This window comes from Janthinobacterium sp. TPC_1, assembly GCF_056037845.1.
The window spans coordinates 5,823,370-5,879,208 of record NZ_CP195157.1; the positions used below are offsets into that span (position 1 = coordinate 5,823,370).

Annotated in this window: 52 protein-coding genes, 9 pseudogenes and 1 riboswitch (1 of these 62 only partly in view); of the genes and pseudogenes, 24 read left to right on the forward strand and 37 right to left on the reverse strand. The window is 63.8% G+C overall.

Going from position 1 to position 55,839, the window contains the following annotated elements; all coding sequences use genetic code 11:
• The first annotated feature begins 49 nt into the window (after positions 1-49).
• Positions 50-1,456, forward strand: coding sequence for a DEAD/DEAH box helicase (locus ACQVLG_RS28310; RefSeq protein ID WP_071322891.1), 1,407 nt, complete (start codon positions 50-52; stop codon positions 1,454-1,456).
• Between the two features lie 90 nt (positions 1,457-1,546).
• On the opposite strand, the gene ACQVLG_RS28315 is transcribed toward ACQVLG_RS28310, so the two are convergent.
• The 4 genes from ACQVLG_RS28315 to ACQVLG_RS28330 form a co-directional block, all read right to left on the reverse strand.
• The gene (locus tag ACQVLG_RS28315; protein WP_071326331.1) at positions 1,547-2,005 is read right to left on the reverse strand and encodes an acyl-CoA thioesterase; all 459 of its coding nucleotides are present in this window, start codon (positions 2,003-2,005) and stop codon (positions 1,547-1,549) included.
• Positions 2,006-2,088: 83 nt separating this feature from the next.
• Positions 2,089-2,457 (reverse strand): hypothetical protein, encoded by a 369-nt coding sequence (locus ACQVLG_RS28320; RefSeq protein ID WP_092714661.1) that lies wholly within the window; start codon positions 2,455-2,457, stop codon positions 2,089-2,091.
• A 129-nt stretch (positions 2,458-2,586) separates the two neighbouring features.
• Positions 2,587-2,724 (reverse strand): hypothetical protein, encoded by a 138-nt coding sequence (locus ACQVLG_RS28325; RefSeq protein ID WP_166674638.1) that lies wholly within the window; start codon positions 2,722-2,724, stop codon positions 2,587-2,589.
• Positions 2,725-2,954: 230 nt separating this feature from the next.
• Positions 2,955-3,128 carry a hypothetical protein gene (locus tag ACQVLG_RS28330; RefSeq protein ID WP_230540583.1) on the reverse strand — a complete coding sequence of 58 codons (174 nt, stop codon included), beginning with the start codon at positions 3,126-3,128 and terminating at the stop codon, positions 2,955-2,957.
• 249 nt (positions 3,129-3,377) lie between these two features.
• On the opposite strand from ACQVLG_RS28330, the gene pepA reads away from it, so the two are divergent.
• A complete protein-coding gene (gene pepA, locus ACQVLG_RS28335) occupies positions 3,378-4,208 on the forward strand; it encodes a flocculation-associated PEP-CTERM protein PepA (protein ID WP_474292011.1) in 831 nt (276 codons plus the stop codon).
• Between the two features lie 79 nt (positions 4,209-4,287).
• Here pepA and ACQVLG_RS28340 read toward each other — a convergent pair whose 3' ends face one another.
• The 6 genes and pseudogenes from ACQVLG_RS28340 to ACQVLG_RS28365 form a co-directional block, all read right to left on the reverse strand.
• A complete protein-coding gene (locus ACQVLG_RS28340) occupies positions 4,288-5,397 on the reverse strand; it encodes a nitroreductase family protein (protein ID WP_474292012.1) in 1,110 nt (369 codons plus the stop codon).
• A complete protein-coding gene (locus ACQVLG_RS28345) occupies positions 5,398-6,267 on the reverse strand; it encodes a ThiF family adenylyltransferase (protein ID WP_230540564.1) in 870 nt (289 codons plus the stop codon). It abuts the gene before it with no gap.
• Between the two features lie 112 nt (positions 6,268-6,379).
• Entirely contained in the window at positions 6,380-7,927 is a 1,548-nt protein-coding gene (locus ACQVLG_RS28350; RefSeq protein ID WP_474292013.1) for a methyl-accepting chemotaxis protein, read from the reverse strand.
• Between the two features lie 172 nt (positions 7,928-8,099).
• A complete protein-coding gene (locus ACQVLG_RS28355; protein ID WP_010399555.1) occupies positions 8,100-8,297 on the reverse strand; it encodes a hypothetical protein in 198 nt (65 codons plus the stop codon).
• Between the two features lie 93 nt (positions 8,298-8,390).
• Positions 8,391-8,951 (reverse strand): M16 family metallopeptidase, encoded by a 561-nt coding sequence (locus ACQVLG_RS28360; protein WP_474292014.1) that lies wholly within the window; start codon positions 8,949-8,951, stop codon positions 8,391-8,393.
• 1,174 nt (positions 8,952-10,125) lie between these two features.
• Positions 10,126-11,232 (reverse strand): annotated as a pseudogene (locus ACQVLG_RS28365) (M16 family metallopeptidase); the annotation flags it as partial.
• A 185-nt stretch (positions 11,233-11,417) separates the two neighbouring features.
• Positions 11,418-11,568, forward strand: a riboswitch (FMN riboswitch).
• 95 nt (positions 11,569-11,663) lie between these two features.
• On the opposite strand from ACQVLG_RS28365, the gene ribB reads away from it, so the two are divergent.
• Positions 11,664-12,311, forward strand: a complete 648-nt coding sequence (gene ribB, locus ACQVLG_RS28370) for a 3,4-dihydroxy-2-butanone-4-phosphate synthase (RefSeq protein WP_474292015.1) — start codon at positions 11,664-11,666, stop codon at positions 12,309-12,311.
• Positions 12,312-12,315: 4 nt separating this feature from the next.
• Here the strand turns inward: ribB and ACQVLG_RS28375 are convergent, their stop codons facing one another.
• Positions 12,316-13,689, reverse strand: a complete 1,374-nt coding sequence (locus ACQVLG_RS28375) for an MFS transporter (protein WP_474292016.1) — start codon at positions 13,687-13,689, stop codon at positions 12,316-12,318.
• A gap of 119 nt (positions 13,690-13,808) precedes the next feature.
• Here ACQVLG_RS28375 and ACQVLG_RS28380 point away from each other — a divergent pair, with 119 nt between their 5' ends.
• From ACQVLG_RS28380 to ACQVLG_RS28405, 6 genes are all read left to right on the forward strand, one after another.
• Positions 13,809-14,687 carry a LysR family transcriptional regulator gene (locus tag ACQVLG_RS28380; RefSeq protein ID WP_474292017.1) on the forward strand — a complete coding sequence of 293 codons (879 nt, stop codon included), beginning with the start codon at positions 13,809-13,811 and terminating at the stop codon, positions 14,685-14,687.
• A gap of 124 nt (positions 14,688-14,811) precedes the next feature.
• Complete coding sequence (locus ACQVLG_RS28385; RefSeq protein WP_230540550.1) at positions 14,812-15,135, forward strand: hypothetical protein; 324 nt, start codon at positions 14,812-14,814, stop codon at positions 15,133-15,135.
• 50 nt (positions 15,136-15,185) lie between these two features.
• Complete coding sequence (locus ACQVLG_RS28390) at positions 15,186-16,004, forward strand: MlaE family ABC transporter permease (protein ID WP_474295833.1); 819 nt, start codon at positions 15,186-15,188, stop codon at positions 16,002-16,004.
• Positions 16,005-16,060: 56 nt separating this feature from the next.
• Positions 16,061-17,092: an MlaD family protein gene (locus tag ACQVLG_RS28395; protein ID WP_230540548.1), complete on the forward strand. Its 1,032-nt coding sequence runs from the start codon at positions 16,061-16,063 to the stop codon at positions 17,090-17,092.
• Positions 17,089-17,760, forward strand: coding sequence for a hypothetical protein (locus tag ACQVLG_RS28400; RefSeq protein WP_474292018.1), 672 nt, complete (start codon positions 17,089-17,091; stop codon positions 17,758-17,760). Before ACQVLG_RS28395 ends, ACQVLG_RS28400 begins: the two co-directional genes overlap by 4 nt.
• 85 nt (positions 17,761-17,845) lie before the next feature.
• Positions 17,846-19,171, forward strand: a complete 1,326-nt coding sequence (locus tag ACQVLG_RS28405; RefSeq protein WP_230540739.1) for an ATP-binding protein — start codon at positions 17,846-17,848, stop codon at positions 19,169-19,171.
• Here ACQVLG_RS28405 and ACQVLG_RS28410 read toward each other — a convergent pair.
• The 11 genes and pseudogenes from ACQVLG_RS28410 to ACQVLG_RS28460 all read right to left on the reverse strand — a co-directional run bounded on the left by ACQVLG_RS28410 (position 19,168) and on the right by ACQVLG_RS28460 (position 27,113).
• Complete coding sequence (locus ACQVLG_RS28410) at positions 19,168-19,326, reverse strand: hypothetical protein (RefSeq protein WP_474292019.1); 159 nt, start codon at positions 19,324-19,326, stop codon at positions 19,168-19,170. The two genes, ACQVLG_RS28405 and ACQVLG_RS28410, sit on opposite strands and share 4 nt — an antisense overlap.
• Positions 19,327-19,429: 103 nt before the next feature.
• Positions 19,430-20,515: pseudogene (gene nosR / locus ACQVLG_RS28415) on the reverse strand (response regulator c-di-GMP phosphodiesterase, NosR family); the annotation flags it as partial.
• The gene (locus ACQVLG_RS28420; protein ID WP_474292020.1) at positions 20,512-21,849 is read right to left on the reverse strand and encodes an ATP-binding protein; all 1,338 of its coding nucleotides are present in this window, start codon (positions 21,847-21,849) and stop codon (positions 20,512-20,514) included. The pseudogene nosR and the gene ACQVLG_RS28420, both read right to left, overlap by 4 nt.
• Positions 21,846-21,974 (reverse strand): hypothetical protein, encoded by a 129-nt coding sequence (locus ACQVLG_RS28425; protein WP_474292021.1) that lies wholly within the window; start codon positions 21,972-21,974, stop codon positions 21,846-21,848. Before ACQVLG_RS28425 ends, ACQVLG_RS28420 begins: the two co-directional genes overlap by 4 nt.
• A 14-nt stretch (positions 21,975-21,988) precedes the next feature.
• Positions 21,989-22,828 carry an HDOD domain-containing protein gene (locus ACQVLG_RS28430; protein ID WP_230540536.1) on the reverse strand — a complete coding sequence of 280 codons (840 nt, stop codon included), beginning with the start codon at positions 22,826-22,828 and terminating at the stop codon, positions 21,989-21,991.
• Positions 22,825-23,169, reverse strand: a complete 345-nt coding sequence (locus ACQVLG_RS28435) for a hypothetical protein (RefSeq protein ID WP_474292022.1) — start codon at positions 23,167-23,169, stop codon at positions 22,825-22,827. The genes ACQVLG_RS28430 and ACQVLG_RS28435 overlap by 4 nt, the downstream gene beginning before the upstream one ends.
• Positions 23,166-24,032 carry a response regulator gene (locus tag ACQVLG_RS28440; RefSeq protein ID WP_474292023.1) on the reverse strand — a complete coding sequence of 289 codons (867 nt, stop codon included), beginning with the start codon at positions 24,030-24,032 and terminating at the stop codon, positions 23,166-23,168. The genes ACQVLG_RS28435 and ACQVLG_RS28440 overlap by 4 nt, the downstream gene beginning before the upstream one ends.
• 147 nt (positions 24,033-24,179) lie before the next feature.
• Complete coding sequence (locus ACQVLG_RS28445) at positions 24,180-24,638, reverse strand: hypothetical protein (RefSeq protein WP_474292024.1); 459 nt, start codon at positions 24,636-24,638, stop codon at positions 24,180-24,182.
• 87 nt (positions 24,639-24,725) lie between these two features.
• Positions 24,726-25,976, reverse strand: a complete 1,251-nt coding sequence (locus ACQVLG_RS28450; protein ID WP_474292025.1) for a DEAD/DEAH box helicase — start codon at positions 25,974-25,976, stop codon at positions 24,726-24,728.
• Between the two features lie 79 nt (positions 25,977-26,055).
• On the reverse strand, positions 26,056-26,862 hold the full coding sequence (locus ACQVLG_RS28455) for an Lnb N-terminal periplasmic domain-containing protein (protein ID WP_474292026.1): 807 nt from the start codon (positions 26,860-26,862) through the stop codon (positions 26,056-26,058).
• Complete coding sequence (locus tag ACQVLG_RS28460; protein ID WP_474292027.1) at positions 26,847-27,113, reverse strand: hypothetical protein; 267 nt, start codon at positions 27,111-27,113, stop codon at positions 26,847-26,849. The genes ACQVLG_RS28455 and ACQVLG_RS28460 overlap by 16 nt, the downstream gene beginning before the upstream one ends.
• A gap of 249 nt (positions 27,114-27,362) precedes the next feature.
• Between ACQVLG_RS28460 and ACQVLG_RS28465 the strand changes: the two genes are divergently transcribed.
• Positions 27,363-27,875, forward strand: a complete 513-nt coding sequence (locus tag ACQVLG_RS28465; protein WP_474292028.1) for a hypothetical protein — start codon at positions 27,363-27,365, stop codon at positions 27,873-27,875.
• A 165-nt stretch (positions 27,876-28,040) separates the two neighbouring features.
• A pseudogene (locus ACQVLG_RS28470) lies at positions 28,041-28,376 on the forward strand (glyoxalase superfamily protein); the annotation flags it as partial.
• A 29-nt stretch (positions 28,377-28,405) separates the two neighbouring features.
• Here ACQVLG_RS28470 and ACQVLG_RS28475 read toward each other — a convergent pair.
• Positions 28,406-29,576: pseudogene (locus ACQVLG_RS28475) on the reverse strand (mandelate racemase/muconate lactonizing enzyme family protein).
• 97 nt (positions 29,577-29,673) lie between these two features.
• Between ACQVLG_RS28475 and ACQVLG_RS28480 the strand changes: the two are divergent.
• The gene (locus ACQVLG_RS28480) at positions 29,674-30,633 is read left to right on the forward strand and encodes a LysR family transcriptional regulator (RefSeq protein WP_474292029.1); all 960 of its coding nucleotides are present in this window, start codon (positions 29,674-29,676) and stop codon (positions 30,631-30,633) included.
• A gap of 3 nt (positions 30,634-30,636) precedes the next feature.
• Entirely contained in the window at positions 30,637-31,500 is an 864-nt protein-coding gene (motA, locus tag ACQVLG_RS28485) for a flagellar motor stator protein MotA (RefSeq protein WP_230540519.1), read from the forward strand.
• 27 nt (positions 31,501-31,527) lie between these two features.
• On the opposite strand, the pseudogene ACQVLG_RS28490 reads toward motA, so the two are convergent.
• Positions 31,528-31,928 (reverse strand): annotated as a pseudogene (locus ACQVLG_RS28490) (VOC family protein).
• Positions 31,929-32,205: 277 nt separating this feature from the next.
• On the opposite strand from ACQVLG_RS28490, the gene ACQVLG_RS28495 reads away from it, so the two are divergent.
• The gene (locus ACQVLG_RS28495; protein WP_474292030.1) at positions 32,206-34,209 is read left to right on the forward strand and encodes a hypothetical protein; all 2,004 of its coding nucleotides are present in this window, start codon (positions 32,206-32,208) and stop codon (positions 34,207-34,209) included.
• A gap of 138 nt (positions 34,210-34,347) precedes the next feature.
• Here the strand turns inward: ACQVLG_RS28495 and ACQVLG_RS28500 are convergent.
• A pseudogene (locus ACQVLG_RS28500) lies at positions 34,348-35,994 on the reverse strand (DUF4153 domain-containing protein); the annotation flags it as partial.
• Between the two features lie 272 nt (positions 35,995-36,266).
• Positions 36,267-36,704 (reverse strand): hypothetical protein, encoded by a 438-nt coding sequence (locus tag ACQVLG_RS28505; RefSeq protein WP_230540511.1) that lies wholly within the window; start codon positions 36,702-36,704, stop codon positions 36,267-36,269.
• Positions 36,705-36,787: 83 nt separating this feature from the next.
• On the opposite strand from ACQVLG_RS28505, the pseudogene ACQVLG_RS28510 reads away from it, so the two are divergent.
• The 3 genes and pseudogenes from ACQVLG_RS28510 to ACQVLG_RS28520 form a co-directional block, all read left to right on the forward strand.
• Positions 36,788-36,963: pseudogene (locus tag ACQVLG_RS28510) on the forward strand (MerR family transcriptional regulator); the annotation flags it as partial.
• A 6-nt stretch (positions 36,964-36,969) separates the two neighbouring features.
• Positions 36,970-37,170, forward strand: coding sequence for a hypothetical protein (locus ACQVLG_RS28515; RefSeq protein WP_474295835.1), 201 nt, complete (start codon positions 36,970-36,972; stop codon positions 37,168-37,170).
• Complete coding sequence (locus tag ACQVLG_RS28520) at positions 37,157-37,576, forward strand: DUF4952 domain-containing protein (RefSeq protein ID WP_474292031.1); 420 nt, start codon at positions 37,157-37,159, stop codon at positions 37,574-37,576. The genes ACQVLG_RS28515 and ACQVLG_RS28520 overlap by 14 nt, the downstream gene beginning before the upstream one ends.
• Positions 37,577-37,634: 58 nt before the next feature.
• Here ACQVLG_RS28520 and ACQVLG_RS28525 read toward each other — a convergent pair whose 3' ends face one another.
• The 3 genes from ACQVLG_RS28525 to ACQVLG_RS28535 all read right to left on the reverse strand — a co-directional run bounded on the left by ACQVLG_RS28525 (position 37,635) and on the right by ACQVLG_RS28535 (position 40,203).
• Positions 37,635-38,276 (reverse strand): choice-of-anchor C family protein, encoded by a 642-nt coding sequence (locus tag ACQVLG_RS28525; RefSeq protein ID WP_474292032.1) that lies wholly within the window; start codon positions 38,274-38,276, stop codon positions 37,635-37,637.
• 149 nt (positions 38,277-38,425) lie between these two features.
• Entirely contained in the window at positions 38,426-38,920 is a 495-nt protein-coding gene (gene rraA / locus ACQVLG_RS28530) for a ribonuclease E activity regulator RraA (protein ID WP_474292033.1), read from the reverse strand.
• Positions 38,921-38,952: 32 nt separating this feature from the next.
• A complete protein-coding gene (locus tag ACQVLG_RS28535; protein WP_474292034.1) occupies positions 38,953-40,203 on the reverse strand; it encodes an MFS transporter in 1,251 nt (416 codons plus the stop codon).
• 175 nt (positions 40,204-40,378) lie between these two features.
• Here ACQVLG_RS28535 and ACQVLG_RS28540 point away from each other — a divergent pair, with 175 nt between their 5' ends.
• On the forward strand, positions 40,379-41,104 hold the full coding sequence (locus tag ACQVLG_RS28540) for an AraC family transcriptional regulator (RefSeq protein ID WP_474292035.1): 726 nt from the start codon (positions 40,379-40,381) through the stop codon (positions 41,102-41,104).
• On the opposite strand, the gene fliD is transcribed toward ACQVLG_RS28540, so the two are convergent.
• From fliD to alr, 4 genes are all read right to left on the reverse strand, one after another.
• Entirely contained in the window at positions 41,101-42,492 is a 1,392-nt protein-coding gene (gene fliD, locus ACQVLG_RS28545; protein ID WP_474292036.1) for a flagellar filament capping protein FliD, read from the reverse strand. The genes ACQVLG_RS28540 and fliD overlap by 4 nt on opposite strands.
• A 228-nt stretch (positions 42,493-42,720) precedes the next feature.
• The gene (locus ACQVLG_RS28550) at positions 42,721-43,041 is read right to left on the reverse strand and encodes a PilZ domain-containing protein (protein WP_329958063.1); all 321 of its coding nucleotides are present in this window, start codon (positions 43,039-43,041) and stop codon (positions 42,721-42,723) included.
• 131 nt (positions 43,042-43,172) lie between these two features.
• Entirely contained in the window at positions 43,173-44,549 is a 1,377-nt protein-coding gene (gene radA, locus ACQVLG_RS28555; protein WP_230540493.1) for a DNA repair protein RadA, read from the reverse strand.
• 75 nt (positions 44,550-44,624) lie between these two features.
• The gene (gene alr / locus ACQVLG_RS28560; RefSeq protein ID WP_474292037.1) at positions 44,625-45,716 is read right to left on the reverse strand and encodes an alanine racemase; all 1,092 of its coding nucleotides are present in this window, start codon (positions 45,714-45,716) and stop codon (positions 44,625-44,627) included.
• A 245-nt stretch (positions 45,717-45,961) separates the two neighbouring features.
• Between alr and lplT the strand changes: the two are divergent.
• Positions 45,962-47,227, forward strand: a pseudogene (gene lplT / locus ACQVLG_RS28565) (lysophospholipid transporter LplT).
• A gap of 125 nt (positions 47,228-47,352) precedes the next feature.
• On the opposite strand, the pseudogene ACQVLG_RS28570 reads toward lplT, so the two are convergent.
• From ACQVLG_RS28570 to tsaB, 4 genes and pseudogenes are all read right to left on the reverse strand, one after another.
• Positions 47,353-48,401 (reverse strand): annotated as a pseudogene (locus ACQVLG_RS28570) (DUF1853 family protein).
• Positions 48,286-49,155: a uracil-DNA glycosylase gene (locus ACQVLG_RS28575; protein WP_474292038.1), complete on the reverse strand. Its 870-nt coding sequence runs from the start codon at positions 49,153-49,155 to the stop codon at positions 48,286-48,288. The pseudogene ACQVLG_RS28570 and the gene ACQVLG_RS28575 overlap by 116 nt, the downstream one beginning before the upstream one ends.
• Positions 49,152-49,643 (reverse strand): ribosomal protein S18-alanine N-acetyltransferase, encoded by a 492-nt coding sequence (rimI, locus tag ACQVLG_RS28580; protein WP_474292039.1) that lies wholly within the window; start codon positions 49,641-49,643, stop codon positions 49,152-49,154. The genes ACQVLG_RS28575 and rimI overlap by 4 nt, the downstream gene beginning before the upstream one ends.
• Complete coding sequence (gene tsaB / locus ACQVLG_RS28585) at positions 49,640-50,365, reverse strand: tRNA (adenosine(37)-N6)-threonylcarbamoyltransferase complex dimerization subunit type 1 TsaB (RefSeq protein WP_474292040.1); 726 nt, start codon at positions 50,363-50,365, stop codon at positions 49,640-49,642. Before tsaB ends, rimI begins: the two co-directional genes overlap by 4 nt.
• Positions 50,366-50,626: 261 nt before the next feature.
• Between tsaB and dapC the strand changes: the two genes are divergently transcribed.
• The 5 genes from dapC to dapE form a co-directional block, all read left to right on the forward strand.
• Complete coding sequence (dapC, locus tag ACQVLG_RS28590; RefSeq protein WP_474292041.1) at positions 50,627-51,856, forward strand: succinyldiaminopimelate transaminase; 1,230 nt, start codon at positions 50,627-50,629, stop codon at positions 51,854-51,856.
• Positions 51,857-51,873: 17 nt separating this feature from the next.
• Positions 51,874-52,701 (forward strand): 2,3,4,5-tetrahydropyridine-2,6-dicarboxylate N-succinyltransferase, encoded by an 828-nt coding sequence (gene dapD, locus ACQVLG_RS28595; protein ID WP_070223998.1) that lies wholly within the window; start codon positions 51,874-51,876, stop codon positions 52,699-52,701.
• Between the two features lie 122 nt (positions 52,702-52,823).
• Positions 52,824-54,371 (forward strand): FAD-dependent oxidoreductase, encoded by a 1,548-nt coding sequence (locus tag ACQVLG_RS28600; RefSeq protein ID WP_474292042.1) that lies wholly within the window; start codon positions 52,824-52,826, stop codon positions 54,369-54,371.
• A gap of 132 nt (positions 54,372-54,503) precedes the next feature.
• Positions 54,504-54,860: an ArsC family reductase gene (locus ACQVLG_RS28605; RefSeq protein WP_474292043.1), complete on the forward strand. Its 357-nt coding sequence runs from the start codon at positions 54,504-54,506 to the stop codon at positions 54,858-54,860.
• 48 nt (positions 54,861-54,908) lie between these two features.
• Positions 54,909-55,839, forward strand: partial view of a succinyl-diaminopimelate desuccinylase gene (gene dapE / locus ACQVLG_RS28610; protein WP_230540465.1) — the 5' portion only. The gene runs 206 nt beyond the window's last position; 931 of the gene's 1,137 nt are visible here — the first part of the coding sequence; the start codon lies at positions 54,909-54,911; the stop codon falls past the right edge of the window.

Consider the following 55,839-nt stretch of genomic DNA (forward strand, 5'->3'; position numbering starts at 1 on the left):
TTTGCGTTCTGCTTTTTGCAAGAACGCTGATTTTCACGAAAGAAAAAGAATGACATTTGAATCCTTAGGCCTGCATCCGTCCATCCTCGCCGCTCTGACCGAATCGGGCTACACCGCGCCAACCGCGGTACAGTCGCAAGCGATTCCAGCCGCGATCGAAGGCCGTGACCTGCTGGTCTCGTCGCAGACCGGTTCGGGCAAGACGGCAGCTTTCATGCTGCCATCGCTGCACAAACTGGCCAGCGCCGAACAAAGCGCCGCCGGCAAGACGCCAAACCAGGAAATGCAAGCATCGCGCGCCCGCGGCGAGCGTCCACGTTTCAAGGCTGCCCAGCCAAAAATGCTGGTGCTGACGCCAACGCGCGAACTGGCCCTGCAAGTGACGACCAACACCGACAAGTACAGCACCGGCATCCGCCGCATCAAGGCTGTGTCGATCCTGGGTGGCATGCCTTACCCTAAACAGATGCAATTGCTGGCCAAGAATCCTGAGATCCTGGTCGCTACCCCTGGCCGCCTGATCGACCACATGGATTCGGGCAAGATCGACTTCTCGCAACTGGAAATCCTGGTGCTGGACGAAGCCGACCGCATGCTGGACATGGGTTTCATCGACGACATCGAAAAGATCGTCGAAGCGACGCCGGAAGGCCGTCAAACCATGCTGTTCTCGGCAACGCTGGATGGCGTGGTCGGCAACATGGCGCGCCGCATCACGAAAAACCCGCTGGTCATCCAGGTGGCAAGTTCGAGCAACAAGCATGAAAACATCACGCAGCGCGTCCACTTCGTCGACGACCTGTCGCACAAGAATCGCCTGCTGGACCACCTGCTGCGCGACGAAACCTTGGACCAGGCTGTTGTGTTCACCGCCACCAAGCGTGACGCCGACACCATCGCCGACCGCCTGAACATCGCCGGTTTCTCGGCTGCCGCCTTGCACGGCGACATGCATCAGGGCGCGCGCAACCGCACCCTGGACGGCATGCGCCGCGGCCAGGTCAAGGTGCTGGTCGCCACCGACGTTGCCGCCCGCGGTATCGACGTGCCAACGATCACCCACGTGTTCAACTACGATCTGCCGAAGTTCCCGGAAGACTACGTCCACCGCATCGGCCGTACCGGCCGCGCTGGCCGCAATGGCCTGGCCATCTCGCTGGTGAACCACGCTGAAGGCATGAACGTCAAGCGCATCGAACGCTTCACCAAGCAATTGATCCCGGTCAATGTCATCGAAGGTTTCGAACCGAAGAAAACGGCATCGGCACCACGTTCGAGCGCCCGTCCAGGCGGCTGGAAACCAGGCGACAACCGTGGCGGCGCGAAGCCAGGCCAGCGCACGTTCAGCAAGCCAGGCGCACCACGCAAAGACGGCGCTCCTAGCACCGGCGGCGGCTACAAGGGTTCGAACCCGCGCAGCACCGACGGCGCACGCCGCAGCTACGGCGACCGTTAATCACGGCGCCATGCCGCCAACGGGCGGCAAGCAATAAAAAAACGGCCACCAGATCGCTCTGGCGGCCGTTTTTTTTATGCCCGCAACGCTTTATTTCTTCGACACCTTCTGGCGCGACAGCTTGCGCAGCTTGGCCTGCTCGAAGCGCACCTGCTGCTCCGGCGTTTCCAGCGCCAGCGGCGGCACGGCCACGGGCTTGCGGTTGGCGTCCACGGCCACCATGGTGAAATAGCAGCTGTTGGCGTGGCGCACCAGGCGCTGCTGGATGTTTTCCGTCACCACGCGGATGCCCACTTCCATCGACGTCGTGCCCGTGTAATTGATCGAGGCCAGGAACGTCACCAGTTCGCCCACGTGGATAGGCTGCAAAAACATCACCTGGTCCACCGACAGGGTCACCACATAGCTGCCCGAATAGCGGCTGGCGCAGGCGTAGGCGACGCTGTCGAGGTATTTCAGGATGGTGCCGCCGTGCACGTTGCCGGAAAAGTTGGCCATATCGGGCGTCATCAGGACCGTCATCGTCAGTTCGTGGGCCGACCAGTTCATCGCGCTGTCCAAAGTGTTCTCCAAGGGGAAATAATAGGGGGATGTGAAAACCGGCCCCAGGGGCCGGTTGCCGGGACAGGCTGTTACAGTCCCAGGGTATCGATATCGGCCAGCGAGTCGCGGCCCTTGTCGGAAATGTCGTGACCCTCGCCTTCGGCGCGCGCCACGATGTGGGCTTTCTTGCCCAGGAAATAGGCCACGTCCGTATCCAGCTTGGTCAGCGGATCGGCGGCCACGGCGCGCAGCCCCATGATGCAGCGGCGCAGGAACAGCAGTTGTTGTGCCTTATCCGTGATGGACAGACGGCCGTCGCGTGCATAGCTGAGCAGCTTCAGGCCGGACAGGCGCTTGGCATTGCGGGCAACGCAAGCACTGGGGCGCTCGGTCTTGATGCCGCGTGCAACTTGCTCCAGCGCGTCATATTCATCGGTTGTTAATTTCTCGTTCTTCATTACTTTTCCATAAAAGGCCAGGTGTTCGGCCCCCATGGTACGCGCCCCGCTGCGCATCGGCAACAGGCAACGTGATTCAGTCGCCGCCCGCCACACGGACGGCGTGCTGAAAAGGCGCGTGGAGTGCGCTTATTTGTAGGTGCGCAGCAGCAACCACGCCAGGCCGCAACCGGCCACGGCACCCGCCAGGGCCAGCGCCGCGAGGTTCTTGCTGGTGATCACAGGGCGACGGCCCAAGTAGATTTTGTTATGCAAGGAATTGCCCATGATGGTCTCCTGTACAAGAATTTTTATGATGTCTCATTATAAGAACAGAATCGTGACGGCCGCATGACACACAGCAGTTAGCGCTTGATTTGTATCCACTCGGCAACGTTTATTGGCATTTTTGTTGTTTAAATGGCGTGGCTACCCGGCCGCCCGCGCAATCCATTTCCGGCTAGAAATAAACAGCGCGCGGCAGCGGCTCGGCCGCTCAGGTGGGCGACGACTTGCTCTCAGCCCATCTTGACGGGCGGCGGCGGCGGCGTCGGCTCCTCGACCGGCACGGGATCCGTGTGCGGCGGCTTTTCCGGCGGCGGCGTCAGCGGATCGCCTTCGGGCGGCGGCGGGATATCCGGTTCAGGCGTGCTGTGCGCACGCAGCGGGGCATGGCGGGATCGTGGTTGCATGGTGACCTCCTTTGCCCCCACTGTAGCCCATGGCGGGAAAGACTGGCGCCCGCAAGCCGCGCCACAGGCGGACTAAAACGTCGACTTTTTTTACACAAGCGCGAAAAATGGCCACGCTTTTTTTATAAGTCATTGAATTTAAATACAAATATTACATGGTACAAATTCTGCTTCAAGGGCGTATGAGGTTATCTGAGGCAGCCGCCACAGTGACCTGGTCCGATCAACCCTTACGCTGAAGGAAATGTCATGAAACCGCTGTCCTCACTCCTGCGTCTCGCTCTCTCCGTGGTCGCCATCGGCGCCGCGCTGATCAGCGCTCCCGCACTCGCTGGTCCGTTGTTTACCGTCAATGAAGGTTCCGTCCCCGGCTCCGCCGCCAATCAGGTGGTGGCCGACCGCATCAGCTTTGAATATCACGCGCGCGTCGAACAAACCATCGTTGGCGGTTTAGGTGGCGGCAACGATCCCTTCACTGAAACAGGCTTTTTGACCAAGGCCGCTTTCGGCAGCCCCAATGGCGGCAGCGTGCCATCGCAACTGAACGCCCTCAATGGCTATGGCATGTATGGCCTGTTTACCATCACCGGCCAGTCCGATACGCTGGCTGGCGGGATCCATGCCAACTTTCAAACCCTGACCATGACCTTGTACATCGACCCCAACCAGGACACTGCACTGTCGATCAGTAACGTGGCAGGTTCGCCGGTGAACGTGGGCGGCGTCTCCGGCGATGACTTTGCCATCGTCACCTACACGCTCGACGTGGGCGAAGCGCACATTTTCGCCGGCCTGGCCCAGGGCGACTTCAAGGCCTTGCTGAACGCCTCGCTGACGCCGCAAGGACAATTGTTTTTCATTAACCCCGACCCGTTTTTCCCGCTGGAGTCCCTCAGCGGCAATACGAACAGCTTCATAGGCGGCAGCCTGACCGACAGTTTCGTCGCAATGGCCGATGGTGGCGGCCTGGAATTATTTCTGGCAGTTCCTGAGCCAGGCACTATCGCCCTGCTCGGTATCGGCCTGTTTGGCCTGGGCATGACCGCACGCCGCCAGCAAGGCGGGCAGCGCCAGGCTTGACGTGCGCAGCATCGAGCCTGAAAGCCGCTGATGGCCTCAGCGGCTTTTTTCGCTGCGGCAGCCGGCAAACGCCTGCCGTTCACGCAGGCGTCTTGCCGTCGGCCGGCACCACCAGCAACTCTTGCAGCGGCCGGCGCAAGGAGCGCGCCTGGGCCGCCGGGCCGGCGCCGATGCGGCCCAGGAACACGGCCCGCTCAAACGCCGCCGCCCCCAGCACGTCCTGGCATTGCCCCGCCAGTTCCTGCGCCAGTTCCTGCATGCCGTCGGTGCGCGAAAAGGCCCGCCGTTCGCGCACATAGCGGGCAAAGATCAGCGGCGTCAGTTCCGGCTGCAATTGCAGGCCCAGCTGCGTGGCCGTCAGCCAGAAGCGCTGCATGGCGCGGCCGGCCGCCACGTAATCGTCGATATGGCGCGGCGAGGCCTCGGCCAGCAGCGCAAAATGCGCGGCGCAATACAGGCCCGGCAGCAAGTCCATCTGCAGGCGCGGCGCCACGGTGCCGGCCAGCCAGGTATTGAAGAAATCCACGCGGGGCCAGCTCTGCATGACCCAGCGCATCAGCCGCGCCGTCATCGGATCGACACCCAGCGCCTGTTCCGGGATGCGGTCGGCGCTGAAGCGCGCGCCCCATTCGATGACGTCGCGGTGCACCTTGTGCGCCTCGGGCATGGTCAGGCGCAGACGGGCATTGTCGAACATCAGGCGGGCGCAGGCCAGGCGCGCGCGCCCGCCCTCGTACCACTGCACCTTGTAGCCGGAGGGCAAACTCCCCTCCAGCGCGGCCTTTTCGCTGGCGCGCAGCTGGCGCGTGCTGAGCCGGCGCCGCTGCACGCTGCGCTGCGGCAGGAAGGCCGCCAGCGGGTCGGGCAGCAGGCCGGGGCTGTCGACAAAGCGCACATCGAAGGTGGGCAGGGTATCGGGCATGGCCGTGCGCCGGCGCGCCTCCATGCGCAAGCCGTGGCTGCTGGCCGCCAGTGCCATGCTTTCGAGCAAGGCGCCCAGCGACAACTGGCTGGGATGGCCGTCGAGGTCGTACACGCAGTGGCTGCGCGTATCGAAGCCATGCACGACGACGTGGCGCGGCTCGATGGCTTCAAAGCGCCACGGCTGCGTGTTGTCGCCGCTGGGCGCCCAGCGCGCCTGGTCGAGGATGTTTTCCAGTATGGGATCGAGCTGCGGTGCTTGCGCCATTTACGCCCCCTGCGCCGCACGCCGGCGCTTGATGATGGCCATTGCCAGCCGTTGCAGCGGGTGGCGGTTGCCGCCCGGACGCCAGGTATGCACGAGCTTGTTGCGGTAGGCGTCGAAATGCACGCCATGCGGCGCCGCCATGACCTTGCCCCGTTTCAACAGGATCTTCAGGGCTTCCGTGGCGGCCGCGCCCGCGCACAGCTGGCAGCCCATGATGGTCGACGGCCCGCGCCGCTCCTTCAGGTTGATGGCGGACGGGTCGACCAGATACGGGCCGTGCAGGCCGGCCGGCGCCAGGCCGACGAGAAAGCGCAGGGCTTTTTCTTCTTCCGGCAAGTCGCCCCAGCCAAAATACTCTTCGAACGTCATGCCGCCCGGCATGAAACTGAGCACGGCCGTGCCCATGCCCAGCGGCGCGGCCGTGATGGCAGGAATGCCCAGGCGCGCGCAGGTGGCAAAGGTGGCCTGGCGCGCGGGAAAGGCGAAGAAATCCAGGCCGTCCACGTACAGGTCGACACCGGCAAAGAACTCCGCCAGGTTGCTCTCGTGTATGCCGTCGGGAAACTGTTTGATCTCCAGTTCGGGATTGATGTCCGTCGCCATCTGCGCCAGCACGGCCACCTTTGGCTGGCCCAGAGTGGAGACCATGGCGCCGGCCTGGCGGTTGAAGTTGGCGATGTCGAAGGTGTCGAAATCGGCGATGTGAAAGGCGCCGATGCCCAGCCGCGCCAGGGTCAGCAAGTGCACGCCGCCCACGCCGCCCATGCCGGCAATGGCCACGCGCTTGCCGCGCAGGCTATCCTGCTCCGCCTGCGTGACCCAGCCCAGGTTGCGGGCGAACGCCGCGTGATAGGAGAAACCGTCTGTCATGCTCACCTCGTGTAGACGTCCCCAAGGGACCAAGGAAGGTTGGACAGACGGCCAGATGAAAAGTTCCTTCAACGATGAAGGAACCTGTGTTGCGTCTACATGGGCGCCAAGGCTAGCGCGGCAGGCGCGCCTGCGCCGCCATGCCGGCGGCACGCGGTACCGCTGCCGTGGCGCCCACCTTGAACACGCTGACGATCTGCGCCAGTCCCGCCGCCTGCTCGTTCATCGCTTGCGCCGCCGCCGATGCCTGCTCGACCAGGGCCGAGTTTTGCTGCGTCATGTTGTCCATCTCGACGATGGCCTGGTTGATCTGTTCGATGCCGGCGCTTTGCTCGGCGCTGGCCGAGGAAATCTCCGCCACGATATCGGTGACGTGCCGCACGCTGGAGACGACTTTTTCCATCGTTTCGCCCGCCAGCGCCACGAGTTTTTCACCGGCGCCCACCTGTTCGGCGGAACTGTCGATCAATTGCTTGATCTCCTTGGCGGCCGCGGCCGAGCGCTGGGCCAGGTTGCGTACTTCGCTGGCGACGACGGCGAAGCCACGGCCCTGCTCGCCCGCGCGCGCCGCTTCCACGGCTGCATTCAAGGCCAGGATATTCGTCTGGAAGGCGATGCCGTCGATGACGGCGATGATGTCGCCGATCTTTTTCGACGAGGCATTGATGGCGCCCATGGTCTCGACCACCTGGCCCACCACGCCGCCCGCCTGGCTCGCCACTTGCGAGGCAGAAATGGCCAGCTGGTTGGCCTGGCGCGCATTGTCCGCATTCTGGCGGACGGTCGAGGTCATTTCTTCCATGGTCGAGGCTGTTTCTTCCAGGGAACCCGCCTGCTGCTCCGTGCGCGCCGACAGGTCGTGGTTGCCCGAGGCGATCTCGCCCGAGGCCGTGGAAATCGATTCCGCATCGTTGCGCACCTGGCTCACCAGATGCGCCAGGTTGTCGCGCATGGCCTTGATGGCCATCAACAGACTGGACGTATCACCGGGACGCGTATCGATCTGCGTCGTCAGGTCGCCCTGGGCGATCTGCGCCACGATGGCCGCTGCATAGTCGGGCTCGCCACCGAGCTGGGCCAGGATGCGGCGCAGCATCAGGGCCGCCAGGCTGCCCACCACCAGCATCAGCGCGCCGCCGATGGCCAGCAGCACGCCCGCCTGGGCCCAGAACTTGTGATTGATGTCATCGATATACGTGCCCGTGCCGACCACCCAGTCCCACGGCGCAAATTTCACCACGGCATACATCTTCGCCACCGGGTCCTTCACGCCGGGACGCGTGCCGTCCGCCTGCACCATGCCGATGCGGCTGTTGGCCAGGGCCACGCGGTAGCGGTCGCCCGACTGCTTCATGTTCTTTTGCGGCGTGCCGATGCGCGCAGGATTCGGGTGCACGTACAGCAAGTCGGTGCTGAAATCGCGCACAAAGTAATACATCTCGTCCTTGACGAAGCTGCCGATGGCCAGCTTGGCCTGCTGCTGCGCCTGCTCACGCGTGAGCTTGCCCGACTGTTCCAGCGCATACGCCTTTTCCACCGAGGCATTGGCCAGCTCGACCAGCACCGTCAATTGCTCGACCCTTTCCGCCATCATGGTCTGGCGCAGGGAATACAGGGAAAAGATGCGATGAGGACGATGCCCAGCAAGGTGCTGAAACACAGGAGGAGAATGCGCGAACGGAGAGTCATGGGAGCCTGGGTAAAGAATAAAATGTGGAATTATAAACAATTTCCATGTGGAAATCTTTTCAGAAAAGCAAAGCGGGCGGCGCTACCAGGCTGATGCCCGGCAGGCACCGCCCGCATATGTCTTGCTGAAGTCTGACTGAAGGTCAGGCCAAGGCTTCCTTGGCCGCCTCTTCCGGCGTCAAGCCGTCATAGAACTGATCGGTAAACCACTCTACCTGCTCTTCGATATGGTCTTGCGCCTGCGCCACGGTGGCGCCGCCGGCCACGAGGAAGCCTTCGACCTCGATACACCAGTTGATCAACTCCAGGGTTTCCGGATCGAGTTCTTCTTTCTTAGCCATCGTATTTCCTTGCTTGTTAAATTGCGATCACATCCATTAGCAGCATTTTAACAGCTTCGGCACACTGGCGCCCCGGCAACGCCAGCATGAAGATTACTTCACTGCAACATTTTTACGTTCCGGGTACAGCACCACCTGCACATAGTTATCCATGTTCAGATAGCGCTGCGCCGCCAGTTTGACGGCTTGCGGCGTGAGGGCGCGCACGCGCTGCTCGTAGCGCAGGATGTGCGCGGGGTCGCGTCCCTGCGTCACCGAGCCCATCAGCTGGCTCATCCAGTAGCGGTTTTCGCGCAAGGACTTTTGCTGGCGCGTGATCCAGTTCAGCTTGACCTTTTCCAGGTCGGCCGCGGATGGCCCGTCCGCCTTCATCCTGTTGATTTCGGCAAAGGCGGCGGCGATCACCTTATCCACGTTTTCCGGCCCCGTCGGCAAGTTCAAGGCCACCGAATAGTGGCCATACGGATGCTGGCCCATCGACGTTTCGAAGCCGCCGCCATAGATCATGCTCATCTTTTCGCGCAGCACTTCGATGACTTTCAGGTTCAGCACCTCGCCCAGCGCCTGCAGGGTCAGCTTTTGCTCGTCCGTACGCGGCATCGCCATTGAAGGTGATGGAAATCGTGCTTTTGGGCTCGCTGCCCATGTAGACATTCTTCTTGACCACCCCGCTGACGGGGCGCATGCCCACGTCGCGGTAGGCGTGCGCCACGTCGGCCACGGGCAAGGTGCCCAGGTAGCTGGCGATCAGGGGCTTGATCTTGTCGAGCTCGAAGCTGCCCGCAAAGATGAAGGTCATGCCGCGCGCGCTGGAAAAGCGCTGGCGGAAGATTTCCAGTGAACGGTCCAGGCCCACCTTGTCGAAGTCGGCCGCGCGCGGCACGCCATCGACGCGCGGGTTGTCGCCATACATCGCATGCTGGACGGCATCGTAGAACACGGCTTCCGGCTGCGCCATGCTGTTTTTCGCCAGGTCCTGCTGCTTGCCGATGAAGGACTGGTACAGGCCCGCATCCTTGCGCACGTCATGGAAATACAGATACACCAGTTGCAGCATGGCTTCCACATCGGCGCTGCTGGCCGAGCCGCCAAAGCCTTCGCTCAGCTCGCCCAGCGAGGCGCCCACGTTGACCGTCTTGCCGGCCAGCACTTTCTGCAAGTCCAGCGGCGCCAGGTCTTTCAGCCCCATGCTGCCGACCACGGCGCTCGCATAGCGGGCGTTGTAGATGTCGGCATCGCCGAACAGCGACTGGCCGCCGAAACGGGTCGAACCCATCAGCACCTGGTCGTTCTTGAAGTCCGTCGGTTTCAGCAGCACGCGCACGCCATTGCCCAGGGTCAGTTCCGTCACGCCGATGGCGCTGTTCAGTTTTTCCGAGACGATGCTGCCGCCGGCCGGCGGGCCGTCCATCAGCTTGCTGGCAAGCACTTTTTCCGTGCGCGGCTCGACGGTTTGCCGCTCCGCCTGCGCCACCGCGTCGAGCAATTGCTGCTGTGTCGGCACGGTCGAGGCCGCATCGCCCGCCTTCGGCTCGGCGCCCATGAAGACCACCAGTTTCTTTTGCTGGTCGGGAATCACCTTGGCCACCGTTTCGTTGATTTCCTGCAAGGTTACCTGCGGCAAGAGTTCCTGCGCGTACAGCAATTCATTGGCGATGCCGGGAATGGCTTCCTGCTCCAGGAAGTTGCGCGAATACTCGGCCACGAAACCGGCCGAATCGGACTTGTCGCGTTCGCTGTAGGCGCGCTCGTAATTGCGCAACATATCCTTGCGCGCGCGGTCCAGCTCAGCCTGGCTGAAACCGAAGCGGCGCGCCCGCTCGTCTTCCTGCACCAGCGCATCGACGGCCGGCTGCACGCCGCCCTTGCCCAGCAAGGCATACGCGCTGAACGATTCATAGCCGCGCACCAGCTTGCCCATGCTGCTGCCGCCCTGGATGAACGGCGGGTTGGCTTGCTGCGTCAATTCCTGCATGCGGGCGCTGAGCATTTGCCCATACAGGTTTTCGATCATCTGGCGGCGGTAGTCGGCAATCGTGACGGGTTCCTGCGCGGCGCGGATCGGGTAGCGGATGAAGACGCTGTCGTCGGGCGCTTCCTTGTCCGTGATCACCAGCGCTTCCGTTTGCGAGCGCTGCGGCACCTCCGCATACAGGCGCGGGCGCGGTTTCGCGGGGTTTTTCAGCTTGCCGAAATGCTGCTGGATCAGCTTTTCAGCCTGTTTCGGCTCCACGTCACCGACCACCATCACGGCCATCAGGTCGGGACGATACCAATCCTTGTAGAAACGCTTGATGGCTTCCGGCTTGAAGGTCTTCAGCACGGATTCCTTGCCGATCGGCATGCGTTGCGCATAGCGCGAACCGTTCAGCAGCTTCGGATACAGCACCTTGTTCATGCGGTCGCTGGCGCCCTTGCCCAGGCGCGCCTCTTCCAGCACGATGCCGCGCTCGCTGTTGATGTCGGCCGGATTGAATTTCAAGCCATGCGCCCAGTCTTCCAGCACGAGAAAACCCTTTTCCAGGTTTTCCTTCTTGTTCGTCGGAATCGGCAGCACGTAGACGGTTTCATCGAAACTCGTGTAGGCATTCAAGTCGGCGCCGAACTTCACGCCGATCGATTGCAAGTAGGAAATCAGCTCATTGCGCTTGAAATGCGTGGAACCATTGAAGGCCATGTGTTCCGTGAAATGCGCGAGGCCTTGCTGGTCGTCATCTTCCAGGATGGAGCCGGCTTTCACCACCAGCCGCAATTCCACTTTCTGGGCGGGACGGGCATTTTTCTTGATGTAATAGGTCAAGCCGTTCGGCAATTTTCCTACGGTAACTTCTGGTGCCAGCGGCAGGGGATCGGTCAAACGGATTTCCGCCTGGGCCATGCAGGCGCAGGCCAGCAAGACGGCGCCCGAGATCAGGCGTAATTTACTCAGCTTCATGTATTCTCAACGGTAAGATTCAGTAGCCATACCTTACACTGAAATTCTGTTTCCGCCATTAAAAACAGCTTAGGAAAAACCGCTTTTCCCAGGCAACTTTGCCGAATGACAAACTCAACGGTGTCCTGCCAGGTTTTTTCAATTGTGCTAAAGTATTGCCGCCGGTCATGTGGACCGGCACAACAATACGTCTTCGGGGCGGGGTGCGATTCCCCACCGGCGGTAAGACCGGCAACGGTCAAGCCCGCGAGCGCTTTCCAGGCACCGCTTGGCGAGGTCAGCAGATCTGGTGTGACTCCAGAGCCGACGGTATAGTCCGGATGAAAGAAGATGTGCAGTAAACGCGATGTCCCATCGACCTGTCGATGCGGCCGGCTGCGTCTATTCGCTTGCCCTGCAGCGTTTTTCGCCTATGCGAGGAGCGTTTCACCATGTTAGTCAACAGCTATACCCTGCTTTCCAACGACCTGGAAGGCCGCATCCAGTCCGCCCTGGCCGCCATGCGCGCCGGCATCCCCGTCATCCTGCTCGACGATTTCGACCGTGAAAACGAAGCCGACCTGATCCTGTCTGCCGAGAAACTCACGAACGAAACCATGGCCCTGCTGATCCGCGAATGCAGCGGCATCGTCTGCCTGTGCCTGCCCACGGACGTCGTCAGCAAGCTGGAATTGCCGCCCATGTCGTCCGACAACGGCAGCCGCTACGGCACGCCGTTTACCGTCTCCATCGAGGCGCGCGACGGCGTCACGACGGGCGTGTCGGCCGCCGACCGCGTCACCACCATCCGCGCCGCCATCGCGCCAAATGCCAAGCCCGCCGACCTGGTGCGCCCCGGCCACGTCTTCCCCCTGCGAGCCGCGCCCGGCGGCGTGCTCGAGCGCCGTGGCCACACGGAAGGCTCCGTCGACCTGTCGCGCATGGCGGGCCTGAACCCGGCCGCCGTGCTGTGCGAACTGATGAACCCGGACGGCACCATGATGCGCGGCGACGATATCGAGCGCTTCGCCGAACTGCACGGCATGCCGATTCTCACCATCGAAGAACTGGTGGAGTGGCGCAGCAAGCACGCGCAATAATCCGTCAAGCGGCAGCTACCGCCTTCGGCAGATGCACGTGCCGGTAGACGAGGCCCGCCGCCAGGCCATACGCGGCGGCGATCGTCGCGTAAGCCAGCGGCAGGCGCAGCGACCAGTCCGGCACCATGTGCAGGATGCTGCCGATCAGCGCCACGCCCACCAGCGCGCCGATCTGGCGGTTGGCATTCAAGGCCGCCGCCGCGCTGTTCGCATGCCGCTTGCCGGCCACCCGCATCACGGTGGCCGTCATGGCGGGAATGGCGATGCCGATGGCCACATTCATGACGGCCGTGCCCAGCGCCAGCCAGCCATATGGCGTGCCCGGACGCAAGCCCATCAGCAGCAAGGCCATGACGGCACCCACCAGCAAGCCTAGCAGCATGGGCAGGCGCGTGCCATGACGCGCCGCAATACTTCCCGCCATAAAGTTCCCCACCGTATAGGCCGCCATCATGGGCAACAGGCGCAAGCCCGACTGCAGGGCATCGGCGCCGCCCGACTGCTGCAAAAACAGGCTCAATAAGAACAATTGCCCGAACACGCAGAAATTGATCAGAAACCCCACGCCATTGGCCGCGCCAAAGCTGCTGCTGTGAAACAGTTCACGCGGCAACAGCGGATGGCTGCCGCTGCGCTCGCGCCGCAGCAATTGCCAGGCCGACAGCACCGTCAATGCGCCCGCCGCCAGCACGCCCGGCGACAGCCAGCCCAGCACGGGGCCTTCGATCAGCACGAAACTGAGGCCCGCCAGCGCCGCCACGCCGAGCGCATGGCTGAACAGAGACAGATCGCGCGGCTGGCGCGCCGGCGCCACCAGCAGCAGCTGCGCCATGACGATGGCCAGCACGCCCAGCGGCACGTTGACCCAGAAGACGCTGCGCCAGCCGAACTGGTGCACTAGGATGCCGCCGATCAGGGGGCCGGATGCACCGGCCACGCCCACCAGCGCCGACCAGGCGCCGAGCATGCGCGTGCGCTCGCGCTCGTCTTCAAAGCTGTGCGTGAGCAGGCTGAGCGAGCTGGGCATGAACAGGGCCGCGCCCGCGCCCTGCAGCAGGCGCGCCGCCGTCAAAAAATGCCCGTCGGGCGCGGCGCCGCACAGCACCGAGCCGAGGATGAAGACGCCGAGGCCGCCCTGGTACACGGCTTTCGGCCCGTAGCGGTCGGCCAGCGCGCCGCCGGCCAGCAGCAGCGCGGCAAACGTCAAGGTGTAGCCATCGACCACCCAGACCAGGCCCGTCAGCGGAATATTCAAGTCCAGCGCGATATCGGACAGCGCCACGTTGACGGCCGTGACGTCGAGCATGGCCATGACGAAGCCGAAGGCCAGGGTCAGCAGGATCAAGCCGCTGGCGCGGTGCGGTGTGGGGGCAGTCATGGTACTCCTTGCAGTAACAGGGGGCAGCCATTATGCGAGCGTTGCGCGATGCGGTAAACAGGCATAAACTCGGCACACTGATGCAAAAATGCATCACCATATAAAACAGGAGAAGCAGCTTGGATTGGGATAACGCGCGCATCTTTCTGGCCATCGGCCGGGCCGGCACCCTGCGCGGCGCGGCCGCCCTGCTGTGCATCATCGACCAGGCCACGTGCGGGCGCCGCCTGGCCGCGCTGGAAGCGTCGCTGGGCGCCACCCTGTTCCTGCGCACGCCGTCGGGCTACGTGCCCACGCCGGCCGGCGAACTGGCGCTCACGGCGGCCGAAGCGATGGAGCGGGCGGCCGACAAGCTGCAGCGCGAGATGCAGGGCGTCGACAACCGTTTAAGCGGCCTGGTGCGCGTGGCCACGACCGACACCATGGCCAGCCATTTCGTCATCCGCGCCATGCAGCGGCTGCACGCGGCCCACCCGGACATCCGCATCGTGCTCAACGTGGCGCCCGCGCTGGCCAGCCTGACGCGGCGCGAAGCGGACCTGGCCGTGCGCGGCGTGCGCCCCACCGACCCGGACCTGATCTCGCGCCACCTGGTCAAGCGCAGCCTGGGCCTGTATGCATCGAAAACCTATCTGGCCGAACGGGGCGAACCCGTGCGCGGCACGGCGCTGGCCGGCCACGACATCGTCATCTACCACCATTCCGTGACGCCGCGCCATGCGGAGAAAATCGCCGGCGAACCCGTCGCCAACGCCCGGGTCGCCATGGAAGTCAATTCGGCGGCGATGCTGCAGGAAGCCACGCGCGCGGGGCTGGGCGTGGCCGAGCTGGCCACCCACCTGGGCGACATCGACCCGCAGCTGGTGCGCATCTGGCCCGAACGGGCGGAAAGCTACGACGTGTGGCTGGTCATGCACGCGGACCTGAACCGCTCGGCCCGCGTGCGCGCGGCGGCCGACGCCATCATCGCCAGCGTGGGCACCGCCAGCGCCGCCTGACAGCGGCGCACAATAGTGCCGAGAAGAAACTTTCTTTTTGATAAGTCTGATAAAATCCGCACCCCCGCCGCGCGCAGCCGCCGCCACCCGCCGCGGGATCCCTCAATCCCCCTGGAGAATTTTTATGCTTATCTGGCAAGGCTTCGGCATACTCGCCCCCCTCATCTGTTTGATCGTTGTCATGGCCGCACAGGCGCTGTTTGGCGCCACCCTGGGCGAGGCATACACGAAGAGCCACGCCTGGCCCCTGGCGCTGGCCTTCCTGCTGGCAGCGGCCGCCAGCTGGTATGCGGGCGTGCGCCTGAACAGCGCGCCAGGCCGCGAACTGATCGACCCGGCCACGCAGGAAAGAGTGATCCTGCGCAAGCGCCACACCCTGTTCTGGATCCCGATGCAATACATCGCCGTGCTGATGGTCGTCATGGCCGGCTTCGCCCTGTTCGAATAGGCGCGCACGCCTGACGTGCCCGGCGGGCGGGCTGATGTTAAGATGCCATGATGACCCTATCCGTCTCCCTCATCATCAGCCTGCGCCGCCTGCACCGGGCCACCATGGCCTGGCTGGTCAGCTGGTGGCGCATGCTGCATTTCGCCATTCTCGTGTTTTCGCTGGCCCTGTCGCCGTCGAGCTATAACCGCGACAACCGCCCCATCCTCGCGCACCGCCTGGTAACGAACACGGCGCCCAATCTCGTGTGGTTCAGCGTCGCCTGCGCGCTCGTCAGCCTGGTGCTCATCCGCATCGTCGTCGTCAGCGCGCAAAGCTACGGCCTGTCGCGCTATGCGCTGGAAATGGTGGTGCGCGTGCTGGTGCTGGAACTGATACCGCTGACGGCCGCCCTGTTCGTCGCGCTGCGCCTGACCCTGCCCGACGGCATTGCGTTTGCGCAAATGCGCTCGTCCGGCATGCTCGACACCATGCAGCGCCAGGGCGTCGACCTGCTGCGCCGCGAATACTTTCCACGCGTCATGTCCGGCATCTTCGCCGTGTGGATGCTGGCCATCGTCAGCTGCGTCACCTCGCTGATCCTCGCCTACCTGACGATCTACGGTTTCACGCCGTGGGCGCTGCAAGGCTACACGCGGGTGGTGGGGCAAATCTTCAATCCGGCCGTGGCCCTGATCCTGATGCTCAAGGTGATCTTCTTCAGCTTTGCCGTGGCCCTGATCCCGCTGGCGTCCTCGTATTATCCGGAAGAGCCGCACGCACGCCGGCGCAACCGCCTGTGGGCCGCGCACGGCCTGTCCGAAATGCTGCGCCTGTTTTCCGTCATCCTGCTGATCGAAGTGGCTTCGCTGATGGGCAATTACTACTGATGCCCCGCCCGCCACCGCCAGCGATCCCCGAACCACCCATACGAGAGCCAGAATCCATGAGCCAGAGCCAGCCCCCCAATCCCGACCAGGTCGACGTCACGGCACCCGCCGGTGCCACGCCAGACGCCGTGCTGCCCGCCCCGCCGCCCGTGCGCCACGCCGAACTGAAGGCGGCCATCCTGCTCGTCTTCATGTTCGTGCTCGTAGTCGGCTCCGTCGTCTACCTGATGTATGCGCGCGGCGCCTTTGAGGCAACGCAAACCCTGGTGCTGACGACCGACGATTCGGACGGCGTGGGCGTGGGTGCCGACCTGACCTTTTCCGGCTTTCCCATCGGCCGCGTGCAGCGCATCGAACTGGCGCCGGACGGCAAGGCCCGCGTTATCGTCGACGTGCCGCGCAAGGATGCGCACTGGCTGCGCAGCAGCTCCATCTTCACCCTCGAGCGGGGCATCGTGGGCGGCGCCAAGCTGCGCGCCTACAGCGGCATCCTGACGGACCCGCCGCTGCCCGACGACGCCACGCGCGACTTGCTGGTGGGCGACATGGCGGCGGAAATCCCCCGCCTGCTGGCCGCCGCCAAGGATTTGCTCAACAACGTGGCCAGCCTGACGGGCAGCGATTCCGCCCTCGACGGCACCTTGCGCAACGTGCAGGCCGTGACGGGCAAGCTGAGCGGCCCGGGCGGCGCCATGGGCTTGCTGACGGGCGACGACAAGCAGTCGCGCCTGCTGGTCGAGCGGGCCAACGCCCTGCTGCTGACTGCGGACCAGCTGGCGCGCCGCACGGATGGCCTGGTGGCCAACGCCGATACGCGCGTGTTCGGCGACAAGGGCGTCATGACGGATGCGCAGGCCACTATCGTGCAGCTGAACGCCTTGCTGGCCGACACGCGCGCCAGCCTGAAAAAAGTCGACGCCGTGCTGGTCGAGGCGCAAGCCGTGGGCGCCAATGCCAGGGCCGCGACGGCCGACCTGGGCCCGCTGCGCGCGGACGTGGAAAGCAATCTGCGCAAGGTCGAGCAGCTGGTCAATGAAATCAACCGCAAATGGCCGTTCAAGCGCAATCCGGAGATCAAACTGCCATGATAAATATCAAGTTCCTCTTGCCTGCCCTGCTCGTGACGGCGCTCGGCGCCTGCTCCAGCGGCCCGCCCGTGCCCGACTGGAAGATGAATGCGCAAAGTTCCGTCGAGCGCTTCCAGGCCGCCTACCTGGGCGGCAACGCCCTCGTCGAACAGACGGAATTCCGCCGCGCCCGCAGCCAGGTGGCGGGCACGGGCAAGCTCGAACTGGTGGCGCGCATCGAGCTGCTGCGCTGCGCCACGCGCGTGGCCAGCCTGGCCTTCGAGGATTGCGGGGGCTTCGACGCCCTGCAAGCGGACGCGAACGACGCCGACCGCGCGTATGCGGCCTGGCTGGCCGGCAAGGCGCAGGCGGCCGACGTCGCCCTGCTGCCCGAGGCGCAGCGGGCGGCAGCCGGTGCCGCATCCGATACGGCCGCCGCCAGCGCCGTGGCGGCCATCAAGGACCCGCTGTCGCAGCTGGTGGCGGCCGGCGTGCTGCTGCGCTCGGGCCGCGCCACGCCGGAATTGCTCGACACGGCCGTCGCCACCGCCTCGGACCAGGGCTGGCGCCGCCCGCTGCTGGCCTGGCTGGGCGTGCAGCGCCTGCGCGCCGAACAGGCGGGCGACACGCAAACGGCGCAGCGCATCGCGCGGCGCATGGCCATCGCCGAACAGCCGCCGGCCCCCTGAACGCCGATGGCGGCCCACGGCAGGCAGAATCAGGCATAATTCAGCCAGGATGACAGCTATGCCGTACAGGCAGCGAGGTGTGACGATGCAGTTCGAGGATTTCGACCTTTCCACTCCCGATACCGGCCGGCATGGCGGGGCGGCGCCTGGCGACGAAGAGCCGGCGGCCACGGCCGTGCGCCTGCAATACCTGCTCGACAATACACCTTCCATCATCTATTGCACCGTGCCCAGCGGCGACTTCAAGATGACCTTTGTCAGCAACAACGCCCTGAACGTGCTGGGCTACCAGCCCGAAGACATGGTCGCCGACCCCAACTTCTGGTTCGACCACATCCACCCCGACGATGCGCCCGGCATCTTTTCCAGCCTGGCGCAGATCTTCGTCGAAGGCGCGCGCGCCTATGAATACCGTTTCCGCGTGCGCGACGGCAGCTACCTGTGGATGCACGACAGCCTGCGCCTGGTGCGCGACGAGCATGGCGTGCCGTTCGAGGTGATCGGCTCGCTGACGGATATTACCGAACGCAAGCGCATGGAAGCGATGCTGCAGGCGCGCGGCGAGGAGCAGCAACTACTGATCAGCAAGTTGCAGGAAGCGCATGACCAGCTGCTGCAATCGGAAAAAATGGCCTCCATCGGCCAGCTGGCAGCCGGCATCGCGCACGAAATCAACAACCCGATCGGCTTCGTCAATTCGAACATGAGTTCGCTGCAAGGCTATGTCGGCACCCTGTTCGACGTGATCGGACAATATGAAGCGGCGATGCGCGAGACGCCCGACGGCCCGGCCCTGGCCGCCCGCGTGGCCGAGGTGCGCGCGCAGGCCGACCTGGCCTTCCTGCAGGACGACATGGTGGACCTGGTGCGCGAATCGATGGATGGCTTGAAGCGCGTGCGCGACATCGTGCAGGCGCTGAAGGATTTTTCGCACGTGGGCGAGACGGACTGGCAAGTGGCCAGCCTGCACGCGGGCCTGGACAGCACCCTGAATATCGTCGCCAACGAATTGAAATACAAGGCGCGCATCGAAAAACACTATGGCGAACTGCCGCCGATACTGTGCCTGGCGTCGCAGCTGAACCAGGTCTTCATGAACCTGCTCGTCAATGCGGGCCAGGCCATCAGCGGCGACGGCGTGATCAGCATCCGCACGGGCCACGCGGGCGACTGGGTGTGGGTGGAAATCGGCGACACGGGCGCCGGCATCGCCCCCGAGCACCTGAACCGCATCTTCGAACCCTTCTTCACCACCAAGGCCGTGGGCAGCGGCACGGGCCTGGGCCTGTCGCTGTCGTACGGCATCGTCAACAAGCACGGCGGCCGCATCGAGGTGGCCTCGGAAGTGGGCCAGGGCACGCGCTTTACCGTGCACCTGCCGCTGCAGCCGCCCGCCGCCGCGAACGCCTAGGCTTCCTTCACGGGCGCGTACACGCGGATGCTCAGGCGCCCGCCATTCTTGCCCTCGAAATCGAGCAACTGGGCGATCACGCGGGCCGTCAGCACGTGTTCGGCCGCCAGCAGCATCAGGCCGTCGCGGCTGATCAGGTCGCGCGACAGCGTCATGCCCGGCTCCAGCTGGCCCGACAGCACGGTCAGGTCGCGCGCCGGCGGCTCCGTCTTCCATGATGCTGCGGAAAGCGGCCACCACGGCCGGGTCGTAGCGCTTGCCGACACTGTCGTAGATCAGCGTGCGGGCTTCCTCGGCGCGCAGGCTGCGCTGCACCATAGCGCCGATCTGCAAGCCGTCATAGTCGGACGCCAGCGCCAGGATGCGCGCGCCCATGGGAATGGCCAGGCCCACCAGGCCATCGGGAAAACCGCCGCCATCGAAGCGCTCGAGCTGCGAGCGCAGGATCACGGAGACGGCGCGCAGCTCGTCGAGCGCCATCAGCAGCTGTTCGGCGCGCAGCGGATGCTTGCGGAAGGCGGCCAGCTGCTCGCCCGTCCAGGCGCTGGCCGGCAATTCCAGCACGTCGTCGCTCAGGCTGAGCTTGCCGATATCCTTGAGCAGGGCCGCGATGAACACGTCGCGCGCCTCCTGCCCTTCCAGGCCCAGCGCCTGCGCCAGCTTGCGCGCCAGCTCGGCCACCCGCCGCGCATGGCCGGCCAGCTTGCCGCCGCGCATCTCGATCAGGTTGGAAAATACCTTGATGGTCGTCACGAACGTGGCCTTCAGCCGCTCGTTGGCCGCCTGCACCTCGTCGTGCGACTGCCTCAGCTGCTGCGTGCGCGTGGCCACCTTCGCTTCCAGGCTGGCGTTGAGCGCCTGCAGCTCCACGTTCTGGCTGGCCGTCAGCGCTTCCAGGCGCAGCTTTTCCTGTTCCAGCGCGCGCCGTTCCAGCGCGTGGCGCACCACCAGCACGATATCGTTCTCGTCCCAGGGCTTGGTCACGTAGCGGTAAATCTCGCCCTGGTTGATGGCGTCGAGGATGGACTGGATGTCGGCATAGCCGGTCAGCAGCAGGCGGATGGTGCCGGGCCAGCGCTGGCGCACCTGGGCCAGGAACTGTGCGCCATCCATGTGCGGCATGCGCATGTCGGAAATGACCAGGTCCACCGTCTCGCTCTCGAGCAGGGCCAGGCCGGCCGCGCCGCCGTCGGCCGTCAGCACGCGGTAGCCGTGCGGGCGGAACAAGCGCCGCAGCGACGACAGGATATTCGGTTCGTCGTCGACGCACAGGATGGTGGGCGGCGCGGCCGCGGCGCTGACGCTGGTACTGGTGTTCATGCTCATGCTGTCCTGTTCGGTCATGGTGCAACGGCCTGCGCCTGGCGCACGGGCAAGGTGATGCGGAAGGTGGTGCCGCGGCCGATGATGCTGCGCACGTCGATGCGGCCGTGGTGTTTTTGCACCGTCGTGTAGGCCAGCGACAAGCCCAGCCCCGTGCCCTTGCCGACGGCCTTGGTGGTAAAGAAGGGATCGAAGATGCGCGACAGGTGTTCGGGCGCGATGCCGCCGCCCGTGTCCTCGACCTCGATCCACACTTCCGTGGCGTTGTCGCTGCCCGTGCGCAGGGTGATGCGCCCGCGCGCCTCGCCCATGGCGTGGGCCGCGTTGACGACGAGGTTCATGATCACCTGGTTCAGCTCGGAAGGCTGGCATTCGATGTCGGGAATGTCGCCATATTCGCGCACCACGTCGGCCTTGTACTTGACCTCGTTGTTCACGATGTTGAGCGTCGTATCGATGCCCTGGCGCAAATCGGCCCAGACCCACTCCTGGTGCGCATCCGTGCGCGAAAAATCCTTCAAGTCCTGCACGATGCGGCGCACGCGCGAAATGCCCTCCTTCGACTCGCCCATCAGCATGGGAATGTCGGTGCGCAGGAAATCGAGGTCGATCTGTTCGCGCAGCGCGCGCAGGCGCGCCGCCACCACGGGGTCGGCGACGGCCGGTTCGGCTTCCTCGTAGGCGTCGAGCATGCTGAACAGGTCGTCCAGATAGCCTTCCAGGGTGCCGACATTGGAAAACACATAACCGATGGGGTTGTTGATTTCGTGCGCCACGCCGGCGGCCAGCTGGCCGATCGACGCCAGCTTTTCCGACTGCAGCAGCTTTTGCTGGGCCAGCGACAGCTTGCTGTTCAATTCCGTCAGGGCAAGATTGCGTTCGCGCAATTCGAGATCGGCGATCTGGCGCTGGCGGATGTCGTCGGCCAGGCGCTCGTTCATTTCGGCCAGCTGGGCCGTGCGCTTGGCCACCAGGTGTTCCAGGTTGTCGTGCGCCTTGCGCAGCGCCAGTTCCGCCAGGCGCCGCTCGCTCACGTCGCGCAGGGTTTCGATGGCGCCCACCAGGCGTCCCTGGCGGTCGCGCAGGGGCGCCGCCGTGAAGTGCAGCCAGTGGCCGTCGGGGCCGATATCGGCAAAGAAATCCTCGGCTTCGTAAGCGCCGGGGATCACGGGGGAGCGCTTCAGCTTGCCAAGATAAAGGTCATTTTCACCGAGCGCGATATCGTCGGCCACCAGCAGGTCGGCCAGGCAGGCGCGCGGCTGCGGATAAAACGCCTTCCAGTGCTCGCGCGTGCCGACCATCTCGGCGGCCGTAAAGCCCAGCAACTGCTCGCAGGCGCTGTTCCAGTGCGTCACCACGTGGTTCGTATCGATGGCGAAGGGGCCACGGGATGGCCGTCGAAAAATGCCGACAGCGCGATGGTGTCGCCCTGGCGGCGTTCCGGCGTGGCGGGCAGCGCTTGCCCTGCGTCTGTTTCCATGGCCTCTGTCCTGTTCATGCCAGCATGATCCGCGACATTTCATCGAAGGTGTGTTCCGTTTGCGCCAGCAGCGCCAGCCAGGCTTGCTCGTCGAGGGCAATGCTGCGCCAGCCCGCGGGCGACAGGGGCGGCACCAACGCATCGTCGACGCCGGCCAGGTCGAGCGCCAGGGCGACGGCATTGGCCATGTGCACGGCCAGCGGCAAGCCGCCCGCTTCCAGCCGCTCGATGGCGTGGTGGTCGGCCACCGCCTGCTGTATCGCCTCGGGAAACTTCCAGTAAGCGGCCAGGGCGCTGCCCACTTGCGCATGGTCAATACCGATGACGGCCAGTTCGGCCTCGGCCATCTGGCAGTCATGCGCCTGGCGGTGGCTGCGCACGAGCGCGTGCTCGGCCGGGAAGCGCGTCACCAGCACCAGGGTGCCCAGGTCGTGCAGCAGGCCGGCCGTGAACGCCGTCTCGGGATTGACGCGCAAGTGCGGCGCCAGCAGGCGCGCGGCGACGGCCGTGGCCAGCGAATGGCGCCAGAACGCCTGGAAATCGAAGCCGCCGCTCACGGGCGCGAAGCTGCCCGTCAGGGCGCAGGCCGTGACGACGGTGCGGATGCTGTGAAAGCCCAGCACGGAAACGGCTTGCGGAATGCTGGTGACCTTCGATTGCATGCCGTAGAACGAGGAATTGGCGATGCGCAGGGTCTTCGCCGCCAAAGCCTGGTCCAGCTCGATCTTTTGCGCCAGCACATGCACGTCCGTGTCATCCTGGTCCATACTCGACAGCAACTCCAGCACGACCACCGGCAGCGACGGCAGTTCCTGTATCTGGCGGATGATGTGTTCAAAACTGAGCCGTGTCATGCCGCGCCCCCTTGCCGGTAGCGCTGCAGCAGCCCCAGCAGTTGCGCCCCCGCGGAATCGGGCGGCGTGGCGCGGAACAGCACGGCCAGCCGTTCCAGGCGGTGCGCCCGCTCCTGCTCGGCCTGCGCCTGCGCGGCGGGGTCAGGCGCCTCGTCCATGACGACGTGGCAGCGCTCCACATTGCGCCGGCGCAAGGCCGTCAGGTTCGCCGCCGTCAGGGTGGCGCCCTGGGCCAGCAGCACGGCGCCGCTGGCGTCGTTCAGAGCCTGCGCCAGCACCATGCCTTCCTGCGCCTGCTCCATGGAAATCTCGCGTCCGCTTTCACTCACGCTTTCATTCATGTATCCGCTCCATGACGACTCAGGGTGACCAGGCTGCCGCGCGAACGCGAATGCAGGCCCATGGGATGGATGGCCACGGCATACGGCTGGCCATCGATGGCGGCCAGGCGCGGCGCGCCCTGCCCGTCGAACAGCTGCGGCAAGACGATCGCCGCCTCGTTGCCCAGCAAGGCCGCGCCCCGCTCGAACAGGTTGGCCGCCGCCGCGTTGATAAAGGCGATCATGCCGTCCTCATCGAGCCCGATCACGGGCAAAGGCAGAAATTGCAGCAATTCGCGCGCGATGCCCAGGCTGACCTCGTCGCGGCTGATCTGGTGCTGCTGCTGGCGCACCAGCGCCTGCATGGCGGCATTGGCGGCCGCCAGGGCCTGGTTGGCGTCGCGCAGCTGCGCATTCAGGCGCACATTGTCGTCGTCGATGCCCTTCAGGCGGAACGCTTCGGCAATATGCTCGCGCAATTGATGGTCTTCCCAGGGCTTGGTGAGGAACTTGAAGATGGCGCCCTCGTTGACGGCGTCCGTGACGGCCTGCAGTTCGGTATAGCCCGACAGCATGATGCGTATGGTTTGCGGACACAGCAGCTTGGCCTTGCGCAGGAAGTCGGCGCCCAGCATGCCGGGCATGCGCTGGTCCGACACGATCACGTCGACCGCATGGCTGGCCAGCACGTCCAGCCCTTCCTGGCCGCTGCCAGCCGTGAGGATATGGTAGGCATCGCGCCGCAGCAGGCGCTTGAGGGAAGCGAGGATATTCGGCTCGTCATCGACCAGCAGCAAGGTGCGCCGCTGCGCCGCAGGCTGCTGCACGGCGTCCGCCGCCGGCACCGCAGTCCCGGGCATACCATGCTCGTCGTGCAAATCCATCGGACCATCCTCTCATCGCCACGGCGATATCGGAGCTTGCCTGGAGGGGAAATCCGCCACGCAAGTGCGTCTTGCGAGTCTTGCGCGGCAGCCAGCTTGCGTTGAAATTATACGACTAAATATTCCGTTATGACACTTGTCCGGCACTTATCCGCGCCGGGGCGGACAAGGCGTGTCGCGGTAAAACACAAAGCCGCCCAGGCCGATGGCCCTGGTGTCGGCTTTCACGCCATAGACCAGCGTATTCCTGTCCGCCTCGATGCGCAGCAGATTCTGGTGCTGCACGATTTGCGCGTGGGACAGCTCCAGCGAGGGCGTCGGCGCCAATGCCAGGCGCAATTCGGACGTGGCCGCGTCATACGTCCAGCGGCCCGGGTTATAGAAGGCGAAGCCGCCGTCGAAACGCAGGCTGCCATCCTTGAACTGAGTCAGGCAAATGCCGGGAAATTCGCTGGGCGGGTTGTACCAGGTGGCGGCCACGGCCGTATCGGCCGGGATCTTGCCCGGCATCTGCATGCCGGCCTTGCCACCGTTGCCGCCCATGCCGGCGCAGCCGGCCAGCGCCAGCGCGCCAGCCACAGCGACCGCGCGTTTGATGCATGTCATGTGCATTCCCGTCCCCTTGCTTTATAGAAACACAATCTTAGTCCGGGAAACGTGGCCGTTCAAGCGGCCAGCGCACATAAGGCGAATTTAATTGCCTGCGGCCGCCTTGGCCGCAGCTTCGCGCAATTTGTCCTTCTTGCTCTTGCGCGCGCCCTTCACGCCGCCGTTCACCGTATCCGTGACGGGGTTGACGGGCGTGGGCAATTCCGTCGGTTCGAAACCGGCCACCACTTCGCGCACGATGCGCAAGTCGTTGCGGTTTTCGATCAGGCGGAAATGCGCTTCCGTATCGGCCGTGACGAAACTGATGGCCGTGCCGCTTTCGCCCGCGCGGCCCGTGCGCCCGATGCGGTGCGTGTAGTCGACGGCCGAGCGGGGCAAGTCGTAGTTGACGACGGCGGGCAAGCCGGCGATATCGATGCCACGCGCAGCCACGTCGGTGGCCACCAGCACCTGCAAACGGCAAGCCTTGAAGTCGGCCAGCAGCTGGCTGCGCGTGCCCTGGCTGAATTCGCCATGAAAGGCGCCCACGTGCAGGCCCGCGCGCTGCAGCTTGTCGGCCACGTGTTCGGCCGCGTACTTGGTGGCGACGAACACCAGCACGCGTTCCCACTGCTGCTGCAGGATCAGGTAGCGCAGCAGCTGCGTGCGGCGCGGCACGTCGACCGTGATGGCGCGCTGCACGATGTCGGGCTTGTCCTGCGGTTCGGACGCCACCTCGATGCGCACGGGATCCGTGAGCAGGCTGTCGGCCAGCGCCTGCACGCTGTCGGGGAAGGTGGCGGAAAAGAACAGGTTTTGCCGTTGTTTGGGCAGCAGTGCCAGGATGGCGTTGATTTCTTCGCTAAAACCCATGTCCAGCAGACGGTCCGCTTCATCGAGCACGCACACGACGCCGCCCAGCTTCACGGCATTTTGCCGCACCAGGTCCAGCAAACGGCCCGGCGTGGCGACGACGATATCGGCGCCGCCGCGCAAGTCCATCATCTGCGGATTGATCGACACGCCGCCGAACAGCACGGAAATCTTCAGTTTGACGGGCAGCGGCTTGGCCAGCGCGTGCACCGTCTGCCCCACCTGCGCCGCCAGCTCGCGCGTGGGCACGAGGATCAGCGCGCGCACCTGGCGCGGGCCGGAAGCGGGCGCCATCAGCGCCTGCAGCAGCGGCAGCGCGTAGGCGGCCGTCTTGCCGGAACCCGTCTGGGCCGCGCCCAGCACGTCGCTGCCGCGCAGGATGGCGGGAATGGCGGCCGCCTGGATGGCCGTCGGCGCGGCATAGCCGGCCTTGTCGACGGCGCGGACCAGGGCGGGAATCAGACCCAGGGAGGAAAATGGCATAGCGGGCCTTCTTTATTCGGAAAGTGGGACCGGCCGCGAAAGGCGGCCGGTCGGAATAGCGACAGTATAAAGCAGGCGCTTACTGCCTGGGCATTTGCAGCGTCGGATGACCCGTTTCATCATAGCCCGGCATGCCGCGCCGGATCGCATGCGAAAAGTCCGCATCGTCGTTGGCGGCCCGCGCGCGCGCCGTGATATGGCCGCCATCGCGCAGCTGCTGGAAGCTCAGGCCGGGCACCAGGCCCTTGACATCGAACAGATAGCGGTCCAGGTAGCCCGAGGCCAGCAGCCGGTAGTCGAGCGGCAGGCCCGGCACGATGCGGCGCACCATCTCGAAGACGATGGTGGTGCAATTGGCCGTCAGGGTATTGTAGAACTGCGGCTGGGCCTTCAGCGCCTGCGCCTCGTCCAGGTAGGCGAGGAACAGCGAGCGCATGGCCGCTTTCGGCATCATCACGCGGTACAGATGCATGTCCTCGCCGCGCGCATTCGTGCGCACGCGCAGGATGTCGCGCTCGTCGGCGGCGATCAGGCTCATCTCGAAATGCTTGAAGAAGCCGCCGATGGCGGAAAAGCTCTCGCCCTTTTCCTTGCGGATCTCGATGGAAAACGTCAAAAAGCGCCCGTCGGCGAAGCCGAACGAGATCAGGGTGTGCGCGATGTAGGGTCCCGTCCAGTACGACAGCGCCGCGTCCACCGTGCGCAGCTCGTCGAGGTCGTAGCTGCGCTGCTCCCACTTGACCGTGTAGTCGTCATCGCTGCGCCAGTCGAAATTGCGCACATTGTCCAAGGTGACGAGATTGCCCTTGAGCGTGCCCGTGACATTGCGCGCCACGTCGTCGGCCCACACGCGCTGCTGCTTCGGCGCGATCAGGCTCCACCACACAAGCAGCAGGATGAAACGGCCGCATACGGCAGCAGCGCGCGCGCATCGCCGCGCATCCACCACAGCGCGATGCTGGCCACGCCCAGCGCGCCCCACAGCAGCGCGCCGATGGCTTGCGCCGCCGTGCCGCCGGACAGCTGATACCACAGCGCCAGCGCGCCCCACACGGCAGTCAACAGGAGAATCAGGGAAACGGCCATTTTGCCGACGGTGGCCAGCACGGAGCGGGCACGCAGTGATAAGAAAGTCATGCCGTGATTATAAGGGCAAGCGCAGGAAGAGGTGCGTCCGGGCAAGTAGTGCTGCAACAGGCCCGGCCGCAAAATCATTGCTTGCTTGCCAATTTATTTCATGAGAGCATGTTGTGAAAATAAAATGTATAGACAAGGCGGACTGTCACGGCAGCGATGCTTTGGCCATTCCAGGAGATAGCTTGCAGCCCCCTTCCCTCTACGCCATCGCCGGCAGCCTCAACTCCCTCTTCATCGTCGTCAGCCTGCTTGGTTTATGGTCAACTGCAAAAGATCTGGCGGCGCAAGCGCGATGCCGGCATCGGCGCGGGCCAGACGACGGACATTTTGTCGATCAACCAGTTCACCGTCAGCTTCCTCGCGTATTGCGCGTTCTTCGTCTACGGCTATTCGATCACGCCGTTCAACCACTACATCGTCTGGCCCCGCCTGATCGCGTCCCTGATCGCGCTGGCCATCCTGTTTGAAATCGACCGCGACCGCCGCAGCTTGATCTCGCGCAATGCGCTGCTGGCCTGCGCGCTGCTGCTGGGCGCGGGCGTGGCGGGGCTGGCCTTCGGCCCCACGTTCACCGATGAAAAGCGCGTGATCTCGCAAAGCCTGATCGTCGCCGTCACCGTGCTGCTGGCGCAGGGCTATGCGCACCAGATCCGCCTGATCTGGCGCTCGGGCAGGACGGGCGCCGTGTCGTTAAAGATGAGCCAGTTCATCCTGGCGATGGATGTCAGCACCATCTTCTTCGCCTGCGTCATGGGCTGCTGAAAACAGGCTGGCCATTGCTGCTGCTCGCCAGCGTCAGCGCCACCACCAAGCTGATCATCATGTGGCTGTTCCGCTGGGAGAAAACCAGTCCCGCCGCGCGCATGAAGCGGCTGGCGCCGGCCTGAGGCTAGAATGGCGGCATACCCACCTGTCGAAAGCGCCGCCATGCACCTGTCCCCTGCCATCCCCATCCTGCGCATCTTCTCGGAAGAAAAGGCGCGCGAGTTCTACCTCGGTTTCCTCGGTTTTACCCTGGACTGGGAACATCGCTTCGAGCCTGCGGCGCCGGTGTACCTGCAGGTGACGCGGGGCGAGCTCGTGCTGCACCTGTCCGAGCACTACGGCGACGCCACGCCGGGGTCGGCGCTGTTGATCCCCGTCAACAACGTGGCCGCCCTGCACGCGGAACTGCAGGCCAGGGATTATCCGTATGCGCGGCCCGGCATCCGCGACGAGGACTGGGGCCGCATCCTGGAAGTGGCGGACCCGTTCGGCAACCGGTGCGCTTCTGGCAGCGCAGCGAATAAGGCTCACTGGCCGCTCAGCGCCCGCATTTCCGCATACAGGTTCGCCTTGCCCTCGAAGCCGATGCCGACCAGGTCCGGCATGGTGATGTGGCCGTTTTCCACCCTGACGCCATCGGGAAAGCCGCCGAACGGCTGAAATAAATCCGGGTACGATTCATTGCCGCCCAGGCCCAGGCCCGCCGCGATATTCAGGGACATCTGGTGACCGCCGTGCGGGATGCAGCGGCTGCGCGACCAGCCGTGCTGGTGCAGCATATCCAGGGTGCGCAAATACTCCACCAGGCCGTAGCTGAGGGCGCAGTCGAACTGCAGCCAGTCGCGGTCGGCGCGCATGCCGCCGTAGCGGATCAGGTTGCGCGCATCCTGCATGGAAAACAAATTCTCGCCCGTCGCCATGGGCTTGTCGTAATAGCTGCGCAAGGTCGCTTGCAGCTCGAAATCGAGCGGATCGCCCGCCTCTTCGTACCAGAACAAAGTCGTACTGGCGCAGCGCCTTGGCGTAGGCGATCGACGTATCGAGGTCGAAACGGCCATTCGCGTCCACGCACAGCTTCTGTCCATCCTGCAGCACTCCCATGATGGCGTCGATGCGGCGCAAGTCCTCGTCCAGCGAAGCGCCGCCGATCTTCTTCTTGACCACCGTGTAGCCGCGGTCGACATAGCTGCGCATCTCGTCCTGCAGGGCACTCAAGCTCTGGCCCGGATAGTAATAGCCGCCCGCCGCATACACAAACACCTGTTTGTCGGGCACGCCCGTGCCGTGGCGTTCGGCCAGCAGCTGGAACAAAGGCTTGTTCTCGATCTTCGCCACGGCGTCCCAGATGGCCATGTCGATGATGCCGATGGCCACCGAGCGCTCGCCGTGGCCGCCCGGCTTTTCATTGGTGTACATGCAATCCCACACCTTGTGCGGATCGAGGTTGCCGCCGTCGTCCGTCACGAGCGAGGCGGGATCGGCGTCGAGGATGCGGGGGATGAAGCGCTCGCGCATCAGCATGCCCTGGCCGTAGCGGCCATTCGAATTGAAACCGTAGCCGACGACGGGCTTGCCGTCGCGCATCACGTCCGTGACGACGGCCACCAGGCTCAGGGTCATCTTCGTGAAATCGATGTAGGCGTTGCGGATGGGGGAAGAGATGGGGATGGTCTTTTCGCGGATTTCGACGATTTTCATTTGGCTCTCCTGTGCTTGAATGGTGACGCCAGCTTACCCGCGATACGCAGTCGTATAATTGACTGTAATTTAAACCATTCTTCACTTGAAGTTAATAATGAAAAGCGACGCCACCACGGAAATGGCCTTCTTTGTGCTGCTGGCCAAGCTGGGCAGCCTGTCGGCCACGGCGCGCGAGCTGGGCATCACGCCGCCCGCCGTCAGCAAGCGCTTGATGCTGATGGAGCAGCGCCTGGGCGTGCGCCTGCTGAACCGCAGTACGCGCCGCATCAGCCTGACGGGCGATGGCGAAAGCTATCTGCAGCAGGCGCGGCAAATCCTCGACGACATCCGCGCCATGGAAGAATCGCTGGCCAGCGGCGGCGCGGAGCCGCGCGGGTTGCTGCGTGTCAACGCCACCCTGGGTTTCGGGCGCACGGTGATCGCGCCCCTGCTGTCGCAATTCGCGCTGCGCCACCCGCAGCTGGAAGTGCAGCTGCAGCTGACGGACAGCCCCATCAACCTGGTCGAGCAGGCGTACGACCTGGGCATCCGCTTCGGCGACTTGCCCGACACGCGCCTGTCGGCGCGCAAGATCATGTCGAACCGGCGCTTCCTGTGCGCCTCGCCCGCCTACCTGCAGGCGCACGGCACGCCGCAAACGCCCGACGAGCTGGCCCGGCACCGCTGCATCGTGCACCGGCAAAACGACGACGCCTACGGCATCTGGCGCATGAGTAAGGGCCGCGCCACCCATACGGTGAAGGTGCGCGGCACGGTGGCCAGCAACGATGGCGACGTGGTGCTGGGCTGGGCGCTGGACGGCCACGGCATCCTGCTGCGCTCGGAATGGGACCTGGCCCGCTACCTCGACAGCGGCCGCCTGCGCGTGGTGCTGCCCGACTACACGCTGGCGCCGGCCGACCTGTACGCCTACTATCCGAGCCGCCACCAGCTGCCCGCCAAAGTGCGCGCTTTTATCAATTTTCTCGGCCAGCAGCTGCAGCCGAAAGCGGCCACGGCGGCAGAATCGGGTTACACTACAATATTGCGATATGGCAATATTATGAAGGAGTAAGTTTTGCTAGTCATACTCGGATTTCTCGTCGTGCTGTTTTCCGTCTTTGGCGGCTTCGCCATGCAGGGTGGGCATCTGGGCGCCCTGTTCCAGCCGCTGGAATTGCTGATGATCGGCGGCGCCGCGCTGGGCACCTTCTTTGTCGGCAATGACGCCAAGGCCATCCGCGCCACGTTCGCCGCCATTCCCACCCTGTTCCACGGTTCGCAGTACACGAAGGCGCGCTACATGGAGCTGATGGGGCTGATGTATGAAATCCTCAGCAAGATCCGCAAGGAAGGCCTGATGTCGGTCGAGGACGATATCGACGACCCGTACCGCAGTCCCATCTTCGTGAAATACCCGTACACGCTCGGCGACGAGCACATCCTGGAATTCATCACCGATTATCTGCGCCTGATGGTGTCGGGCAATATGGATGCCTACCAGATCGAAAACCTGATGGATAACGAGATCGAGACGCACCATGAGGATGCGGAAATGCCGATCCAGACGATTTCGCAGCTGGCCGACGCCATGCCCGCCTTCGGCATCGTGGCCGCCGTGATGGGCGTCGTGCACACGATGGCCTCCGTCGGCTTGCCGCCGGCCGAGCTGGGCGTGCTGATCGCGCAGGCGCTGGTGGGCACCTTCATCGGCATTTTGCTGGCGTATGGCTTCATCGCGCCGCTGGCCAGCTTGCTGCGCCGCAAGCACCATGAAACGGCAAAGATGTACCAGTGCGTGAAAGTGACCTTATTGGCCAGCCTGAACGGCTACGCGCCGGCGCTGGCCGTGGAATTCGGCCGCAAGGTCATTTCCGCCACGGAACGCCCGTCGTTCAGCGAACTGGAAAACCACGTGCGCCAGGTGCGCACGAAGAACTGATACGGCCAGTTGCCCCTGCCCGGCGCCTCAGGCTTCCGGCGCCGTCCAGACCAGGTTCCACAGGTGGCCATCGATATCCTCGAAGCCCTGGTCATACATGAAGCCATGGTCCTCGGGCGGATGCGGGATGCGGCCGCCGGCGGCCGCGGCCCTGGCGATCAGGCTGTCCACCTCTTCCCGGCTTTCGCAACTGAGGCAAATGACCACTTCGTTGGCTTCCTTCGCATTTGCCACCGGCTTGCCGATCAGGGACTGGAAGAAGGCTTCGGTCGTCAGCATGGCCTGGATGCTGCCGTCGACGATGTTCATGAACGCCGCGTTCTCGCCGCTGAAGCGGGTATCGAAGCTAAAGCCGAGAGCGGAAAAGAAGGCCCTGGATGTCTCTCCAGGTCCTTCACGGGCAGGTTGAGGATGATCTGTTTATTCATGGCGCTTCCTTGCTTCCTGGGTGAAGGTGGAATGGACAACCGGTGCGCACGCCCCCAGCAGCGGGGACGGCATACCAAATTGACACGCTGACGAAAAAATCGTTCCTCTAGAATATCAACAAATTGTGCAAACGTCGCCAAAAGCGCGCTGGATGGCGTGACGCCGTGGCATGGCTGAAGAGCTGGTGCCTGTTGGTGCGCGCCGCACAAATAATTTCTGGCAACGCCATCTTTCAGATACAGTTGTCATTCTGATCAATATGACAAGGATGACGGTATGCACAGCAATACACAGCGGGATCCCGATGCCGCGGCAGCGATGCTGGGCGCGCCGAGTTTGCAACTGAACTCCTTGTCCTGGGCAGCGGCGGGCAGTTTGACCAAGTGGGTCGGCAAGAATGCCGCCAGCGGGATCGTCGGGGCGGCCGCTGGCATGCTGTTCCAGGAATTCCTGGGAGCGGTCGGCATGGGCGGCCCGGACCTGGCTGGCAAGCTGGACGTAATCAGTGACAAGCTGACGGAAGTCCAACGCTCGCTGGACCGGGTCACGTCCATGACCTCGGAAATTCTGTTGAAACTGGACGAGTTGCACAATTTCATGGAAAAGAGCCTGAAGGTGGAAACCTTGCTGGCGGCCATGGGACGCATCGATGTCGCCTATGGCTACGCCGACGCCAGCCTGCTGAAGGCCGATGCCACCGGCGGCGCCATCTCTTTGCGGCTACTGACGGAAAATATGCCGCACTTTCCAGGCATGACGCCGGAATATCTGACGGAAGCGGCCCATGAGTTCGCGTCGTACGTAGCCGATATGCCGGATTGCATCGATACCATCCGCCGGGTCTTGGCGAAAGCGGCATTTGGGCAGGATTCATTGCTCGATCATTGGGCCAAGGAGCTGGCGCAGCAGGTACGCAACAAGAAGATCAGCCGCGAAGCGGCGTATCTGGTGCTCGAGGGATATTTCCTCCAGGCCGTCTCTGTCCAGCTGAAGGGGTTGTGCGTGCATTGCCTGGCACTCAGTACCGACCCATTCGCTGCCAAGCGCATCGAGCAATATCTGCAGCAAAACTTCGGATTGTTGATGCGCGAGCAAACTGAGGCTTATACCGCCGCAGTTGAGGATTTGGTTTTCCTGTCGCTCGATCCCATCATGCGCGCCGGCATGAGGGACATGGGCATGAGCGCACGCGAGTTTCCTGTGCATGTGGACGAGATACTGCTGCGTACCGACTTGCTGTGCGCCGCATTGAATCTGGTGGGCAGAAAGTCGACAGGGCCGCTGGCGGCGTCTCCGCAAGCGGCGATCCAGGGCATTTATGCCCGTTCCCTGTTCCGTCCTTCTGATTTGCGCGATGGCAAAGTCCCGCCCATGGAGGTGCATGGCTACGCACCGGCCCAGGCCGGGCAGCAGCGTCAGGCGCCGTTCGGTTGCCTGGATCTGATCGCCTCCGATGACAGGGCCGTGCTGAGCGATGTAGCGGCGACGCGCGTGACGGTCGCGCGCTACAGATGGCACTTCCCGGCGACTGTGCCCGCAATTGACGTATCGATCGATAGCAGGTTCCGTAGCGCCACGCCGGCGCTGTACCCGGTGTTTGGTGCCGACGAGCCGGTGCTGGCTGTAGGCATCTTTAACGGCAGCCCGCTGTGTCGCGGCGTTCCTGCCAGCGTCCCGCAAAGCCGCAAGTACACGCCATTCCCTACAGGCAATCCGCATGTCACGTATTTTAACGAAGCGCACACGCCCGGCAGACACCCGCTGACCAATGGCGAGGGCGAGGTTACTGAGACGTATTTTCAGGTCCAGAATGCCTACAAGGCAGACGCACAGGAGCACAGTCTGGTAATGCAGCATCTGTTCAGCTACACAGGCCAGGAAATCGACGTCAGGATGCATGCGCAAGTGCTCACCCGATTGCAGGTCGGCCCCCGGGCGGATATGCATCTGGGCGCGGACAGGCATCATTACTCGGTCTTTCACCGCTTGCTGGTGCGGTTTCCCGACGGCACAGACAGGGCAATTTACAATTCGGAAATTGATTTTGATCACGCTGTCGATATACAGCGGGTCCATCATTCCTTCAATAACTTCGTCGATGTGGCGCGCTCGGGCTTGTTCGCCATGGACTTCAAGCTGATTCCTGGCCACTATCACCTGATACTCGACAACGAAACCTACTTTCCACGCGCGGCCAACAAATACAACGGCTGGAATTTAGCCAACCTGGTTTTCAAGCTTGGCGGCGTGGCGCTGGAAATGCGCTACCCGAGCAGTTAGTTGCCACGGGACAACGAACTGCAATGGGAGGCCATGGCGATGGCTGGCGTGGACGGCCGGAACAGCTCGGCGCACGGAGTCATTGCCGCCACCGAAGGCACGCGTTTGCTCCGGCGCGCCAAGTCCCTCCCCCGCCATTTACGGGCCCGGCGCCGTCTCATCCGGGCAGCTGACCTCGTCCTCCTGCGTATACAAAGTCATCGGCACGCGCTGGCCGTCGACTTCCAGCTCACGCACCTTCGGCGGCACCAGCTGGAACTCGCCCGCCTGCAGCTTCTCGCGCAGGGGCTTGCAGCGCAGGGCATCCGTGGGGATTTGCCCGCGCGCAGTCCAGTTGCCATCGTCCTTTTCCGCCAGCAACACCGACGAGGCGCGCGGGTCATTGCTGATCAGTAACACGTCCTGCTTGCCATCGCCATCGAAATCGAGCAGGTAGGCGTCGCACTGCGGCCCTGCCCGCTTCAAGCAGGCGGGCAAACGCCAGGCCGGGCCCACCTGCGTCCAGTCCTGGCGCAGGAAGCTTTCCGGCAGCCTGGCCGTGGCCGGACGCAGGGTCAGGTTGATCGACACGTCGCTCAGCGCGCCCGTCTCGTCGAGGCGGTTCTGGCGCTTGAGCATGGCCTCGGCGCGGGCCCGCACGATGGCCGCGTCGGCGCCCGTCGTGCGTTTGCTCAACTCCTGCAAGGCCGCCTGGCCATAGCGGGCGCCCTGGAAGCGCAGGTATTCGAAATCGAACTTGTCCACGCCCACCTTGCCGCTGTCCAGGCGCGCCATCTGGCTGGCCACGGAAATGCGCGCCGGGTCGGCCAGCGGCGAGAACAGGGCGAACAGCACCAGCAGGGTGACAAAGGCGGTGGCCACGTTGACGTTGGCGATCAGGTGCAGCCAGTCGCCATACTTGCTAGCCGCCCAGGCATAGCCGGCGGCGTAGCAGGTGGCGATCAGCAGGCAGGCGGCGGCGATCAGGCGGTCGGACGTCCAGCCATGCGACATCACGCGCAGGGTCAGCGCATAGATGGCGATGCCCACCACCCACGGCAGTAGCAGGCAGGCCAGGCGCGTGCCCAGGCGGATGCCGCGCGCCACGCCATGGCCCACTTCGCCATTCTGGAAAGCGGCATTGATCAGCACCACCAGCACGCCGGCCATGCCCAGCAGCACGGACGCCGCATGGCGCGTGGCCCACAGGCGCTCGAAGCCGATGAAGGGCAAGGTCAGCAGGAAACCGGACACGAGCACGGCGGCGATCGGCATCAGCCACGACAGCAGCACCAGCAGCAGGGTGCGGATGCCGCGCACGATGGACGGGCGCACGTCGGTGATGTGGATGGCAAAGGAAAACGCGAAGCAGATGACGGGAATCACGAACCAGGCCTGGCCCAGCAGTTTTTTCAGGAAACTCAGTTTAATGAGCAGGAACAGTTGCCCGCCGAGCCACAGCACCAGCCACAGGCCCAGCACGAACAGCAGGGAGAACAGCAATTGAATGCCCAGCTTCCAGGCGATTTCAAAATACGTGGGGTAGTGGGCGATGCGCCGGCCATCCTGGGCGCTGGCCAGCACCAGCGCATGGGCGATATAGAATCCCACGACGCAAAAGCCGAACAGCTGGGCGGAAATGACGCGCAGCGGCGCGCCCGGCTTGTAGTTGCCCCAGATGACGTGTTCGGCGCCGCGCGCCACGTCGTGCCAGGCCAGCACGGCCAGCACGACGGCCGCGCCCGCCATCCACAGGCCGATGCGCTTCGCCGACATATGGCCCAGGCTGGAGACCAGCAGGATGGGCAACAGCAAACTGATCAGCATCAACGGCCCCAGCAGGTAGGCTTCCGTGGCGGGCCACACCTTGTCCTGGGCCGTGCTGTACAGCCAGTACAGCAGCAAGCCTTGCAGCAGGCCCGTCACCAGGCGCGTCACCGCGATGCGCGGTGCCACCACCGGATCGAGCAAAGCCATGTTTTTTCCTGCGGCATCCTGCTGCATAATCATTCCCTTAGAGTCGTTCATTGCAGTCATTGTTGCACTGCGAGCACGGCCATTATTGCATTTCGTTATCGTCATCTCAACAGCGATTCGCGCGCAAGCCCTTCCCGTGCGCCCTCGCTGCGGCGCAAGGGCAGGCTTTGCGCGAGGCCCCAGGCCAGTTCCGGCACGAGGAACAGCCACAGCAGGGGCTGGCCCGTGACCAGCAAGGCCCACGCCATCCAGGTGGAAAACAGGTAGCGCGCCGCCGCGTCGTAGCGGCCGAAGCGCGGCTGCGGGTCGAGCATGCGCAGCACCGACCAGACCATCACCACGCTGCCAAACAAGCTGCCGATGAGCACATGAAACGGTTCGAAGGCGGGCAACGGCATGCCGCCGAGCGACACATTGACGGCGCTCAAGTGCTCGCGCAGCAGCAAAAACGTCCACGGCGTGGTAAACGGGGCCGTCATGAGCACATCATAAATGGCGCTGGCGCGCACCACGCGGCGGAAGGCGGAAACGGACAACATGGGAAACTCCTGTCAGTGGAAAGCGCCCATGATCAAGGCTGGAGTACACTCCATGGTCAAGCATTTTATGAAAGAAAAGAACCATGCAGATCGGCGAGATGGCGCAGGCGACGGGCTTGAGCCGCGATACCCTGCGCTTCTATGAAAAGCGGGGCTTGCTGCGCGCGCGCGCGCGGCGAACGGCTACCGCGACTACCCGCCCGAGGCGGCCGACTGGCTGCGCTACCTGCGCACGGCGCAGCAGCTGGGCTTTACCCTGGCGGAAATCGAGGCCGACATGCCGCTGCTGGCGGCCGCCGGCGATCCCGCCACGGCGGACCTGCTGCGCGCGGCGCTGGCGCGCAAGCTGGGCGAGATCGATGCGCGCATAGCCGGCTTGACGCAGTTGCGCGGCGAACTGGTGCTGCGTATGGGGCCGCAAGCGGCCGCGTGTCCATTGCGCGGAGATGCCGATGCGAATCACTAAACTGCTGCCGTGGCTCTTCCTGCTGGGCGCGGGCGGCGCGCAGGGCGCCGAACTGGCCTGCGGCGACTTCCTGTCCCGGCTGGGCCAGAAACCCGCCTACATCGTCTACCAGGGTTGCCAGCAAAACAGGGAACGCCAGGACCAGCCGTTCGAGGCGCGCTACCAGGTGGATGGCAAGCATGCGCGGCAGGCGGAAGCCTACCTGCGGCGTACGTATGGCTTGCCCAGGCTCAAGCGCTATTGCTGCGTCTGGGACAGCACGCCCCACTCCTGGCGCGACCGCCGCACGGGCTACAGCTATATATTCGGCATGGCCACGGGCGAAACGCTGGTCAGGACGCGCGACGCCTGGCCGCAGATCGAGCGCTTTGTCGTGCTGGTCGACGGCTACGCGCAAGATCCCTGACGTAAAAAAACCGCCTGTGCATGGCAGCAGGCGGTTTTGCTTTGTGACAAGGCCGGCCTTACTTGGCGGCCTTGCGGCGGCGCAGGAAACCCATCAGGCCCAGGCCCGCCAGCAGCATGGCGTAGGTTTCCGGTTCCGGCACGGCGGCCATCACGGACACATTGTCGATCACGGCGCCCGAGTAATTGTCAAACGGCGTGCCAGCCTTGGCGGCGCTGGCAAACGACAGGGTCGCCAGGCCGGTGGCAGCAGCCGTGAAGCTCAGGGTGTTGCTGTACAAAGTGTTCGAGGCGGCAGCCGTCGAGTAGAAATCCTGCGCTACGCCACCAAAATTGACGGCCACGCCCTGGCCTGCGGGGCCGCCGGAATTGCGCGCCATGTCAAAGCTCAGGCTGTAGGTCTGGCCGGCGACGACATTGAAACTTTGCGACAGGAAACCCGGACCTGGCGTACCCAGCAAATCAATGCTGTAGCCGTTGATGGCATTGTAGGCATTGCGGATCAGGTCGACGGAACTGGCGCCCACGGTCCAGCCCGTGATGGCCGACGAGCCGCTATTGACGACCTTAAAGCCGCTGTCGAAGGTATAGCCGGAAGCAACCGTTTCAAAATTGCCATTCGTAATCAGATTGACGGGACTGGCGCTGGCGCTGCCGGCAGCAAACAGGGCGACAACTGCGGCGATGGTGGCGATTTTCATGTGTTGATTTCCTTGCCTTAGTGGCATTAAAGTTACCTTAAGTGAAATCATATCCCAGCCATGATGAAAATCAAAGAACTTTGCAAAAATATATTTAATATGGATATTTTGCAACGTTTCCAGACTCCCCTCCATCCGAGGGCGATAGTTCAATCGAGTTCCTGGCGCGCCACCAGAATGCCGTCCGCATCGGCGTAGATCCAGTCGCCCGGATGCACGGCCACGCCGCTGATCTGCACGCGCACGTCGCGCTGTCCGGCGCCCGTCTTGTTGCTCTTGCGCGGATGCGTGGCCAGGGCGCGCACGCCGATCTGGCAGACATTGATTTCCTCGCTGTCGCGGATGCAGCCATCGACGATGATGCCGGCCCAGCCGTTGCTTTCGGCCAACACGCCCAGCTGGCCGCCCACCAGCGCGCGGCGCAGGCTGCCGCCGCCATCGATCACCAGCACGCGGCCCTGGCCCGGCGTTTCCAGGGTGCTGCGCACGAGCGCGTTGTCCTCGAACACGTGCAAGGTGGCGGCGGGGCCGCTGAAGCGCAAGCGCTGGCCAAAGGCGCGGTACACGGGCGGCAGCACGGCCAGGGTGCCCTCGTCCAGCATGGCTGCATGGTCGTCGCACAGATCGGTGGTGGCAAAGGTCATGGGAACTCCTTTAGTGGCAGATGGCAACGATTCTATGCCTTTTGCAGCGCGGCGGCGCGTGTTTTGCCGCCCACGCCCACGGCCGTGGCAATCGCCAGGGCCTGGAATACGCCGATGAAGACGAACAGCAGGGCCGGATGGTCGCCATCCATCAGCGCGCCAAAGAACAAAGGCCCCACGGCCAGGCCGCTGTCGAGGCCCGAATACACGACGCCATACACGCGGCCCGTCGCATTCTTCGGCGCCGCCGCGCGTATCATCAGGTCGCGCGACGGTCCCGCCACGCCCGAGGTCAGGCCGATGGCGCCCATCAGCACCACGGCGCCCCAGGCCGGCACGACGGCCATGGCCAGCAGCACGGCCAGCAGCGCGGCGGCGGAAAAGGCGATCGCCACGTTGCGGTCAGGATGCTGGCTGCGCGCGCCCACCACGCCGCCGGCCAGCATGCCCACGGCCGAGGCCAGCATATAGGCCGTGTAGGCGCTCGTCGCCAAGGCCAGGCTCATGCCGTACAGCTTGACGAGGGCCACGCTGGCAAAGCTCTGGATGCCGCCCAGGGCGATGGCCGTGATGAAGAAGAAGGCAAAGCACATCCACACGGCCGGCAGGCGCAGGAAGTCCAGGGTGCCTTCGCCGCCGCCCGCCTGGCCCGGCGCCGCCTTTTTGACTGGCTCGGGACGGATGGCGTGGCGGTTCAGGAACAGGATCAGCAGCACGCCGAACGGCAGCACGGCCGCGCATTGCAGCGCGATTCGCCAGTCGTAATGGGTGGCGACATAGGTCATGAACAGCGGAGCCAGGGCCCAGCCGATGTTGCCGCTGATGCCATGCACGGAAAAGCCGTAAGCCACGCGGGCCGCCGAAACGCGCTGGTTGAGGATGGTGTAGTCGGCCGGATGGAACACGCTGTTGCCCATGCCGGCCAGCATGGCACCCAGCATCAGCGCCGCATAGCTGTGCGCGCTGGACAGGGCCAGCGCCGACACGCCCAGCAGAAAGACGCCGGAAAACAGCACGGCGCGGGCCCCGAAGCGGTCGACGACAAAGCCGGCCAGCGCCTGCCCCACGCCCGAAATGATGAAAAATACCGTCATCAGCAAGCCCAGTTCCGCATACGACAGGCCGAAGGCGGGCTTCAGCCAGACGAACAGGGCCGCCAGGATCAGGTGGTAAAAGTGCGAAATGCCATGCGCCAGCCCCACCAGGGCGATGACGCGCGCATCGCTGCGCAAGGTTGGCGGTGACAGCGGTGGCAACTGCCCTGCCGAGTTAGTTGTTATCATGTCATACCCTGTCTTATACTGGTGAAGCTCAAGTGTATGCAAAATACCATCGTCTGTTTTCCGACAGAACGACATAATTTATCGAATTAAGGCCAAGCTGATGGGTGTACCTATCCTCCACCATACCCGCATGTGTCCGCCAAGGGAGGCGCCCAGTGCGACCATCCCCGTGACCATGGTCGCGCGCGACCTGCAACCCGATGAATTTTTGTTGCCGCACAGCCACCCCTGGGGCCAGGTCACGATGGCGCTCGAAGGCGTGCTGCGCATTACCGCCAACAACAGCAGCTGGGTGCTGCCGCCCATGCGCGCCATCTGGATCGCGCCGAACGTCGAGCATGCCGTCACGATACTGGAAAAAACCCGCTTGCGCCCCCTGTGCATCCATGCCGCGCGCGCGCCCTTTGCGGGCCAGGACTGCAAGGTGCTGGAAGTGTCGAATTTGCTGCGCCAGCTGATCATGGCGCTGGAACAGCTGGACCCGGGCCAGGAACCGGCGCGCGAGGCCTTGCTGGCCGAACTGATACTCGATGAATTGAAACGTTCGGACACGCGGCCCATCCGTGTGCCCTTGCCCAGCGACAAGCGCTTAAAAACCCTGTGCGACAGCCTGATCGACAAGCCGGGCCTGAACCTGACGCTGGAACACTGGGCGCAGCAGGTCGGCGCCTCGGAGCGTACCCTGGCGCGGCTGTTCGAACGGGAGTTGGGCATGAGTTTTGGCCAGTGGCGCCAGCAAGTGCGCCTGGCGCACGCGGCACCGCTGATCGCGCGCGGCGTGCCGCTGTCGCAGGTGGCCGAAGAGCTGGGCTACGCCAGCCAGTCGGCCTTTTCCGCCATGTTCAAGAAGACTTTCGGCAGTTCGCCATCGGCCTTCTTTGCTCAGGGCGAGCGCTCTTAGGCCATGAAGTCGAAGAGCGAATTTTTACCGGTATAACCCGGCAAGGCCGAGTTCGTGCCCATCTGTTCCTGCGCCGAATACGCCTTCACCAGCGCCTGCGCCTGGGCCGTCAGCGCCTTGGCCAGCACGGCCTTCTTGTTGGTGAGCGTCGTGATGTCCTTGCCGACCGTTTGCACTTCCTTGCGGATGATGCTCGTCTCGCCCGTCAATTCGCTGATCTTGCTGGCGAACTGGTCCGCCACGCCCTTGCCGTTATTGGTAAACATCTTGCTGACGGCGTCGGGATCGGGATCGGCCGCGATGGCCGCCTTGAGCTTTTTATCGTCGAGCACCAGCTCGCCGCTCTTGCCCAGGGTCACGCCGGCGCTGCTCAGCACCGACGATGGCACGCCCGTGCTGGCCGTGCGCAGCACTTGCTCCATCTGCGAACGCACTTGCCCCAGCGCCGTGTCGGATTTCAAATCGCCCTGCTGCAGGCTCTGCAGCTTGCTGTTGAGTTCATTGTAGGCCGTGACGAAGCTGGCCACGTTGGTGGCGATCTGGCTGCTGTCCTTGGCGATGACGAGGTCGGTCGTGCCCTTTTTCTTCAATTCGATGGTGGCGCCCTCGACGGCCGTCGTCAGGGTATTCGTGGCGCTCTTGATGTCCTTGCCGTCGACGGTCAGCAGCGCATCCTGCGCGGCGGCCGTCTGCTGCAGGCCCTTGCCGGCGCCGGGCGCGTAGGACAGCAGATTGCTGACGGCCGCGTCGCCGGAGACGCTGATGCGCATGCTGCTGTCGGCGCCGCTCTTGCCATTGATGGCCAGCGAATAGCCATCGGTGCCCTTGACCACGCTGGCATCGATGCCCTGCTGCTTGAGCGCGGCGGCGATGCCGTCGAGGCTATTGTTGCTGCTGTCGATGGTCAGCGCAATGATCTTGCCGCTGCCGGGCGTAAATTGCTTGCCGTCAGCCGTGCCCACTTCGATCTTGACCAGCGCCGGCGCGCCCGTGCCGATGGCGGCGCTCGACGATTTCTGCGTGCCGCTCTGCAGGGTCTGCCCTTGCGCCAGCTGCTTGACATTCAGTTCATGGCTGCCGCTGGCGGCCTTGTCGGTGGTGGTGGCGCTCAGCACATCCTTGCTGCTCGACGTGGCCGAGGTGGCCAGGCCGCTGCCGGCCATGTTCTTGGCCACGGTCTGGAATTTCGCCAGCGCCGATTGCAGCTGGCCCAGGCCGGAGAATTTGGCCTGGTCGCGCGCCAGGCTGGCGTTCAGCTTGACGACGCCCGTGTTCTGCGACTGCATCTGGCGCTCCACCTTCGCATACACATCGGCCGAAATATTGCCCTGCGTCGTCTGCTGCGTGTTGTTGGTGTAAGCCCTGCTGTTGATGGTCGAATTAAACATGGTAGGCGTTCCCGTCGGGTGTAAGGTCATGGCACACGGTTCAGGTCGTGACCGTGCTGCGCTGGAAACGGACGGCAGGCGCGCGTGGCGCGGCAAGGCCCCTCTTCTGGTTGATAATTATGCAGTATTACCGGAATATCAAAACAGCGAACAGAACAGGTTTTTCCTGACTGCAAACCCATATGCACCATTTTAGCGCATTTCATTTGCAGCCGATCTTGTCTCGTTTCAGCGCATGAATTTCGAGATGGCGCTGCTGACGGCCATGTCCAGCTTCAGGAAAGTGAGTCCCACCTTGAAACCTGCACTGCTGAAAATGCAGTGCGATACGGATACGCGCGCCTCGATGATGTGCGCCGCGCCATCGTAAAACAGCTCGAACAGCACCTTGCCCTGCTTGCCTGTCGGCACCGGTTCCGCGATGACGGCCGCCATGCCGCCCGGCCCCACATCGAGGGTGCGCGCCGCCACGGGACCCGCGCCATCCATTACCAACATTGCCTTGGCACGCAATATCTTGCGTGCGCCCTGCCTTTGCTCAACTGACACTGTATTCCGCTTCTCTATCAATTCATGGTCGATGCGAACTCGCTGCGCGAATTCATCGGACAAATATTATAGTTCTAAACGGAAATTTTGTTTGACTTGTCTCAAGCTTGGCATTTAAACCATACCAACTTTTACTCCAGATCGCGCAATTTATTAAACGCTTCGTCGATGCGCTCGACGCCGATGACCTTGAGACCCTCGATGACTTGCTTGGGCAGGTTGGACTTGGGCACCACGGCCAGGGTAAAGCCCAGCTTGGCCGCTTCGCGCAGGCGCTCCTGGCCCCGCGGCGCGGGACGGATTTCGCCGGCCAGCCCCACTTCCCCGAATACCACAAGTCCCCGCGGCAGAGGTTTGTTGCGCATCGACGAGTTAATCGCCAGCAACACGGCCAGGTCGGCCGCCGGCTCCGTGATCTTGACGCCGCCGACGGCGTTGATGAAGACGTCCTGGTCGAAGGCGGCGATGCCCGCATGGCGGTGCGCCACGGCCAGCAGCATGGCCAGGCGGTTCTGCTCCAGGCCGACGGACAGCCGGCGCGCATTCGGCAAGTGGCTCGTGTCGACGAGGGCCTGGATTTCCACCAGCAAGGGGCGCGTGCCTTCCTGCGTCACCATCACGCACGAGCCGGGCACCTGGTTGTCGTGCTGCGACAGGAACAGCGCGGACGGGTTCGACACCCCTTTCAAGCCCTTTTCCGTCATGGCGAACACGCCCAGTTCATTGACAGCGCCGAAACGGTTCTTGATGGCGCGCACCAGGCGGAAGCTGGAATGGGCGTCGCCCTCGAAATACAGCACCGTGTCGACGATGTGCTCGAGCACGCGGGGACCGGCCAGCGCGCCCTCTTTCGTCACGTGGCCGACCAAAATGATGGTCACGCCCGTCTGCTTGGCCGCCCGCGTCAGCTGCGCCGCGCATTCGCGCACTTGCGCCACGGAACCGGGCGCCGAACTGAGGGCGTCCGAATACACGGTCTGGATCGAATCGATGACGACCACTTCCGGTTTTAAATCGGCCAGGGTGGCGAGAATCTTCTCAAGTTGGATCTCCGCCTGCAATTTCAGTTCCTTGGCGTCGATGACGAGGCGCTTGGCGCGCAGGGCGATCTGCGCGCCCGATTCCTCGCCGCTGACATACAGCACGCGCTTGTGGTGCGACATATTCGCCAGCGCCTGCAGCAGCAGGGTCGACTTGCCGATGCCGGGATCGCCGCCGATCAGCACGACGCCGCCCGCCACCATGCCGCCACCGAGCACGCGGTCGAATTCCTCGATGCCCGTGCCGAAGCGGGGCACGTCGATGGCGTCGATATCGTCGAGCGACAGCACGGGCGCCGTCTGCGCCAGCGACATGTGCTGCGGGTTCGAATAGCGGTTGTTGCCGCCCGTCTCGGGCAGGGTTTCCACCATGGTATTCCACTGGTTGCACGAGGTGCATTGCCCCATCCATTTGTTGCTGATGGCGCCGCAATCGCTGCAGGTGTAGATGGTCTTGACTTTTGCCATGGTGTGCTTTGCCCGGGTAAGGTAAAAATGCTGTTTATATATACAGTATATACAAACCGCGCTTGCGCGTCACTGTTATGCTTCGACCACGGGCACGCGCGGCGCCAGTGCGCACATCAGCTCGTAGCCGATGGTGCCGGCAGCCAGCGCCACCTCGTCGATCGGCATGCCCTGGCCCCACAAGGTGACGCTACTGCCGACCTTGGCGCCCGGCACGTGGGTCAAGTCCACCATCAGCATGTCCATCGAGACCCTGCCGATCAGCCCCGTGCGCACGCCGTCGACCAGCACGGGCGTGCCTTCGGGCGCGTGGCGCGGGTAGCCGTCCGCATAGCCGCAGGCCACCACGCCCACCTTGACATTGCCGGCCGCTTCATACCGGCTGCCGTAGCCCACCACCTCGCCGGCGGCGATATCCTGGATGCCGATGATGCTGCTGCGCAAGGTCATCGTGGGCAGCAAGCCGAATTCCTGCGCCGAGGTGCCGCCGGGAGCGCCGCTGGGCGTGCCGCCATACAGCATGATGCCGGGGCGCACCCAGTCGCTGTCGAGATGATGCATCAGCAGGCCGGCCGAATTGCACAGGCTGCGCGGCAAGCTTGTACCTATGCTGGCCGCCCCGGCCTCAAAACGCAGCATCTGCTGTTCCAAAGGCAAGCGCGTGGGACCCGCCTCGTCCGCATTGGCGAAATGCGTCATCAAGGTGATCGTGCCGATATGCGGCATGGCGCGCAGGCGCGCATAGGCACCGGCCACGGCAGCCGGCGTGAAACCCAGGCGGTTCATGCCCGTATTCATTTTCAGGTGCACGTCGATGGCGTGCGGCAAGCGCGCCGCTTCCAGCATGGCGATCTGTTCCTCGCAATGCACGCTGCCGTTCAAGCCATATTGCGCCATGACGGGCAAATCACTGGCATCGAAAAACCCTTCCAGCAGCAGGATGGGCTTGCTCCAGCCCAGTTCGCGCAAGCGCACGGCGTAATCGACCTCGACCAGCGCCAGACCGTCGGCCCCGGCAAAGCCCCGCATGGCCCGTTCCAGGCCGTGGCCGTAGGCGTTCGCCTTGACGACGGCCCATACCCTGGCGCCGCGGGCGCCGGCACGGGCGCGCGCCAGATTGTGTTGCATGGCATCGAGATGGATGGTGGCGAGAAGGGGCCTGGGCATATGCATCGTTCACGGCGGGTGGGAAAGCCGTATTTTACCGGATGCACAGTACGCGGACACGGCAGACGCCCAAGGTCGTATGCAGAGGACATCATTTATAAAATGCTCACATGTGATGTATTTTTCTACGGCAAAAAAATTAAGCTTCACTTAGGCAAGACTATGCAAGCAGCCCCGTCCAAACTTGGGGTTTGCCGTTTTTTCGTGGTATAAAGCAAGCCAGATATGATTTCAGGCATTCCAGAATGAATCGTGGTTTTTATACCATCATGGCGGCGCAGTTCTTTTCCTCGCTGGCAGATAACGCCCTCTTTTTTGTCGCCGTCGATTTATTGGTGTCCATGAAATCCCCGGCGTGGATCACGCCGCTGCTCAAATTGTCGTTCGTGTTGTTTTACGTGCTGTTGGCCGCTTTTGTCGGCGCCTTCGCGGATGCTTTGCCGAAGGGCAAGGTCATGTTCATCGCCAACATGGTCAAGATCTTCGGTTGTGCCCTCGTCTTCTTCCACGTGCATCCGCTGCTGGCCTACGCCGTCGTCGGTTTTGGCGCGGCCGTATATTCGCCCGCCAAATACGGCATCCTGACGGAACTGCTGCCGCCGGAAAAGCTCGTGGCGGCGAATGGCTGGATCGAAGGCTTGACCGTCAGCTCCATCATCCTCGGCACCGTGATGGGGGCGGCGCGCTCGTCAGCGGCCACGTGTCCGACATGCTGCTGTCCATCGACATCCCCCTGATCGACACGGGCATCACCAGCAAGACGGAAGCGGCCTTGTGCGTCGTGGTCGGCATCTATGCACTGGCAACCCTGGCCAACCTGAAAATTCCCGACACGGGCTGCGTATATCCGCACCAGGAACGCAATCCTATCAAACTGATTACCGATTTTGCCAATTGCTATTCCATCCTGTGGAAAGACAAGCTGGGCCAGATCACCCTGGCCGTGACGACGCTGTTCTGGGGCGCCGGCGCCACCTTGCAGCTGATCGTGCTGGAATGGGCCAAGCAATCGCTGAACATGCCGTTCGACAAGGCGACCAGCCTGGTGGGCGTGGTCGCCATCGGCGTGGCCGCCGGCGCCGTGCTGTCGGCGCGCTTCATTCCGCTGCGCAAATCGCTGACCGTCATTCCGCTCGGCATCGCCATGGGCGTGATCGTCATGATGATACGCGCAAGTGCATTCCGTGTGGATCGCCTATCCGCTGCTGATACTGATCGGCGCCCTGTCCGGCTTCTTCGTCGTGCCAATGAATGCCCTGCTGCAACATCGCGGCCACGTGCTGATGAGCGCAGGCCATTCCATCGCCGTGCAGAACTTCAACGAGAACCTGTCCATTCTGACCATGCTGGCCGTGTATTCGATCATGATCCGTCTGCACCTGCCGCTCAACATCATCATCACCCTGTTCGGCCTGTTCGTCGCCGGCACCATGTACGCCATCATGCGCAAGCACAAGCTGAACCAGGCTGAGCATGACAATCTGTCGCTGATTGGCGAGCAGAAGCACTAACCCCAAGCAAGGGCTGGGGTCAGACGGGGACGCCGAGTCCCGGCGGGGGAATGTATCCCAATGGGATGCATTCTGATCGCAAAGCGACTGACCCCGGATTTCATTTTGGGTTGAGAATTTCCGACCTACGCAGGCAGCGCGCCTGTCTGTCGTCGCCGCGCGGCAGCCTGCTGCGTCCAGTCATGGGGCACGACAAAACCGCGCGTGCGCTCCACTTCCCAGCCTTCGACAGTATCCACCATGGCCACCATCACCGGTTGCGCCAGATCAAACAACTGCGCCCGCAAGGCTTCCACGTCCAGCACTTCCACGTCGCGCCCCTTGAACGGCGCCAGCCATTGCAATCGCGGCAGCACGACATAGCGCTGCGCGGGGAGTTGCGCCGGCGCGCACCAGAAGCCGTGTCCATGATCCGGGGAAATACCGTCCAGGGCGGGCGTGGCGTCCGGTGCATAAAACAGCCAGCCCTTGACCAGCGCCTGCGCCGCGCGCACGGGCTGCGCCAGCAGGCTTTGCGCGGCCGGATGGCGGGACAAGGCTAGTTGCTTGTCGAGAATCTTGCGCATCTTCAAGCCCAGGGTGTCGGCCAGGTTGGGGCCGATCAAGTGGTTGAAGACGCCGGGATCGGGCGCCCCTTCCAGCAGGTAGAACTTGGTGGCAATTCCCAGTGCAACAATTCACTCTCGTCACGCAGCAGGAAATCGAACTCGCCCACCGTATCGTTGCGGTTCACTTGCACCTGCAAGCCATGCGCGGCCAGCAAGCCGTGTTGCTCAAAATAAAAGGCCAGCAGCTTTTCAGCATACAGGCCCAGGCGGGAATAAAATTTCGGCCCGAGCGCCGCATCGAGAGGCGACGGGTCATCCTGCAGCGCCCCCAGCCACGCCGCCACGGCGGGCGTGACGGCAGGCAAGCTGGCGATGCGCCCGCCCCAGTGGGCGCTGTCGGGATCGAGCAAGTCGGGCGAGTCGAGCAGCCAGGCCAGCGCACGCACGCGGGGGTGCGTCAGATGCCCCCAGCGCTGCTCGAAGCGGACCTGGAAGGTAGCGACGGCCGTATCAAGCACCGTGCGTGCTTTTCGCCAGGCACAGGTCGGCCCAGGCACGCGCCTTGGCCTTGCCCGTCCCGTCCTGCAACAGTTGCTCTGGGTGGAAGGTGGCCACGACGGAGGCATTGCCCAGCTGGCGCACCGTGCCCCGCACGGGCTTTTCGCCGGGATTGATGCCGGCGGCGGCCATGGAACCGAGCGTCAAAATAGTGCGCGGCTGCAACAGGGCCAGTTCGCGCTCGAAATACGGGCGGCAGGCGGCGGACTCGGCTTCTGTCGGCAAGCGTTCCTGGCCAGCCTCGTCGAGCGGACGGCATTTCAGCAAGTGGCTAATATACACATCGCTGCCCACATCGATGGCGATGGCTTTCAGCATATTGTCGAGCAATTTGCCCTGCTCGCCCGGCAAGGCGCGCCCTTCGCGCTCTTCCAGCCGGGACGGGCTGCTGGCCAGCATCAGCCAATCGCCCTGGCGGTCGCCACGGCCCATGACGACGCCCTTGCGCGTCTTGCACAAGTCGCAGCGCGCACATTTGGCGACGGCGGCCGTCAAGCCATCCCAGTCGAGGGCGGCGATATCGGCATCGCTGAGCTGTCTGGCGGGCGGCGGCGGCGGGGGCGCATCGTCGAACCAGGCCGTATCATCAGGCGCGGCGGCGGGAACTGGCGTAGCGGCGACAGCGGCGGGCGCTTCGGCTTGCACCTCGGCGACCGACTCAATCACGGCTACAACGGCTTCGACCACAGGCGGGGCCAAGACGACTTCCGTCTCCACGGCGGCCTCGACGACAATATCAACGACCTCGGGCGCGGCGCCCTGGCGCAGGCGCCACAACGGCCCCACGCCCATTTCATCGAGGAAAACGGCGCTGCGGCTCATAAGGTATAACGCATCACGATGGCGTCCTCACGTTGCGAATTGGCGGCCGGATAGTATCCCTTACGCCGGCCGATCTGTGCAAATCCATAGCGCTGGTAAATATCGAGCGCGCGCGTATTCGACGGGCGCACTTCCAGCAGCATCGATTCCATGCCCAGCTGGCGCGCGCAGGCGCAGGACTGGTTCAGCAGGAAGCGGCCCAGGCCCTGGCCCTGGATGGCGCCCTCGACGGCCACGTTCAGCAAATGCGCCTCATCGACGACCAGCATCAGCAAAAAGTAGCCGAGCAAGGTGCCATCCACGTCGCGCAGCACCCAGGCCGGGTAGCCGCTCTGGAGGGAGTCGACGAAGTTGCCGTGCGTCCAGGGATGCGGATACACGCGCTGCTCCAGCGCCAGCACCTCGGTCAAGTCCGCTTCGCCCATCGGCTGATAGTCGAGGCGCAGCAAGTCCCAGCCGGCAGCATTGTCCTGGCCCGCCACGCTCATTGCGCGGACTCCGCAGCGGCCTTGGCCTGTTGCATCTCTTGCCGTTCCGCACTGGTAAAGGCGATCTTGTTGCGCAAATACAAAGGCTGCGCCTCGGCCGCCGTCACGCACTGGCCGGCCGCAAACGCGATGCGCGCCAGCTGCGCCACCTGCACGGCGTGCGGCATGATGGCGGCGTCGGCCGTGGCGGCGCACGGCAGCGCAGCCAATGCGTCGGCATAGGCGCTAAAACCGTTGCCGCAACCGGCGACGTCGCCTTGCGGCGCCACGCCGGCCGGCGCGCTCAGGGCCGGCGGCAAGACGGCCTGCAAGCCATCTTGATAGTCATATTGCGCCCAGTACACTTCGCCCATGCGGGCGTCGAGCACGGTCACGATGTGTTGCGCGCCATGCTGCTGGTGGCAGGCGAGCGCCATGGCGTCGAGGGTCACGACGGGCACGACGGGCAGGCTGGCGCCATACGCCAGGCCCTGGGCGATGCCGCAAGCCGTGCGCACGCCCGTAAACGAGCCGGGGCCGGAGCCGTAGGCGATGGCGTCGACGTCGGCCAGGGTCACGCCCGCTTCGGCCAGCAATTCCTGCACCATCGGCAAGATCGACTGGGAATGGGTGCGCACGCCCGACGAGGCGCGGGACAGGACGACATCGCCGCGCAACAAGGCGCAGGAGGCGAGTTCGGACGACGTTTCAATAGCAAGCAAGGTGGGAAGTAAGATAGGCATGCCGTATTTTACCTTGCCGCGCCATGGCGCGGCACTCCCCGCTGCGGCATGGCGTGGCAAGCCGGGCAGCGATCAGGCCGGTGCAGCTTGAGACGGCTTGCACAGCGGCCCCGCGAGGACGGCTATAATGAACGACGCAGCCTATTATTTGACCGGCATCAAGTCTGCCGCGCCAAGCAATCGTTCAGCCATGACTAAGCAACACTACCAAGCCACATCGCTCAGCAACATCGTCTTTCCACTCTTGCCCTGGTCCGTTCCGTGAATCCACTTCTTGCTAAACTGCAACCATATCCATTCGAAAAGCTGCGCCAGCTGTTTGCCGGCGTGACCGTCAATCCCGAGTACACGCCCATCAGCCTGGGCATGGGCGAACCGAAGCACCCGACGCCGGCCTTCATCGAGCAGGCGCTGGTCGACAATATCCACGGCCTGGCCAGCTATCCGACCACCATCGGCTCGGAAGCCTTGCGCGGTGCGATTGCCGGCTGGCTCGAACGCCGCTACGGCATCCCCAAGCTCAATCCTGCCACGCAAATCCTGCCCGTGAACGGTTCGCGCGAAGCGCTGTTTGCGCTGGCGCAAACGGTGATCGATCCGTCGGCCGGTTCGCTCGTGATCAGCCCGAATCCGTTTTACCAGATCTATGAAGGCGCGGCCTACCTGGCAGGCGCCGAACCGTATTTCGTCAATTCCGACCCCACGCGCAATTTCGGCTGCGACTACGACAGCGTGCCCGCCTCTGTCTGGGAAAAAGTGAAACTGCTGTTCCTGTGTTCACCGGGCAACCCGACGGGCGCCGTGCTCACCCTGACGGACTGGGAACACCTGTTCGCCCTGTCCGAGCGCTATGATTTCGTCATCGCCGCCGACGAGTGCTACTCCGAGATCTACCACGGCGACACGCCGCCGCTGGGCGCGCTGCAGGCGGCGCACATGCTGGGCCTGTCCACGATCGAGCGCCCGTATGCGCGCCTGGTGGTGTTTTCCAGCCTGTCGAAGCGCTCGAACGTGCCGGGCATGCGCTCGGGCTTCGTTGCCGGCGATGCCGAAGTGCTGAAAAAATTCCTGCTATACCGAACCTACCACGGCGGCGCCATGAGCCCCGCCGTGCAGGCGGCCTCCGTCGCGGCCTGGAACGACGAAACCCATGTCGAGGAAAATCGCGCCAAGTACCGCGCCAAGTTCGACGCCATCACGCCGCTGCTGCAGGCGGTGATGGACGTGCAATTGCCGGACGCCGGCTTCTACCTGTGGGCCGACGTCAGCCGCACGGGACTGTCCGACACCGAATTCGCGCAACGCCTGTACGCCGAATATAATGTCACGGTATTGCCTGGCAGCTACCTGGCGCGCGACGCGCACGGCATCAATCCGGGCCGCAACCGCATCCGCATGGCCCTGGTGGCCGAAACGGCCGAAGGGCTGGAAGCAGCGTTGCGCATAGTAAAATTCTGCCAGCAGCTTTCCGCATCCGCATCAACCAACTAAATGAATAAGACATCATCATGAGCCAACAACTGCAAACCATCATCGACCAGGCCTGGGAAAACCGCGCCGAGATCAATCCGCGCAACGGCACGGCCGAACTGCGCGACGCCGTCTCCCACGTCATCAATGGCCTGGACAACGGCAGCATCCGCGTGGCCGAAAAAACCTCGGGCGACTGGGTCGTCAACCAGTGGGTCAAGAAAGCCGTGCTGCTGTCGTTCCGCCTGGAAGACAACGTCGTCCTGCCATCCGACGGCACGATGCAGTTCTACGACAAGGTGCCGACCAAGTTCGCCAACTACACGGCCGAAGACTTCGCCAAGGGCGGTTTCCGCGTGGTGCCGCCAGCCGTTGCCCGCCGCGGCAGCTTCATCGCCAAGAACGTCGTGCTGATGCCGTCCTACGTCAACATCGGCGCCTACGTCGATGAAGGCGCCATGGTCGACACCTGGGCCACCGTCGGTTCCTGCGCGCAAATCGGCAAGAACGTCCACCTGTCCGGCGGCGTCGGCATCGGCGGCGTGCTGGAACCGATGCAAGCGAACCCGACCATCATCGAAGACAATTGCTTCATCGGCGCCCGTTCGGAAATCGTCGAAGGCGTGATCGTCGAAGAAAACTCTGTCATCTCGATGGGCGTGTACATCGGCCAGTCGACCAAGATCTACGACCGCGCCACGGGCGAAGTGACGTATGGCCGCGTGCCGGCCGGCTCCGTCGTGGTGTCGGGCAACCTGCCTTCGGAAGACGGCAAGTACTCGCTGTACTGCGCCGTGATCGTCAAGCGCGTGGATGCGAAAACCCGCGCGAAAACGGGCATCAACGAGTTGCTGCGCGGTATTTAATTAATGCGCCACAAGGCGCACGCAGCACCCTGAATGTCCCGCCCCGGCGGGACATTTTCATTTCCTACCAGCAACTTCAATCGTCCCGCTGTCCTGTTCCATCCTGTCCTATACTGGATGGCATGAATACTCCTCCCGTCCTGATCGTCGGCGCCGGTCCTACCGGCCTCATGCTTGCCTTGCGCCTGGCGCGCCATGGCGTCGATTGCCGCATCATCGACAAGAATAGCGGTCCGGGCCAGGCGTCGCGGGCCATGGCCGTGCATGCGCGCACCCTGGAGTTTTACCAGCAGCTGGGCTTTGCCGACGAGCTGGTCAGCCTGGGCATCAAGATCAATGCCATGCACATCCACGAGGGCGGCGAGGAACTCGTGAAACTGGCGCTGGGCGAGATCGGCGAGGGACTGAGCCCCTACCCTTTCGTGCTGAGCCTGCCCCAGGACGAGCATGAACGCTTTCTTATCAGCAAGCTGGCGGCGGCCGGCGTGCACGTGGAATGGAACGTCACGCTGGACCTGTGGACGCAAGACGATAGCGAAGTGCAAGCCATCCTGCTCCACAATGGCGAACGTCAATATTGCACGTTTGACTACATCTGCGGCTGCGACGGCGCCCGCAGCAAGGTACGCGAGATCGCCGGCTTCGAGTTTTCCGGCGGCACCTATGACCACCTGTACTACGTGGCCGATGCGCAAGTGGCGGGCAAGAATACGGATTTGCACGCCCACCTGGGCGCGAACTCTTTTGCACTGATGTTGCCCGTGCGCACCAGCGGCATGCAGCGCTTGATCGGCATCCTGCCCGACCGCCCCGACGGCGCGCCCGCGCCCGCCTTCGACGACGTGCGCGGCGACGTGGAAACTCTGCTGGGCATCCACGTCGAGCACGTGAACTGGTTTTCCACCTATAAAGTGCATCACCGCGTGGCGGCGCAGTTCCGCGCGCGGCGCTGCTTCATCCTCGGCGACGCGGCCCATTTGCACAGCCCCGTGGGCGGCCAGGGCATGAACACGGGCCTGGGCGACGCCGTCAACCTGGCGTGGAAACTGGCGCAAAAACTACACGGACAAAGCAACGACGCCCTGCTCGACACCTATGAAAGCGAGCGCATCGTGTTTGCCCGCAAGCTCGTCGCCACCACCGACCACGCCTTCCAGGCCATCGTCGCGCAAGGCATGGCCGGGCAATTCCTGCGCCGGTGGCTGGTGCCGCACGCGCTGCCCTTCTTGTCCGGCTTCGAGCGGGCGCGCCGCTTGCTGTTCAAGACGGTGTCGCAAATCGAGATCAGCTATGAAGACAGCGCCCTCTCCGCCGGCCATGCGCAATACCTGCGCGGCGGCGACCGCCTGCCGTGGTTTTCGGACGGCACGCAAGACAACTTCACGGCCCTGCGCAGCATGGATTGGCAATTGCACATCTATGGCGAGCCGGCGCCCGAACTGCTCGACGAAGCGCGCGTGCTGAAACTGCCCGTGCATTGCTACACCTACAACGTGGCCGCCAAGCTGGCCGGCCTGGGCCGCGACGCGGCCTACCTGGTGCGCCCCGACGGCCACATCGCGCTGGCCCTGCACCTGCAGGAAAGCGGCGCCCTGCGCGCCCTGGCCTTGCGACTGGGCCTGCATTTTGGTCCGCAAGAGATGGGCAAGACGGCGCCCCGGCCTGTGTAAGGGAATCACGGGGCCGTGTTGCACTGCCGCATCGACTGCGCATCGACTGTATAATGTCGGCTACCATCGCATTTTGTCCTGGCGCAAGCGCCGCGATCAAGCGAACCGCATTCATTCCCCTTAGCCCTACCCATGACGACCATTACACTCTACGGTATCCCAAATTGCGATACCGTCAAAAAGGCCCGCACCTGGCTGGCCGCGCAGCAACTCGATTTCACCTTCCACGACTTCAAGAAACAGGGCCTGGAACGCGCCACCGTCGAGGCGTGGCTGCAGCAATTGCCGTGGGATGTGCTGGTCAACAAGAAAGGCACGACCTGGCGCGCCCTGTCCGACGAGCGCAAGGCGTCCACCGTCGATGCGGCCAGTGCCCTGGACCTGATGCTGGAAAACCCGTCCATCATCAAGCGCCCCGTGCTGGACAAGGATGGCCAGTTCAGCGTGGCGTTTTCGGATGCGCAGTACCAGACCCTTTTCTCGCTGTAACCATACTTAGTTGACCACCGGAACGATGTTGCCGGCACGACCTTACCCATGACCACCTCCAAAACCCTCGCCCTGACCGAAAAACTGATCGCCCTGTCCTCGGTCACGCCCGACGACAAGGGCTGCCAGCAGCACCTGATCGACCTCCTCACGCCGCTGGGCTTTGTCTGCGAGACGATCCAGTCGAACGACGTCACCAACCTGTGGGCACGCCGTGGCACCACCTCGCCCGTATTCGTCTTTGCCGGCCATACGGACGTCGTGCCCACCGGCCCCGTCGAGCAATGGCGCTCGGAACCGTTCATTCCCACGCACCGCGACGGCAAGCTGTACGGCCGTGGCGCGGCCGACATGAAGACCTCGATTGCCGCCATGGTTGTTGCTTGCGAGGAATTTATTGCGGCCACGCCCGACCACTCGGGCTCGATCGCCTTTTTGATCACCAGCGACGAGGAAGGCCCGGCCACGGACGGCACCGTCATCGTGTGCGAGCAACTGAAGGCACGCGGCGAGCAGATCGACTATTGCCTCGTGGGCGAGCCGACCTCGAGCGCGCAGCTGGGCGACATGATCAAGAACGGCCGCCGCGGTTCGCTGTCGGGCCGGCTGACGATCAAGGGCGTGCAAGGCCATATCGCCTACCCGCACCTGGCGAAAAACCCGATCCACGAGGCGGCGCAGGCGCTGGCCGACCTGGTCGAAGAGAAATGGGACGCGGGCAACGAGTATTACCTGCCGACCTCGTGGCAAATGTCCAACATCAACGCGGGCACAGGCGCCAACAACGTGATACCGGGCGACATGGTGATCGACTTCAACTTCCGCTTTTCCACGGCCAGCACGGCGGAAAACCTGCAGGAACGGGTGCACGCCATCCTCGACAAGCATGACTTGCAATACGATTTGCAGTGGACCCTGAGCGGCCTGCCCTTCCTCACGCCGCGCGGCACGCTCTCCGATGCGCTGTCTGCCGCCATCC

Excerpts from the sequence above, each read along its gene's own strand:
- ACQVLG_RS28310 (WP_071322891.1), top strand. The coding sequence starts at position 50 with ATGACATTTGAATCCTTAGGCCTGCATCCGTCCATCCTCGCCGCTCTG.
- ACQVLG_RS28315 (WP_071326331.1), bottom strand. The coding sequence starts at position 2,005 with ATGAACTGGTCGGCCCACGAACTGACGATGACGGTCCTGATGACGCCC.
- ACQVLG_RS28320 (WP_092714661.1), bottom strand. The coding sequence starts at position 2,457 with ATGAAGAACGAGAAATTAACAACCGATGAATATGACGCGCTGGAGCAA.
- ACQVLG_RS28325 (WP_166674638.1), bottom strand. The coding sequence starts at position 2,724 with ATGGGCAATTCCTTGCATAACAAAATCTACTTGGGCCGTCGCCCTGTG.
- ACQVLG_RS28330 (WP_230540583.1), bottom strand. The coding sequence starts at position 3,128 with ATGCAACCACGATCCCGCCATGCCCCGCTGCGTGCGCACAGCACGCCT.
- pepA (WP_474292011.1), top strand. The coding sequence starts at position 3,378 with ATGAAACCGCTGTCCTCACTCCTGCGTCTCGCTCTCTCCGTGGTCGCC.
- ACQVLG_RS28340 (WP_474292012.1), bottom strand. The coding sequence starts at position 5,397 with ATGGCGCAAGCACCGCAGCTCGATCCCATACTGGAAAACATCCTCGAC.
- ACQVLG_RS28345 (WP_230540564.1), bottom strand. The coding sequence starts at position 6,267 with ATGACAGACGGTTTCTCCTATCACGCGGCGTTCGCCCGCAACCTGGGC.
- ACQVLG_RS28355 (WP_010399555.1), bottom strand. The coding sequence starts at position 8,297 with ATGGCTAAGAAAGAAGAACTCGATCCGGAAACCCTGGAGTTGATCAAC.
- ACQVLG_RS28360 (WP_474292014.1), bottom strand. The coding sequence starts at position 8,951 with ATGTCTACATGGGCAGCGAGCCCAAAAGCACGATTTCCATCACCTTCA.
- ribB (WP_474292015.1), top strand. The coding sequence starts at position 11,664 with ATGTTAGTCAACAGCTATACCCTGCTTTCCAACGACCTGGAAGGCCGC.
- ACQVLG_RS28375 (WP_474292016.1), bottom strand. The coding sequence starts at position 13,689 with ATGACTGCCCCCACACCGCACCGCGCCAGCGGCTTGATCCTGCTGACC.
- ACQVLG_RS28385 (WP_230540550.1), top strand. The coding sequence starts at position 14,812 with ATGCTTATCTGGCAAGGCTTCGGCATACTCGCCCCCCTCATCTGTTTG.
- ACQVLG_RS28390 (WP_474295833.1), top strand. The coding sequence starts at position 15,186 with ATGACCCTATCCGTCTCCCTCATCATCAGCCTGCGCCGCCTGCACCGG.
- ACQVLG_RS28395 (WP_230540548.1), top strand. The coding sequence starts at position 16,061 with ATGAGCCAGAGCCAGCCCCCCAATCCCGACCAGGTCGACGTCACGGCA.
- ACQVLG_RS28400 (WP_474292018.1), top strand. The coding sequence starts at position 17,089 with ATGATAAATATCAAGTTCCTCTTGCCTGCCCTGCTCGTGACGGCGCTC.
- ACQVLG_RS28405 (WP_230540739.1), top strand. The coding sequence starts at position 17,846 with ATGCAGTTCGAGGATTTCGACCTTTCCACTCCCGATACCGGCCGGCAT.
- ACQVLG_RS28410 (WP_474292019.1), bottom strand. The coding sequence starts at position 19,326 with ATGACGCTGTCGCGCGACCTGATCAGCCGCGACGGCCTGATGCTGCTG.
- ACQVLG_RS28425 (WP_474292021.1), bottom strand. The coding sequence starts at position 21,974 with ATGGAAACAGACGCAGGGCAAGCGCTGCCCGCCACGCCGGAACGCCGC.
- ACQVLG_RS28430 (WP_230540536.1), bottom strand. The coding sequence starts at position 22,828 with ATGACACGGCTCAGTTTTGAACACATCATCCGCCAGATACAGGAACTG.
- ACQVLG_RS28435 (WP_474292022.1), bottom strand. The coding sequence starts at position 23,169 with ATGAATGAAAGCGTGAGTGAAAGCGGACGCGAGATTTCCATGGAGCAG.
- ACQVLG_RS28440 (WP_474292023.1), bottom strand. The coding sequence starts at position 24,032 with ATGGATTTGCACGACGAGCATGGTATGCCCGGGACTGCGGTGCCGGCG.
- ACQVLG_RS28445 (WP_474292024.1), bottom strand. The coding sequence starts at position 24,638 with ATGACATGCATCAAACGCGCGGTCGCTGTGGCTGGCGCGCTGGCGCTG.
- ACQVLG_RS28450 (WP_474292025.1), bottom strand. The coding sequence starts at position 25,976 with ATGCCATTTTCCTCCCTGGGTCTGATTCCCGCCCTGGTCCGCGCCGTC.
- ACQVLG_RS28460 (WP_474292027.1), bottom strand. The coding sequence starts at position 27,113 with ATGACTTTCTTATCACTGCGTGCCCGCTCCGTGCTGGCCACCGTCGGC.
- ACQVLG_RS28480 (WP_474292029.1), top strand. The coding sequence starts at position 29,674 with ATGAAAAGCGACGCCACCACGGAAATGGCCTTCTTTGTGCTGCTGGCC.
- ACQVLG_RS28495 (WP_474292030.1), top strand. The coding sequence starts at position 32,206 with ATGCACAGCAATACACAGCGGGATCCCGATGCCGCGGCAGCGATGCTG.
- ACQVLG_RS28505 (WP_230540511.1), bottom strand. The coding sequence starts at position 36,704 with ATGTTGTCCGTTTCCGCCTTCCGCCGCGTGGTGCGCGCCAGCGCCATT.
- ACQVLG_RS28520 (WP_474292031.1), top strand. The coding sequence starts at position 37,157 with ATGCGAATCACTAAACTGCTGCCGTGGCTCTTCCTGCTGGGCGCGGGC.
- ACQVLG_RS28525 (WP_474292032.1), bottom strand. The coding sequence starts at position 38,276 with ATGAAAATCGCCACCATCGCCGCAGTTGTCGCCCTGTTTGCTGCCGGC.
- rraA (WP_474292033.1), bottom strand. The coding sequence starts at position 38,920 with ATGACCTTTGCCACCACCGATCTGTGCGACGACCATGCAGCCATGCTG.
- ACQVLG_RS28535 (WP_474292034.1), bottom strand. The coding sequence starts at position 40,203 with ATGATAACAACTAACTCGGCAGGGCAGTTGCCACCGCTGTCACCGCCA.
- ACQVLG_RS28540 (WP_474292035.1), top strand. The coding sequence starts at position 40,379 with ATGGTCGCGCGCGACCTGCAACCCGATGAATTTTTGTTGCCGCACAGC.
- fliD (WP_474292036.1), bottom strand. The coding sequence starts at position 42,492 with ATGTTTAATTCGACCATCAACAGCAGGGCTTACACCAACAACACGCAG.
- radA (WP_230540493.1), bottom strand. The coding sequence starts at position 44,549 with ATGGCAAAAGTCAAGACCATCTACACCTGCAGCGATTGCGGCGCCATC.
- alr (WP_474292037.1), bottom strand. The coding sequence starts at position 45,716 with ATGCCCAGGCCCCTTCTCGCCACCATCCATCTCGATGCCATGCAACAC.
- ACQVLG_RS28575 (WP_474292038.1), bottom strand. The coding sequence starts at position 49,155 with ATGAGCCGCAGCGCCGTTTTCCTCGATGAAATGGGCGTGGGGCCGTTG.
- rimI (WP_474292039.1), bottom strand. The coding sequence starts at position 49,643 with ATGAGCGTGGCGGGCCAGGACAATGCTGCCGGCTGGGACTTGCTGCGC.
- tsaB (WP_474292040.1), bottom strand. The coding sequence starts at position 50,365 with ATGCCTATCTTACTTCCCACCTTGCTTGCTATTGAAACGTCGTCCGAA.
- dapD (WP_070223998.1), top strand. The coding sequence starts at position 51,874 with ATGAGCCAACAACTGCAAACCATCATCGACCAGGCCTGGGAAAACCGC.
- ACQVLG_RS28600 (WP_474292042.1), top strand. The coding sequence starts at position 52,824 with ATGAATACTCCTCCCGTCCTGATCGTCGGCGCCGGTCCTACCGGCCTC.
- ACQVLG_RS28605 (WP_474292043.1), top strand. The coding sequence starts at position 54,504 with ATGACGACCATTACACTCTACGGTATCCCAAATTGCGATACCGTCAAA.